Below are 56,672 nucleotides of genomic sequence, written 5' to 3'. Positions count from 1 at the left end.
GACACGATGGTCGGGTTGCCGCCGGACTCGCAGGCGGCCAGCGCGGCCCAGTTCAGGCCGGAGGCGCTGCCGCCACCCACGGCCGGGCTGCCCGCGGAGGACGACCCGGTGGACGCGGCGGGCGCCGGGCGGGCCTTGGTGCCCACGCTGGTGACCTGGTCGACCGGGGCCTGGGTGACCTCGTCGGACAGCGTCTCGCGGCCGGTCTCCTGGCCGTCGACGGTGGTGACCCGCTCCACCAGGGTGCGCACGCCGGGCACACCGGCGGTGGTCACCTTGGTGGTGCCCTTGTACATCGAGGGGTCCTCCTGCTCGGTCGCGCCGAACGGGACCTCGCTGGTGGTGGTCACGTCCTCGACCACGACCCGGTTCACCACGACGGTGACGGTGCCGTCACCGGCCCGGGCCACACTGACCCGGTCCAGCGGCTGCAGCTCCACGCCCAGGTGGTCGAGAGCCTCGGCCACGGTGGTGCTGCCGTCGTCGACGGTGAGGGTCTCGCCGTCCACCTGGACCTCGGCCGGGCCGTCCAGGGTCAGGTCCAGGGACAGATCGGGGCGGCCGGAGTTCGACCGGTTGGCGACCAGGCGGACGTCGCCGCCACGGCTGGCGAGCATGGTGAGCGCCTCGTCGGCGGTCAGTGCGGTGGTCCACACCTGCTGCTCGGCGCCGTCGGCGTTGATCACGATCTGGTGGGCGTGCCGCACCTCGATCCCGGCGCCGTCCTGCAGGGCGCCGCTGGGGGTGACGGTGTCGCGGGAGCCGAGCTCCAGGCCCTGCTCGGCGAGCAGGCCGTCGACGCTGCCGGAGAAGGTCGACACGGTGGTGAGCACCCCGTCGACGTCCAGGGTCACGGTCTTGTGCGCGTCGGCGACGGCGACGCCGCCACTGGCCAGCACGACCACGGCGGTGGCGGCGGCGATCACGCGGCCACGGTGCCGGCGTGGGCGGGTCTGCTCCGGATTGTCGGGGTCGGTCTCGGAGGTGTTCCGGACGATGCGGTGGCGGAGGGTGGTACCGGCGGCGCGCAGGCGCGTGCCGAAGGAGTTCGCAGAGGTCACTGGGGTCCAGACGACGACGGTCCCGGGCACGGGGTGCGGGTGCGACAAGCGACTGACGCCCCGCGTTGCCCGGCCGCGATGGGCCGTGGCGATGCCGGCAGCCGGAGGGTGCTGCCGATCACGCGGGTCCCGGATCCCCGATCCGGCTGTCCAGTTCCCGGAGGGGGGAACCAGTGCCCGTGGCGCAACGGTCACGAACGACGTATGAACGTAACCTATTCGTGACCTGATGCCAAGGGCTCAGCCCAGCACCGTGAGGTAATGCACTCAGTACCAGCCCTTGGCCTGGAAGGACGACCAGGCGCCGCAGGGGGTCGAGTACCGGCCGGCGATGTAGTTCAGTCCCCAGGTGATCTGGGTCGCCGGGTTGGTCCGCCAGTCGGCGGCGACGCTGGCCATCTTGGAGCCCGGCAGCGCCTGGGGGATGCCGTAGGCGCCGGAGGACGAGTTCGCCGCGTCCACCCGCCAGCCGCTCTCCTTGTTCCACAGCTGCAGCAGGCAGGAGAACTGGTCGTCGCCCCAGCCGCGCGCGGCGGCCATCTGCTTGCCGAGCTCCTGGGCGCTGCCCGGGGTGACGGTGACGTCGGCGGAGATCTCCAGGGTGCCGACCTTGACGATCTGGGTGACCGGCTCGGTGGTGACCGCCGAGGCGATCACTTGGCGCTCGACCACGGCTCCGCCGACCACGGCGTTGCTGTAGGTGGTGGTCCGCAGTCCGGCGCGGCCCGGGGTCTCGACCTTGCGGGTGCCGGCGACCAGGGTGGGGTCCTCGACCTCCTGCTCCTCGAACGGGATCGCCTCGGTGACGGTCTCGCCGGAGGTGGCCGCGCGGGTCACCATCACCACCAGTCCGTCGGTGGCGGTGGCGTCCAGCGGAACCGAGACCCGGTCGTCCTCGTTCAGCACCAGGCCGATGTCCCGCAGCGCGTCCCGCACGGTGCCGGCGCTGGTGACCCCGTCGATCACCTGCCCGTCGACGGCCAGGTGGATGGTCTTCTGGGTGGAGACCCGCAGCACCTCACCGCGCTCGACCGCCGAGGAGCGGGAGGCGGAGGTCAGGATGCCGGACTCGCGCAGGCCGAGGTCGTCCACGGCCTCACCGACGGTCAGGGCGGTGGTCCACACGGTCTGCGCCTCGCCGTCCACCTCGACGTCGAGCTGGCGGCCGTGCCGGACCACGATCTCGGCACCGTCGGCGACCTGCTCCCCGAGCCCCGGGGCGACCAGGTCGTGCTCGCCGACGGTGATGTTCCCGCTGGCCAGCACCTGGCCCACCGTGCGGCCGAAGGCGTTGACCTCGATCTGCTCGCCGTCGACCTCCACCATCACGGTCTTGTGCAGCCCGACGAAGGCGGTGGTGCCACCGGCGGCCAGCAGCAGGACGGCGGCCTGGGCGGCGAGCCGGGCCCGGCGGGACCGGCGGGTGGGGCGGTCCTGGCGCCGCGAGGACGCGGAACGCAGCCGGGCGTGCTCGGCGGATTCGGCGGGGGTGGCCACGCGCGGGACTCCAACGGGAGGGGGAAGTCGGAACTAGCGACGACCGTAACCGATTCGTGACCGGGAGAACACCCCATGACCGCCCACGGGCCCCGACCGGGTGACGTCCGGGGCCGAACCGTGGACCGGAGAGGTCGTCACCAGGTGCCGTAGACCCGTTCGGTGGTGGTCGTCAGCCGCCGGCACACGGCGTCCAGGTCCTCGCCCAGCTCGGCTGCGATCCGCCGCACCGTCAGCGGGACCAGATACGGCGCGTTCGGGCGGCCGCGCAGCGGGTGCGCGGTCAGGTACGGCGCATCGGTCTCCACCAGCACCAGGTCCGGCGGCATCCGGCGCAGCGCCGCCCGCAGGTCGTCGTTCGCCCCGAAGGTCACCGGCCCGGCGAAGGAGGCGAACCAGCCCTCGGCGGCGCACACCTCGGCCAGCGCGGGGCCGCCGGAGAAGCAGTGGAAGACGGTGCGTTCCGGGGCGCCGTCCCGGCGCAGCAGCTCCACCACGTCCTGGTGCGCGTCCCGGTCGTGGATCTGCAGCGCCAGGCCCAGCTCCTTCGCCAGCGCGATGTGCGCCCGGAATGCCTCCCGCTGCACCGCTCGCCCACGCGGACCGGCCCGGAAGAAGTCCAGGCCGGTCTCGCCGATCGCGCGCACCCGGTCGTTGCCCCGCGCGACCTGCTCGACCGCGGCCAGGGCGTCGTCCAGCGAGGTGGCGTGCCGGGGCCGGGGGTCCGGGTCCAGGCCGTCCGGGGCGACCTCGTGCACCCCGGCGTGCAGCACCGCCTCGTTCGGGTGGATCGCCACCGCCCCCAGCAGCGCCCGGCGACCGGCCCGCAGCGGCACCGGGGCGATGACCTGCTCCCCGGCGTCGGCCCGCAGCACGGCATCGGTCCAGGCGACCGCGTCCAGGTCGCAGCCGACCTGGACCATCCGCGGCACCCCGACCGAGGCGGCCAGGTCCAGGTGCTGGTCCAGGGTCGCCGGGCCGGGCTCCTCCCGGACCCCCAGCACCGACTCAAGGTGGGTGTGGTTGTCCGGGACGGGGCTCGGCAGCGGCTCCGGGGCTGCGGGCCAGCCCGGTTCCCGGCGCTTGCGGGACATCAGGCCTGGCGCAGGCGGTCGAGCTCGGCCTCGACCATGTCGTCGTCCAGCTTGGTGAACACCGGCGTCGGCTTGGCCACCGGGGTGCCCGGCACCACCGGCCGCGGCTCCCACCCGGGCACGGCGGAGTAGTCGCCGGTGATCACCGGGTACTGCCGGCTCGGGTCGTCCAGGTCGGTGACCTCGTCGATCCGGGGCAGCGGGGAGACGGTGCCGGTGCCGCCCAGCGCCTCGTGCACCTGCTGGGCCGAGTGCGGCAGGAACGGCGACAGCAGCGTGTTCAGGTCGCTGACCGCCTGGCTGGTGGTGTGCAGCACGGTGGCGAGCCGGTCCGGGTCGGTCTTGAGCTTCCACGGCTCGGTCTCCGAGACGTACCGGTTGGCCTCCTGCACCATCCGCATCGCCTCGCCGATCGCGGCGCGGTGCCGGTGGGTGCCGATCAGCTCGCCGACCCGGCCGAAGGCGGTGGTGGTCTGGGCGAGCAGCGCCTCGTCCACCGGCTGGCGGGTGCCGGGCTCGGGGATCGCGCCGAAGTTCTTGTGCACCATGCTCGCGGTCCGGTTGACCAGGTTGCCCCAGCCGGCGACCAGCTCGTCGTTGGTGCGGCGCTTGAAGTCGGCCCAGGTGAAGTCGGCGTCCTGGCTCTCCGGGCCGGCGGTGGAGATGTAGTAGCGCAGCGCATCCGGCTGGTAGCGGGAGAGCATGTCGCGCACGTAGATCACCACGCCGCGGCTGGAGGAGAACTGCTTGCCCTCCATGGTGAGGAACTCGCTGGAGACCACCTCGGTGGGCAGGTTCAGGTTCCCGTACGGGCCCGGGGTGCCGCCCTTCGACCCGCCGCCGGTGTAGCCGAGCAGCTCGGCCGGCCAGATCTGGGAGTGGAAGGTGATGTTGTCCTTGCCCATGAAGTAGTAGGACAGCGCCTGCGGGTCGGTCCAGAACTGCCGCCAGGCCTCCGGGTCCCCGCTGCGCCGCGCCCACTCGATCGAGGCGGACAGGTAGCCGATCACCGCGTCGAACCAGACGTACAGCCGCTTGTTCGGGTTAGACTCCCAGCCCTCCAGCGGCACCGGGATGCCCCAGTCGATGTCCCGGGTCATCGCCCGCGGCCGGACGTCGTCCAGCAGGTTCAGCGAGAACTTCAGGACGTTCGGCCGCCAGTTGGTCCGGGTGCGCAGCCAGTCGCCGAGCGCGTCCACGAACGCGGGCAGGTCCAGGAAGAAGTGGTTGGACTCGACGAACGTCGGTGTCTCGCCGTTGATCCGGGACTTCGGGTTGATCAGGTCGATCGCGTCCAGCTGGTTGCCGCAGTTGTCGCACTGGTCGCCGCGGGCGCCGTCATAGCCGCAGATCGGGCAGGTGCCCTCGATGTAGCGGTCCGGCAGGGTGCGGCCGGTGGACGGGCTGATCGCGCCCATCGTGGTCTGCTCGACCATGTAGCCGTTCTTGTGCACGGTCCGGAACATCTCCTGCACCACGGCGTAGTGGTTGCGGGTGGTGGTCCGGGTGAACAGGTCGTAGGACAGGCCGAGCTGGGTCAGGTCCTCGACGATGACGCGGTTGTACCGGTCGGCGAGCTCCTGCGGGGAGACGCCCTCCTGCTCGGCCTGCACCAGGATCGGCGTGCCGTGCTCGTCGGTGCCGGAGACCATCAGCACGTCGTGCCCCGCCATGCGCATGTACCGGCTGAACACGTCGGAGGGAACGCCGAATCCGGCGACATGACCGATGTGCCGCGGACCGTTGGCATACGGCCAGGCGACTGCGCTGAGGATGTGGGACATGCCGACGATCTTAGTGACCGGCGGCGCTCACTCGGACTCGGACTCGCGCGCCCCCAGCGCCCCGAGGGTGACCGACGCCTGGATCGAGTCCGCCACCCCGCGGCGGCGCATCGTCCACCAGGCGATCGCCAGCACCGCGAACCAGATCGGCAGCATCACCATCGCCCGGCGGGTGTCCGGGTCCAGGGCGAGCGCGCCGACCAGGAAGGCGAAGAACGCCAGCACCACCCAGCACATCACCGGGCCGCCGGGCATCTTGAACGTCGAGGCCGCGTGCAGCTCCGGCGACCGGCGGCGGTACACCAGGTAGCAGGCCAGGATCATCGTCCACACCACGACGAACATCAGGGTGGCCACCGTCGTCACCAGCGTGAACGCCTGCATCACCGAGGTCCCGGCGTACAGCAGCACCACCCCGGGCACCAGGCAGGCGCAGGAGAACATCAGCCCGCGGGCCGGCACGTGGTGGCTGGACAGCCGGCCGAACGACCGGGGCGCCATCCGGTCGTCCGCCAGGCCGAACAGCATCCGGGAGGTGGAGAACATCCCGGAGTTCGCCGAGGACGCCGCCGAGGTCAGCACCACCAGGTTGATGATCCCGCCGACCGCGGGCATCCCGGTCATCGCGAACATCGTGACGAACGGGCTGGTCTCCGGGTCGATCCGGTCCCACGGGATCACCATCATGATCACGGCCAGCGCGCCCAGGTAGAACAGTGCGATCCGCAGTGGGATGGAGTTGATCGCGCGGGGCAGGGTGCGCTCGGGGTCCTTGGTCTCGGCGGCGGTGGTGCCGACCAGCTCGATCCCGACGAAGGCGAAGGCCGCGATCTGGAACCCGGCGATGAAGCCGCGCAGCCCCTGCGGGAAGAACCCGCCGTGCTCCCACAGATTGGCGACCCGGGCGGTGGTGCCGTCGGTGTCCGAGAACGCCAGGGCCACCAGCACCAGGCCGGCCACGATCAGCGCGACGATCGCGATGATCTTGACCAGGGCGAACCAGAACTCCAGCTCGCCGAACAGCGCCACCGCCACCAGGTTCAGCACCAGCAGCACCACGATCAGCAGCACCGCCGCGATCCACCGGGGCAGGTCCGGCCACCAGTAGGCCACGTAACCGGCCACCGCCACCACGTCGGCGATCCCGGTCACGATCCAGCAGAACCAGTAGGTCCATCCGGTGACGAACCCGGCCCAGGGCCCGATGATGTCCGCCGCCATATCCCGGAACGAGCGGTACTTGAGGTTGGACAGCAGCAGCTCGCCCATCGCCCGCATGACGAAGAACAGCATGAAGCCGAGCACCGCGTAGACCAGCAGCACCGACGGCCCGGCCAGCGAGATGGTGCGCCCGGAGCCCAGGAACAGCCCGGTGCCGATCGCGCCGCCGATCGCGATCAGCTGGATGTGGCGGTTGGTGAGCCCGCGCTGCAGCTGCTCGCCGTCCTCGCCGGTCTGCAGGTCCGCAGTGCCGTCGGTCCTCTGGGTCACGGTGCCGTCCCGTCGGTCGGGGGTCTCGGTGCGGGTGCCGCCACAGACCGGGACATGATGGCCGGGCGGCACCCGGCCGTGCGGCCGGACCGCGACGCTGGGGGGAGGTTATCGGCAGAACGAGGGTGCGCGGCGCCATGGCTGAGTGGTGGACCGGCAGAACAGGGGGTGCCGGGACCGCCCCGATCGGCGCCGGTCCGCCTACCCAGACCCGGTGATCAACCGGGCGGAGGAGCGGGCATGGTGGGGGTGGTCGCCCAGCGCGCGGCGACCGCCTGAGGGCAGGGCCGGTCGTTCCGCCGCCCAGACCAGAACCCCGGCCCGCGCCGTCCGCCCCGCGTCTCAGAGGTCGTAGTACCCCGCCGCGATGTCGGCGAGCAGACCGGCGCCGGCCGGGCGGCGGCCGGTCAGCGCGTCGGTGGCGGCACCGGAGGCGGGCTGATCCACGGTCATCATCAGGCCGAGGAAGCCGATCTCCTGCGCCGATCGGGTGCCGGAGGGCAGTCCCAGGCGGTCGGCGAGCGCCGCCGCGATCTCGCGCACCGGGATGCCCTGGTCGCCGACCGCGTGCAGCACGGTGCCGGGTGCCGCTGCCGCCACGGCGAAGCGGAACACCTGCGCGGCGTCGTCGACGTGGACCGCGGGCCAGCGGGCGGAGCCGTCCCCGGGGTAACCGGAGAGGCCGGCCTGCTGGGCGATCCGGGCCAGCCAGGTGACGAAGCCCTGATCGCCGGGTCCGTGCACCGAGCGGGGCAGCCGCACCACGACACCGCGGACATCGCGGTCTGCCAGGTCCACCACGGTCCGGGCGACCCGGCCGCGGGCGCCGGTCGGGCCCCCGGTGGCCCAGTCTGCCTCGGTGGCGAGCCGTCCTGGCATCGCCGGGGTGCCCGAGGCGATCACCAGGGGCTTGCCGGTGCCCGTCAGAGCGGCGGCGAAGGCTGCCACGGCGGCGGCGTCCAGCGTGCCCGCCTCGGCGAAGTGGTCGAAGTCGTGCCGGTAGGCCAGGTGGACCACCCCGTCGGTGCGCTCGGCCGCGTCGCGCAGCAGGGAGGTGTCGGTCAGGTCGCCGGGCAGCGGCTCGACTCCCGCGGCGGTCATCCGGGCGGCGGACTCGGCGGATCGGGCCAGGCCGACGACCTGGTGCCCGTCGTGCTGGAGCAGGGGGACGAGGTGGCGGCCGATCCAGCCGGAGGCCCCGGTGACGAGCAGGCGCATGAGGATCCTTCTTCCGATGACGAGACTTGGTCCCATCACTATAGACCTGATAGGACCAAGTCTCGTCAACTAGGATGTCCGGCATGGCCCGATGGGAACCCGGAGCGCGGGAGCGACTGCAGCGCGCGGCCCTCGACCTGTTCGTGGAGCGCGGATACCCGGACACCACCGCCGCGGAGATCGCCGAGCGCGCCGGACTGGCCAAGAGCACCTTCTTCCGGCACTTCACGGACAAGCGCGAGGTGCTCTTCGACCGGGAGCAGACCCTGAGCCGCCTGGTCGCCGACGCCATCGCCGCCGCACCCGCGGACGACGACCCGATGGCAGCGGTCGCCGCCGGGCTGCGGTCGGCGGACCAGCTGTTCGGCCCGGAGCGGCACGACTGGGCCCGCCGCCGGCAGCGGGTGATCGATGCCCATCCGGAACTGCGCGAGCGCGAACTGCTCAAGCTCAGCGGCCTGACCGAGGCGATCGATGCCGCGCTCCGGGCCCGGGGAGAGAGCGCCGATGTCGCCGCGCTGTGTGCGGCGATCGGCCGGCTGGCGCTCGACCGGACGTTCCTGTGCTGGATCGCCGACGACCCGGACGGTGCGGGCTGGGCGGCGCTCGCCGACCGGGAGCTCGCCCGGGTGCGATCCGGGCTCGGGAGTCTGGCGCTCTGATCCCGCTCTGCCCAGAGCAGAACCCCGGCCCGCGCCGCCCGCTCCCGGCCTACCGTGAGGCATGACCGCCACCACCGCGCGCCCCGTCACCCCGATCCGCCGCGGGCGCGAGCCCCTGTGGCGTGAGTTGCTCGGCCTGCGGCTGCGCCGGCTGCGGCACCAGCGCGGCGAGACCCTCGGGGAGACCGCGGAGCGGGCCGGAGTGTCCCCGCAGTACCTGTCCGAGATGGAGCGTGGGGTCAAGGACCCGTCCAGCGAGATGATCGCGGCGGTGGCCGGAGCGCTGGGGGTGAGCCTGCTGGACCTGACCACCGGGGTGGCCCAGGACCTGCGCGCCCCGGCGGCGCCGGCCGCGACGGTGCTCGCGGCACCCTTCGGCCTGGCTGCCTGAGTCTCACCGCCGGTCGATCACCTGGTCGATCAGCCCGTACTCCTGCGCCGCCGCGGCGGTGAACACCCGGTCGTGGTCGGTGTCCGCGCGCAGCCGCTCCACGCTCTGCCCGGTGTGCTCGGCCAGGATGCCCTCCATCTCCGACCGGATCCGCACCACCTCGTCGGCGGCCAGGATCAGGTCCGGGATGGCGCCGCGGCCCTGGGCGACCGGTTGGTGCAGCACCACCCGGGCGTGCGGCAGGGCGGAGCGCTTCCCCGGTGCACCGGCGGCCAGCAGCACCGCGCCGACCGCGACGGCCTGGCCGACACAGGCGGTGGCCACCTCGGCCCGGATGTAGCGCATCGTGTCGTAGACCGCGAGCATCGCGGACGGGTCGCCGCCCTCGCAGTTGATGTAGAGCTGGATCTCCCGGTCCGGGGCGTCCGCCTCCAGGTGCAGCAGCTGGGCGATCAGGGTGTTCGCCACCCCAGCGTCCAGGGCGGTGCCCAGGTAGACGATCCGCTCGGTGAGCAGGTGGGAGTAGACGTCCATGATCCGCTCGCCGCGCGGGTGCTGGGCGATCACGTTCGGGATGGTGTAGCTGCTCATGCCACGCCCCCGAACCCGGCCAGCCCGCGCGGGCGCTGCGGCCGGAGCTGGCCGAAGTCGTTGACGATCTGGTCGATGAAGCCGTAGTCGCGGGCCTCGGCGGCGGTGTACCAGCGATCGTGCAGGCTGTCCTCGAACACCCGGTCCAGCGGCTGGCCGGTGTCCTCGGCGATCAGGCCGAGCACGGTGTCCCGGGTGTGCCGCAGGTCGTCGGCCTGCAGTTCGACGTCCACCGCGGTGCCGCCGATGCCCGCCGACCCCTGGTGCATCAGCACCCGGGCGTGCGGCAGGGCGCGGCGCTTGCCCGGGGTGCCGGAGGACAGCAGGAACTGGCCGGCCGAGTAGGCGATGCCCAGGGCCAGGGTGGACACGTCGCAGGGCACCAGGCGGATCAGGTCCCGGATCGCCAGCATCGCGGGCACCGAGCCACCGGGGGAGTGGATCCACAGCGCGATGTCGGTGCCGGGGTCGGCGGTGGCCAGCGCGATCAGCTGGGTGCTGAGCAGGGTGCCGTTGTCGTCGTCGAGCGGGCCGTCCAGCACCAGGACCCGGCTGTCGTAGAGCGAGCGGCGGGCCTCGGCGCTGAACCGGGGCGGGGCGGGGGTGTCGGTCATGGCCCCACCGTCCCGCGCGGCGGCTCGCCGGGGGAGGGGATGCTGCCGACGGCGGATCTGCCGTCGGCAGCATCCTGGGTTCACTGCAGCAGGCGGAACTGGTGCAGCAGCTCGCCGATCTGGCTGTCGTCGACCTTGTGCTCGACGAACCGGCGGCCCAGGTGACCGCCGGGCACCTTGACCTCCTCGCCGTCCCGCAGCCGGCTGGTGGCGGCGAGCAGGGCGCGGATGTCGTAGGTGGAGCCGAAGACCTCGGGCACGCCGCGCTCGATGTCGAGCAGGGTGTAGACCGCCTCCATCGGGGTGCGCACCGAGTACTCGGTGGTGAAGATGCAGTCCCGGCCGCTCTCGGCGAACTGGCCGATGAAGGCGAAGTTCACCGAGCCGGCCGGCACCACGTCCGGGCGGTCACCGGCATGCCGGGGCATGAAGAACGAGGTGACGTACGGCATCATCACCGGCACCGTCTTGGCGCCGGTGGCGGCCAGCTCGTCGATCTCCTCGACCGGGACGCCCAGGTGGTAGAGCCACTCGCGGGTGATCTCCTCACCGGTGCAGTCCTGCATCGGCTTCGTGACGTAGTCGCCGGGGCGGTCGACGAACAGGCTGTACACCCACACCACGCACTCGCCGGGCTTCTGCTGCTTGAAGTGCGGCTGGCGGTTGACCGTCCAGGACATCAGCCAGGACGAGTCCTTCGCGGTGACGATGCCCCCGGTGACCACCCCGCCGCTGAACGGGTCCCGCTTGGCGATCTTCTGGATGTACGCCGGGATGCGCGGGTCGAGGGTGGTGACGGTGGCCGACTCCCACTTGGTCTGCGGGATGTGCGCGCCGAACACGTCCGGCCGGCCGAAGGACGGGTCCTTGGCGGCGATCCGGCGCCACAGGTCCCAGGCCGGTGCGGGCCCCTCGTTCAGCCGGGCCGGGGTGTGGTGGTCGCCGTTGTCCGAGTTCTCGGTCAGCGAGCCGATGGTCATGAACAGCAGGTCGTCCGGGCCCAGCTCGGTGCTGCCCGCCTCGCCGCCGCGCAGCCAGTGCACCCGGGTGGCCTGCTTGCGGCCGTCCTGCAGGTCGAAGTCGACGTCGGTGACCTCGGTGGAGAACTCGAAGTGCACCCCCTGGTCGAGCAGCCAGGTGTAGAGCGGCAGCACCAGCGATTCGTACTGGTTGTACTTGGTGAACTTCAGGGCGGAGAAGTCCGGCAGTCCGCCGATGTGGTGGATGAACCGGTGCAGGTAGAGCTTCATCTCCAGCGCCGAGTGCCATTCCTCGAAGGCGAACATCGTCCGCCAGTACAGCCAGAAGTTGCTGTCCAGGAACTCGCGGCCGAACACCTCGTCGATCCGCTTGCCCTCCATCTCCTCCCGGGTGGCGAGGAAGACCTTGACGATCTCCTTCTGCGCCTTCTCACTGAGGGTGAACAGCCCGTCGGTGTGCGCGTCCTGACCCCGGTCGACGGTGGCGCGCTGCAGGGAGAAGTTCGGGTCGTCGCGGTTCAGCCAGTAGAACTCGTCCAGCACGCTGGCGTCCTCGACCTCCAGCGAGGGGATCGAGCGGAACAGGTCCCACAGGCACTCGAAGTGGTCCTCCATCTCCCGGCCGCCGCGGATCACGAAGCCCTTCTTCGGCTCCTTGATGCCGTCCAGCGCACCGCCGGGCAGGTCCAGCCGCTCCAGCACGGTGATCCGGTCCCCGCTCATCCGGCCGTCGCGGATCAGGAAGGCCGCACCGGAGAGCGAGGCCAGTCCCGCCCCGACGAAGAGCGCGGTCTTGTCGTCCACCCCCGCGGGCTTGCGGGGACGGGCGAAGGCTTCATAGTTGCCGTTGGTGTGACGCATGACGTTCCTTCCATTCGTGATGGTGTGGTTCGTCCTCGTCGGTGGTCAGCCGGCGGGGGCCTCCGGGACGGTGTGGAGGTACCCGGCGACGATCTGGGCGACCTGGGCCCGGAGTTCGGTGGTCGCATCGTCGTCGGGATGCAGGGGATTGAGGGGTTGGACCAGCAGCAGGTTCAGGACGGCGAACACGCTCCGGGCCCCGCGGTGGGCCTGCCGGGCGGTGCCGGGCCGGGCGGTCAGCAGGAGTTCCGCGATCCGGCGCTCCAGGTCGGCGACGATGGCCAGCCCCTCGGCGCGGTACGGCTCGCTCGCGTCGCCGAACAGCAACTCGCGTTGGTAGTGGGCGGCGTCGTCCAGGTCGCCGGCCCAGGTGAGCACCGGCTCGATCTGGGCACAGACCGCCGCGGTGAGATCGGCCTCCCGCTGCGCGGCCTGCGATCCGGCCTCGACCGCGGCGGCGAACCGCCGGTTGTACACCATCAGGAACAGTTCGCCCTTGCTGGCGGCGTAGCGGAACAGGGTGCCCGCGCCGATGTCCGCGCGCTCGGCGATCTGCTGGGTGGTGACCCGGTCGAAGCCGTGGGTGTCGAAGAGGTCGGCGGCAGCGGCGAAGATCCGGTCCTGCTTCTCCTGCCGGGCGCGTTCCCGGCGGCCGATCGCCATGCTCGCCTCCCGGGGTTGCGGATCGTGCTCAAAAATGAGCGTACTCCGTTTTGCCCCGGGCGCGCGGTGAGCCGGCTCAGCCCTCCACGGCCTCCGCGAGCTCCAGCCAGCGCAGCTCCAGCTCGGCCAGCTCGTCCTGCCGGGCCGCCCGGTCCGCGGTGAGCTTCGCCAGGCCGCCGTAGTCGGCCGGGTCGTGCTCGTTCATCCGGACGTCCAGGTCGGCGATCTGGTCGGTCAGCTTGGACATCCGGCGGTCGACCGCGGCCAGCTCCTTCTTGGCGGCCCGGGTGGCGGCGGCGTCCGAGGGTGCCTTGGCGGCCGATGCAGCGGTGCTGGGCACCGACTCCGCGGCGGCGAGCAGGCGCAGGTACTCGTCCACACCGCCGGGCACGTGCCGGAACCGGCCGTCCAGGATCGCGTACTGCTGGTCGGTGACCCGTTCCAGCAGGTAGCGGTCGTGCGAGACCACCAGCAGGGTGCCCGGCCAGGTGTCCAGCAGGTCCTCCATCGCGGCGAGCATGTCGGTGTCCAGGTCGTTGGACGGCTCGTCCAGCACCAGCACGTTCGGCTCGTCCAGCAGGATCAGCAGCAGCTGCAACCGCCGGCGCTGCCCACCGGACAGGTCCTTGACCGGGGTCTGCAGCTGGACGCTGGTGAAGCCCAGTCGTTCCAGCAACTGGCCCGGGGACAGCTCCTTGCCGCCGGCCACGTAGCTGGTGCGGTACCGGGCGATCACGTCGTTCACCCGGTCGTCCGCGACGTCCGCCAGTTCGGCGAGCTCCTGGGTGAGGGTGGCGACCTTGACCGTCTTGCCGCGCTTGACCCGGCCGGTGGTCGGCCGGACCGCACCGGTGACCAGGCCGAGCAGGGTGGACTTGCCGGCCCCGTTCACCCCGAGCACGCCGGTCCGCTCGCCGGGGGCGATCCGCCAGGTGACGTCGCGCAGCACCTGGTGGTCGCCGTAGCTGACGCCGACGTCCTCGATGTCCACCACGTCCTTGCCCAGCCGGGCGGTGGCCATCTGGGACAGCTCGACGGTGTTGCGCGGCGGCGGCTCGTTCGCGATCAGCGCGTTCGCGGCGTCGATCCGGAACTTGGGCTTGGAGGTGCGCGCCGGGGCGCCGCGGCGCAGCCAGGCCAGCTCCTTGCGCATCAGGTTCTGCCGCTTCGCCTCCGAGGCGGCGGCCATCCGGTCCCGCTCCACCCGCTGCAGCACGTAGGCCGCGTACCCGCCCTCGAAGGGCTCGACGATCCCGTCGTGCACCTCCCAGGTGGCGGTACACACCTCGTCCAGGAACCACCGGTCGTGGGTGACCACCAGCAGGCCGCCCGCGTTCGCCGACCAGCGCCGGTTCAGGTGCCCGGCCAGCCAGGTCACCGCCTGCACGTCCAGGTGGTTGGTCGGCTCGTCCAGCATCAGGACCTCGTCCTCGCCGGCCAGCAGCGCGGCCAGGGCGGTCCGGCGGCGCTGGCCACCGGACAGTTCGGCGATCGGCTTGTCCCACGGCAGGTCACCGGCCAGCCCGGCCACCACATCCCGGATCCGGGCATCCCCGGCCCACTCGTGCTCGGCCCGGTCCCCGGCGATCGCCTGCCCCACGGTCAGCGCCGGGTCCAGGGTGTCCTGCTGGTCCAGCACCCCGATCCGGGTCCCGCCGCGCACCGTCACCCGGCCGCCGTGCGGCTCCAGCCGGCCGGACAGCATCGCCAGCAGGGAGGACTTGCCGTCACCGTTGCGGCCGACGATGCCCACCCGGTCGCCCTCGTTCAGGCCGACGGTGATGCCGTCGAAGACGGTCTTGGTCGGGAAGGACAGGCGGAGGTTCTCGCCGCCGAGCAGGTGGGCCATTCGGACAAGGGTACGGACTCACGGTGACCGCCCCGCCCCCGCAGTGGGACGATGCGCCCCGTGACCACCACCCCCCGCCCGAGCCGCACCGACCTGCTGGTCGCCGCGGTGACCTGGGTCGTGGTCGTGGCCCTGCTGGCCGCCCTGCCGGTGCTGGAGCAGGCGGAGCCGATGGACCCGGCCGATCCGTTGATGGCGCCGCGGGTGGGGTCCGGGCCGTGGTGGGCGGTGCTGGCGGCGCTGAGCGTGCAGGCGGTGGTGCTGGCCTGGGCGCGGCTGCGGCCGGTGCCGGTGTTGCTGGTGGTCGCCGGGGTGACGGTGCCGATGGGGCTGGCCGGTCCGGAGGGGGCGGCGGGTCTGGTGACGCTGGCCCCCGCGGTCGCGGTGTACCGGGCGACGGTGGTGCGGCCGCGGTTGCGGTGGTCGCTGGTGGCGGTGGCGGTGCTGCTGGCACTCTCCCGGGCGCTCGCAGACGGCTGGTCGCTGCTGTCGGTGGGGATGGGGCTGGGCCAGGGGGTGGCCGCGGTGCTGCTCGGCTGGGTGCCGGGGCTGATCGTCGGGTCGCGGCGGGCGGTGAAGGAGGCGCAGGCGGGGGAGTTGCGCGCGCTGGAGCGGGAGCGGGACGCCCTGGTCCGGACGGCGGTGGCGACCGAGCGGACCGCGATGGCCCGGGAGCTGCACGACATCGCCGCCCATCACCTGTCCGGGATCGCCCTGATGGCCTCGGCGATCGACCGGCAGCTGGAGTCCGACCCGGCGGCGGCGCGGGAAGGATTGCACCAGGTGCGGGAGCAGAGCCGGGTGGTGCTGACCGATCTGCGGCGGCTGGTCGGCCTGCTGCGGGAGGACGATCCGGCGGAGACGAGCGCGTGGAGCCTGGCGTCGGTGCCGGGGCTGGTGCGCGAGCCGGTGATGCTGCGGGTGTGGCGGGGTGACCGGGAGCTGGGTGCCGGGGTCGGGCCGCTGGCGCAGCTGGCCGGGTACCGGATGGTGCAGGAATCGCTGGCCAATGCCCGGTCACACGCGCCGGGTGCGGCGTGCGTGGTCGAGGTCGACGACCGGGACGGCGCCGCGTGCGTGCTGACGGTGACCAACGGTCCGCCGAGCGCCCCGCCGGTTCTGTCGGACGGCGGCGGGCACGGGCTGCGCGGGATGGCCGAGCGGGCGGAGCTGGTCGGCGGCGATCTGCGGTACGGCCCGACCGCCGAGGGCGGCTGGCAGGTGTGGCTGCGGCTGCCACGGGAGAGGGGAGCGGCATGAGCGAGCAGATGACCCGGGTCCTGATCGCGGACGACCAGCCGCTGGTGCGTGCCGGGCTGGCCACCCTGATCGGCGCGGAACCGGATCTGGTGGTGGTGGGCGCCGCCGCGGATGGGGACGAGGCGGTCCGGCTGGCGGCCGAGCTGCGGCCGGACGTGGTCTGCCTGGACGTGCGGATGCCGGGTCGGGACGGGATCAGCGTGGCGCGCCAGCTGTGCGGACCGGAGGCCGATCAGCCGGTGCCGGTGCTGGTGCTGACCACCTTCGACCTGGATGAGTACGTCTTCGGCGCGCTGGAGGCCGGGGCGTCCGGGTTCCTGCTGAAGGACGCCGAACCGGAGCAGATCGTGCACGCGGTGCGGGAGGTCGCCGCGGGCCGGGGCACCCTGGACCAGACCCTGACCCACCGGGTGCTGCGCGAGTTCGCGCACCGCCGGCGGCTGCAACCGGTCGCCCTGGATCGCGGCACCGAGCTGTTGACCGCCCGGGAGCGGGACATCCTGCTGCTGCTGGCGCAGGGGATGTCGAACGAGGAGATCGCCGCCCGGCTGGTGGTGGAGGTGTCCACGGTGAAGTCGCACCTGGCCCGGATGATGCCGAAGCTCGGGGTGCGCTCGCGGTTGCAGGCGGTGGTCTGGGCCTACCAGAACCGGATCGTGACGGTGCCCGAGGACTGACCGCTTGCATCGAAGGATGCAGGTCGCCGGGTTCCATCGCGGGCGTCTGGAGCGAGACCCTCGCCGATTCCTAGCGTCGATGCCATGACGACGACGACCACTCCCACCTCCACCGCCTCGGCGGTCCGCCTGCACGAGGTCCGGCGCAGTTACCCCAACGGCGCGGGCACGATCGACGCCCTGGCCGGGGTGTCCCTGACCCTCGCGGCCGGGTCCTTCACCGCGGTGATGGGCCCGTCCGGTTCCGGGAAGTCCACCCTGCTGAACTGCGCCGCCGGGCTGGACCGGCCGACCGCGGGGCAGGTGCTGATCGGCGACGCGGACCTGACCGCGCTGTCCCCGGATGCGGTCACCCGGCTGCGGCGGGACCGGATCGGCTTCGTGTTCCAGGCCTACAACCTGATCGGGCACCTGACGGTGGCCGAGAACGTCGCGCTGCCGCTGCTGCTCGGCGGCCGGGAGCCGGACCCGGAGCTGCGGGCCTGGCTGATGGCGGCGGTGGGCCTGGTCGGGATGGAATACCGGCTGCCCGGTGAACTGTCCGGCGGTCAGGCCCAGCGGGTGGCGATCGCCCGGGCGCTGATCACCCGGCCCGCGGTGGTGTTCGCCGACGAGCCGACCGGTGCGCTGGACTCGCAGACCGGCGCCCAGGTGCTCGCCGTGCTGCGGGACACCGCCTCGGCGCTCGGCCAGACCCTGGTGCTGGTCACGCACGATCCGCAGGTCGCTGCGGCCGCGGACCGGGTGCTGTTCCTGGCCGACGGCCGGCTGGCCGGACACCTCGACACTCCCACCGCGGCCCAGGTGACCGCCCGGATGATCGAGCTGGCCCGATGAGCGCCGTGTGGTCCTCGGCCCGGTCCGCGGTGCGGGTGCACCGGTGGTCGCTGGCCGGCAGCGCCCTGGTGGTCGCCCTGGCCGCCGCGCTGCTGACCGCCACCGGTGCCTGGGTGGAGGCGGGCATCCGGCTGGCCGCGGGCTCCGCCGATCCGGCCGCGAGCACGCTGATCACGGTGTCCTCGTCCTTCGCCGGGACCGCGGTGCTGATCGCGCTGTTCGTGGTCGCCTCCACGGTGGCCGCGGCGTTGCGGCCCCGGGCCCGGGAGTTCGCGCTGCTGCGGGCGGTGGGGGCGACCACCCGGCAGGTGCGGCAGATGGTCACCGCGGAGGTGCTGTTGCTGTTCGCGGTCGCGGCGCCGGCCGGGGTGCTGCCCGGACTGTTCCTGGCACCGCTGCTCGGCGGACCGCTCGCCGACGGGGGTGTGCTCACGCCGGGCTTCGACCTGGGGCTGTCGCCGTGGCCGGTGCTCGCCACCCTGGCCCTGCTGGTGCCGGTGGCGATCGGTGCGGCGCGGCTGGCCGGGCGGGAGAGCGCGCGGCTGAGTCCGGCCGGGGCGGTGCGGTCGTCCGCGGTCGAACCGGCGGGGCTGTCCCGTGGCCGCCGGATCGCGGCGGTGGTGCTGGCGGCGGTGGGCCTCGGCCTGGCGCTGGTGCCGTTCGTGCTGCCGGGGCTGATGGGCAGCGCGGCGGCGACGGTGTCCGCGATCGTGCTGATCATCGCGGTCGCGCTGCTCGGGCCGGCGCTGATCGGCTGGGTGGCCCGGCACGCGCTCGCGGCGGGCGTCCCGGGGGCGACCTCGACCCTGGCGCTGACCAATGCCCGGGGGTTCTCCCGGCGGCTGACCGGGGCGGTGGTGCCGCTGATGCTGCTGTTGGCCCTCGGCACCGTGCAGTCCGGCGCGAACCTGGCGATCCTGGACGGCACCGAGCGGCAGGTGGCCGAGTCGCTGGACGCCGACCTGGTGCTCACCGGCGACCCGGCCGCCCTGGACCGGGTGGCGGCCCTGCCCGGGGTGACCGCCGGGCAGACCGCGCTGCTGGCGGCCCAGGTGCGGGTGGACCAGGACGAGACCTTCCTGTCCTGGGAGTCGCTCACGCTGCGCACCGTGCCCGAGCAGGGCGACCTGATCGACCCGGGTGTGCGCTCCGGCGACCTGGCCGACCTGGCGCAGGCCGGGACGATCGCGGTGAGCCGGGAGGCCGCCTTCGAGGGGATGGCCACGATCGGCGACCCGATCGGGGTCCGGGTGGACGGGGTGCAGACCGACCTGACCGTGGTGGCGGTGTACGAGCGCGGGCTGGGGCTGGGCGACTACCTGATCGGGTCCGCCACCGCCGCCGCACTGGGCGGTGAGCCGAGCGCGTCCACCCTGCTGCTGCGGCTGAACGAGGTGCCGGAGTCCACGGTGCGCGCCGCCGCCGGCGGGCTGACCGTGACCGATGTGCCGGGGTACGCGGCGGAGATCCGGGCGTCGGCGAGCGGGCAGCAGGGCCTGTCCTCGGCGCTGCTGTTCGCCCTGCTGGCCTTCGTCGGGGTGGCGGCGGCGAACACCCTGGCGATGCTGATCGGGTCCCGGCGCGGGGAGTTCGCCCTGCTGCACCGCACTGGCGCCACCCGGCGGCAGCTGCTCGGGATGGTCGCCGCCGAGTCCGGCCTGCTGACCGGGGTCGCACTGCTCGCCGGGATCGCGTGCGTGCTGCCGGCACTGGCCGGGGTGGCGCAGGGGATGTCGGGGGTGCCGGTGCCGGTGTTCGACGGCGGGGTGCTGGCGGTGCTGGCGGCGGTGGTGGTGCTGATCGGGGTGCCGCTGCCCCTGCTGGTCGCCCTCCGGGTCACCTCATCGGGTGTCCGGGCCTGAGTGGTGGGTCCCAGGTAGCACCCACTCATCGCTAGCGTGGGCGCCGTGCGAGCCCTCACCCGCCCGGACCCGCCGTCCACCCCGAACCCGGATGACCCCCGGTGGCGCCGTGCTGCCCCCACCCCGGAGCAACTGCGCTCGGACCTGCTGATCGCGGCGGTGCTGTTCATCGGGGCGGTGCTGGACCTGGCGCTCTGGCAGGTGGTGGGGCTCTACGACGATCCGGCGTCCGGGCCGGTGGCGGTGGCCTGCCTGGTGGCCACGGTGCTGCCGCTGGCCTTCCGCCGCCGCTGGCCGTCCGCGGTGGCCGTGATCGTCGGCATGATGTTCGTGATCACGGTGAGCCTGCAGGTCTCCGAGACGCTGTTCATCAACATCGCGCTGTTCATGGCGCTGTACACCGTGGGCGCCTGGGAGAGCCGGCGGACGGTGGCGTTCTGGGTCCGCGCGGCGGTGGTCACCGGGATGGCGGTCTGGCTGCTGGTGACGATCTTCCAGTCCGTGACCGACCCGGACGCGATCCCGGGGCTGTCCCGGGCCGGCGCGTTCTCCCCGATGGCCGCCTACCTGATGAGCCAGGTGCTGACCAACATGCTCTACTTCTCCGGCGCCTGGTACTTCGGCGACCATGCCTGGAACGCGGCGCGGGACCGGGCCCGGACCCGGTGGCGCGGACGGCAGCTGGTCACCGAGCGCCGGATGGTGGAGGAACAGGCGGTCTCCCTGGAGCGGCTGCGGCTGGCGCGCGAACTGCACGACGCGGTCGCACACCACGTCTCGCTGATGGGGGTGCAGGCCGCCGCCGCCCGGGTGCAGCTGGCGCTGGACGCCGACGGTGCGACCCGGTCGCTGGAACAGGTGGAGGACTCGGCCCGGGCGGCGATCGTGGAGCTGCAGGGGGTGCTCGGCACCCTGCGGGAGGCCGGGGTGGCCGAACGTCCGGCGCCGGCCGTCGGGTCGATGACCGTGGAGCAGCTGCCCACCCTGGTGGCCCAGTCGACCGAGGCCGGGGTGACCGCGACCTTCCAGGTGATCGGCGATCCGCAACCGCTGCCGCCGCTGCTGTCGCTGAACCTGTACCGGATCGCCCAGGAGGCGCTGACCAACACCCGCAAGCACGCCGGTGAGGGCGCGCGGGCGGACGTCCGGCTGCGCTACGACGACGACGCGGTGGAGCTGGAGGTCACCGACGACGGCGGCGGGATGAGCCGGCGGGCGCGGCTCGGCGGTGCCGGGCTGGGCCAGGTCGGGATGCGCGAGCGGGCTGCGGCGGACGGCGGCACCCTGGTGGCCGGGCCCCGCGGACGCGGTGGATATCTGGTGCGGGCGCGGGTGCCGCTGGCCGCCATGCGGGAGAGGGACGACCGATGACCGGGATCCGGGTGCTGCTGGCCGACGACCAGGCGCTGCTGCGGGCCGCGCTGGCCACGATCCTGGACGCCTCGCCGGATCTGACCGTGGTCGGTCAGGCCTCCACCGGGCGCGAGGCGGTGCGGCTGGCCCACGAGCTGCGGCCGGACGTGGTGTGCATGGACGTGCAGATGCCCGAGCTGGACGGCATCGAGGCCACCCGGCTGATCCGGTCCGATCCCGAGCTGGACTGTGCGGTGCTGGTGCTGACCACCTTCAACCGGGAGGACTACCTGGTGCAGGCGCTCACCGCCGGGGCGTCCGGGTTCCTGCTGAAGAACTCCCGGCCGGAGCAACTGGCGGATGCGGTGCGGGCGGTGGCGGCCGGTGACGCGCTGCTGTCGCCGGAGGTGACCCGCTCGGTGATCTCCCGGGCGATGGGCTCGGCCGGGGTGATCGCCGGCCCGGAGCCGTGCCCGGGCAGTGCGGTGGTCGAGCAGCTGACGGACCGGGAGGCCGAGGTGCTCCGCCTGGTGGCTCGCGGGCTCAGCAATGACGAGATCGCCGCCGAGCTGGTGCTGGGCCGGGCGACGGTGAAGACCCACGTGTCCAACGTGCTCACCAAGCTCGGTCTGCGCGACCGGGTGCAGGCAGTGGTCTTCGCCTATCGCAAGGGCCTGGCGGACTGACCGGTCTGAGTACTCCACCTCCACCCCGCGACGGAGGTCACCCGCTGGGAGGACCCGCGCGAATCAGTCCTGCGCCGGAGGTGCCGGGCACCCCTCGGGCCCTACCGTCGTGCGCATCACCCATCACGACGACAGGAGTTCAGCGTGCTCCAGCTGAGCGGCATCCACCGATCCTTCGGGGACCGGCTGGTCCTCGACGACGTGGGCTTCACCGTCCAGCGCGGCAAGCTCACCGGGTTCGTGGGCGGCAACGGTGCCGGCAAGACCACCACCATGCGGATCATCCTCGGGGTGCTGTCCGCCGACTCCGGCACCGTCACCATGGACGGTCAGCCGCTCGGCGACGAGCAGCGCCGCAGCTTCGGGTACATGCCCGAGGAGCGGGGTCTCTACCCGAAGATGAAGATCGTCGACCAGATCGCCTACCTGGCTCGGTTGCACGGCTTCGACAAGCGCACCGCCACCGACCGGGCGACCGACCTGCTCACCCGGCTCGGGCTGGGCGAGCGGCTGCACGACCCGGTGGAGGACCTGTCGCTGGGCAACCAGCAGCGCGCCCAGATCGCCGCGTCCCTGGTGCACGACCCCGAGGTGCTGATCCTGGACGAGCCGTTCTCCGGGCTGGACCCGATGGCGGTGGACGTGGTGCTCAACGTGCTCAGCGAGTACGCGGCGCGCGGCGTCCCGGTGCTGTTCAGCTCGCACCAGCTGGATGTGGTCGAGCGGCTGTGCGACGACGTCGTGGTGATCGCCAAGGGCCAGATCCGGGCGTCCGGTGGCCGGGAGGAACTGCGCGAGCGCTACGCCGAGCCCCGGTACGAGATCACGTCGGCCGGCGACATGGGCTGGCTGCGCAGCCGGCCGGGGGTCTCGGTGGTGGAGTTCGACGGCGGCTACGCCATGTTCGACGCCGACGAGGCCACCGCCCAGCAGGTGCTGCGCACGGCGATGGACGCCGCCCCGGTGCAGTCCTTCAGCCCGGTGCGCCCGCGCCTGGCCGAGATCTTCCGCGACATCGTCACCGACGAGGTGCGCCACGAGGAGGCCGTCCGATGAGCACCCCCACCCCGCAGCGCCCGGCCACCCCGAGCATGCTGCAGAGCACCATGCTGGTGGCCGAACGCGAGGTCACCACCCAGATCCGCAGCAAGGCGTTCGTCATCTCGACCGTGATCATGCTGGTGGTGATCCTGGCCGGGATCATCCTGTCCAGCGTGTTCGGCGACAAGCTCGGCTCGACCACCACGGTCGCCGTGGTGCCGGCCACCGCGGAACTCGTCGACGGACTGGACGGCATCGAGGCGGTGGACGCCACCGACGAGGCGGAGGCCCGCCGGCTGGTGGAGGACGAGGAGGCGTCCGCGGCGCTGCTGCCCGAGGCGCCGAGCGATGACAACCCGCTCGGCCTGCTGGTGGTGGGCAACGAGTCCGCGCCGCAGAACCTGGTCAGCGCCCTCGCGGTCACCCCGCCGGTGGAGCTGCTGAACGAGCCCTCCACCAGTGAGGGGCTGCGCTACCTGATCGCCCTCGCCTTCGGCATGGTGTTCATGCTCGCCTCGATGACCTTCGGCAGCACGATCGCGCAGAACACCGTGCAGGAGAAGCAGTCCCGGATCGTGGAGATCCTGCTGTCCGCCGTGCCGCCGCGCGCTCTGCTGGCCGGCAAGGTGGTGGGCAACAGCATCCTGGCGCTGGGCCAGACCGCCGCGATCGCCGCCGTCGCCGTGATCGGCCTGGTGGTCACCGGGCAGGACGACATCCTCGGCCTGGTCGGGGCGCCGATCGCCTGGTTCGTGGTGTTCTTCCTGATCGGGTTCGTGCTGCTGGCCGCGATGTTCGCCGCCGCCGCCTCGCTGGTCTCCCGCACCGAGGACACCGGGGCGGTGCTCGCCCCGGTGATGTACCTGATCATGATCCCGTACTTCCTGGTGATCTTCTTCAACTCGAACGAGACCGTGCTCGCGGTGATGAGCTACGTCCCGTTCAGCGCCCCGGTCGGGATGCCGGTCCGGCTGTTCCTCGGCACCGCCGCCTGGTGGGAGCCGCTGCTGTCCCTGGTGATCCTGGCGATCTCGGCCTGGATCGTGACCGGGATCGGCGCCCGGATCTACGAGCGGTCGGTGCTGCGCACCGGTCGCCGGGTCAAGCTGAGCGAGGCGCTCAAGGGCTGACCACCGGCCCATCCGATCGCGGCCGGTCGTCCCGGGAGGGGGCGGCCGGCCGCTGTCGTGGGGCCGGTCAGGAGTCGAAGGGCAGCACCAGCGTGCGCAGCAGGTCGGCCAGGCGCTCGCGATCCGCCTCCGGCAGGTCGGCCAGCAGGTCGCGCTCGATGTCCAGCAGGCTGGTCATCGCCGCGTCCACCCGGGCCAGGCCGTCGTCGGTCAGGCTGACCAGCACCCCCCGGCGGTCGTCGGGGGAGGGCAGCCGCCGCACCAGCGACCGGGCGGCCAGCCGGTCGATCCGGTTGGTCATCGTCCCGCTGGTTACCAGAGTCTGGGTCAGCAGCGCGCCCGGCGACAGGCGGTAGGGCGCCCCCGCGCGGCGCAGCGCCGACAGCACGTCGAACTCCCACGGCTCCAGCCGGTGCAGCGCGAACGCCCGCCGCCGCGCCAGGTCCAGGTGCCGGGACAACCGGGTCACCCGGGACAGCACGGTCAGCGGCGTGACATCCAGATCCGGGCGCTCGCGCGCCCAGGCGTCGACGATCCGGTCGACCTCGTCCACCGCCTGCTCCTCGGGCATGCGGTGAGGTTACTCGTGCTGGTCGGACAGCCGCGGACGCCGTTCCAGGCCGGACAGCCCGTTCCACGCCAGGTTCACCAGGTTGGCCGCCACGTCGGTCTTGGTCAGCGAGCGCGAGTCCAGCCAGTGCTGCCCGGTCAGTGCCACCATCCCGACCAGCATCTGCGCGTAGATCGGCGCCGTGCGCGGGTCCAGGTGCGACTTGAGGAACTGGTCGGCCAGCAGGTGCTCCACCTGGGTCGCCACGTCGCCGATCAGACTGGAGAACGTCCCGGTGGCCTGCGCGACCGGCGAGTCCCGGACCAGGATCCGGAAGCCGTCCTCGTTGTCCTCGATGTAGCCCAGCAGCGCCAGCGCCGAGCGCTCCACCAGCACCCGCGGGTGGTGGCCCTTCTCCAGCGCACCGTTCAGCGCGTCGGTCAGCGCCCGGATCTCCCGGTCCACCACCACCGCGTAGATGCCCTCCTTGCCGCCGAAGTGCTCGTACACCACCGGCTTGGACACCTCGGCCCGGGCCGCGATCTCCTCGACCGACGTGCCCTCGAAGCCCTTCTCGGCGAACAGCGTGCGGCTGACGTCCAGCAACTGCTCACGCCGTTCGGCCGCGGTCATCCGCGCCTTGGTCGCCCGGGTGCCGCGGCGGGGTTCTGTGGCCATCCGGACATCCTCTCAGGCTTCGCCCCGGCGTGGAACGGCCCCCTGGCCTGGCACACTGGGGACGCACATCCGCCACCCGGGTGTGCGGTCCGCCCTGGTGTAATGGCAGCACGCAGGCCTTTGGTGCCTTGAGGTCCGGGTTCGAATCCTGGGGGCGGAGCCCGGCGTTCCCGGCATCGGCCGACGCGCGGGGGAGCGCCGGGTCAGGAGCCTGACCGGCGGCCCACCGCGCACAGCATGGGCGAGATCTGACCGGCGCGCGCGGTCTGCTGATCGGCGAGATACGCCGCGACCACCCTGCGGGGAAGCTGGCCGCGATCGGCCACCGTCAGTCCCTGCCGCCGCGCCCAGGACCGCACCTCCGCCGGGGTGGCCTCGGGTGTGCCGTCCGGGCCCGGGGCGGTGGGCGGCATGCCCTGGGCGAGGGCGAGGAGCTCCTGCATGGTGTCGGGGCTCAACGGCACCGTGGCATGGCCGCCGGTGCCCGGGCAGCGCACCCGGAGCAGCACCGTCGACGTCCTGCCACCGGACGAGGCATCGGACACCACCTGGAACGGGACCGCGGGCAGGTCCTGCTCGGGCAGACCGGGGCCGCCGGGGTCGGTGTCGGGAAAACACCCCGGCGCCGTGCCGTGCTGGCCTTCCGGCGCACATGCGAACGGCAGTGGCCGGGTGCTCGGCCGGAGTTCGGCGTTCATCGGCTCTCCTGTGGCGACGACTCGGGTACGGGCGTCGCAGTCGACTCGTGGCCCCCTGGCCAACGCTCACCGGTCGCGATTTTACCCGCTCGGGATCGGCGTACCGGGATCCGCGATCCGGACACAAAGGTGGGTGCGGGCCGGGCCGATGACCCGAATCGCCCGGCTGGTGGTCCCGTTCCAGGTGAGGGCGCTGGCGCTCGTGGGCCTGCTGTTCTCAGCGGGCCACCCGGCCGGTGACCTGCCGCCCGCTGCGCACCGCCGCCGCCAGGTCGTCGAACAGGTGCGACTCGTCCTGGAGTGCGGAGATCACCCCGACCCGCCGGGCGAGGGCGACATGGCGGTCCTGCAGCCCCTTGACCAGGACGGTGATGCCGCGGCGTTCCAGGCCGACGATCAACTCGTGCAGCACCCGGGCGCCGGTGGCGTCCAGCACCTGCACGCCGGACAGCCGCAGGATGACGACATCGACGTCCTGGATCGACGCGACCCGCTCCAGCACCCGCTCCGCCGCGGCGAAGAACAGCGAACCCTCGATCCGGAACAGCGCGATGTGCTCGTCGCCGGGCTGGGCCGGTCCGGGCAGCTCCTCGCGGTGCACGCCTGCGGCCCGGGCCAGCGCGCGCAGGCTGATCACCGCGGCCACCGCGATCCCGATCCCGACCGCGTAGATCAGGTCGACGCTGATCGTGATGAGTGCGGACAGGGCGAACAGCAGCGCGGCTGCCCGGGTCGCCATCAGCACCGAGCGCACCACCGAGATCGAGACCATCCGGGCCGCGGTCACCATCAGCACCCCGGCGAGTGCGGCCAGCGGGATCCGGGAGACCACGCTCCCGGCCGCCACCACGACGATGAACAGGAACACGGCGTGCACCACGGCGGCCAGCCGGGTGCGGGCGCCGGAGCGCACGTTGACCGCGGTGCGGGCGATCGCGCCGGTGGCGGGCATCCCGCCGAAGAATCCGGCGGCGATCGAGGCGAGGCCCTGGCCGACCAGTTCCCGGTCGCCGTCGTAGGGGCCGGTGTCCGAGTGGGTGGCGGCCACCCGGGCGGACAGCAGCGACTCGATCGCGGCCAGCGCGGCGACGGTCAGGGCCGGGGCGATCAGCTCGCGCACCAGCGGGAGGTCCACCGACGGCAGCGCGGGCAGCGGCAGGCCGGCCGGCAGCTCGCCGATCGTGGACAGCGGCAGGTCGGCGACCACCGCGACCGCGGTGACCAGCACGATCGCGATCAACGACCCGGGCAGTGCCGGGTGCACCCGGGGTGCCAGCAGCATGACGGCGGCGACGACGCCGACCGCCCCGAGCGACCACGCGGCGTCCGGCCAGGAGACCTCACCGAGCACCTGCCAGGCCGCGAGCAGCGCATTCGCATCGTGCCCGGCGGCGGGCACCCCGAGGGCGGCCGGCACCTGCTGCAGGAAGATGATCACGGCGATCCCGAGCGTGAAGCCCTCGATCACCGGCCACGGGATCAGCGCGACCGCCCGGCCCAGGCGCAGCACCCCGGCCAGGACCACCACGATCCCGGCCAGCAGGCAGACCGGCCCGAGCACCCCGGTGCCATGGGTGGCCACCACCGGGGCGAGGACCACCACCATCGCGCCGGTCGGCCCGGAGACCTGGACGTGCGATCCGCCGAAGATCGCGGCGACCAGCCCGGCGACCACGGCGGTGACCAGTCCGGCCTCGGCGCCCGCCCCGGAGCTGACCCCGAACGCCAGCGCGAGTGGCAGGGCGACCACCCCGACGGTCAGCCCGGCGACCAGATCCCGGCGCCACGAGGTCCGCAGCTGGCTGTAGTCCGCCCAGGACGGCAGCAGGTCGCGCAGGTGCCCGAGCGCGCTCACCGCGGGCTCGTCGCCGGCGCGGACGCCCGGTGTTCGGCGAGCTGCTGCTGTGCGGTGCCGAGGATCTCCCCGAGCAGGTCCCGCGAGACGTGCAGCAGCTCGGCGACCCGATCGGAGGCCAGCCGGTAGTGCACCGTGCTGCCCCGCCGCTCGGATGCCACCAGCTGGTACCGGCGCAGCACGGCCAGGTGCTGGGACAGGTGCGAGGACTCCAGCCCGGTCTCCGACAACAGGGTGGAGACCGGCAGTTCACCGCCCTCGGCGAGCAGTTCGAGCACCCGGATCCGCACCGGGTGGGCCAGGCCCTTGAACAGATCGGCCTTGACCTCGCTGAGCGGTCGGGGGTCCATCGCACTCCTACTTCATGGATTGATGAAGTCATCATATGGCGGACGATGGACCCCCTGTCGCGTGTCCGGTTACTGGGCGCCCCCCGGTCGCGCCGGGTCCTCGGCCCGCTCCCCGGGCATCTGCCCGGTCGCCGCGAACTCCCGGGCGAACTCCTCCGAGGTGGCCAGCTCCCGGTCCAGTGCGTTCAGGTCCACCGGGGTGTGCCGCCGCATCAGGTCGTCGACGTCCACGCTGCCCGGGTCGGCGAGCACCGTCCGGAGCTGGTCGCGGTCCAGGTCGCCGGTCCACCGGGCGATCACCAGGGTGCCGAGCCCGTTGCCGGCGAGGTTGGTCAGGGCGCGGCCCTCGGACATGAACCGGTCGACGCCGACGATCAGCGCGATGCCCGCGACCGGGATCACCGAGTCGAAGGCGGTCAGCGAGGCGGCCAGGGTGACCAGGCCGGCGCCGGAGACCCCGGCGGCGCCGTTGGAGGAGATCAGCATGAACACCAGCAGCGCGATCTGGGTGCCGATCGGCACGTCGATGCCGAAGGCCTGGGCGATGAACAGCGCGCCCATCGCCATGTAGATCGCGGTGCCGTCCAGGTTGAAGGAGTAGCCGGTGGGGATGGTCATGCCGACCACGTGCTTGGGCACCCCGGCGGCCTCCATCTTGCGCATCAGCCGGGGCAGGACGGTCTCCGAGGAGGAGGTGCCGAGCACGATCAGCAGTTCGTCGCGGATGTAGCGCAGGTACCGGAACACCGAGAACCCGGCGAGCCGGCAGATCGGGCCGAGCACCAGGATCACGAACAGCAGGCAGGTCAGCCAGAACGACCCGATGAACCCGGCCAGTGAGCCGAGGATCGCCGACCCGTTGGTGCCGATGGTGAACGCGATCCCGCCGAACGCGCCGAGCGGGGCGACCCACATCACCAGCCGGATGACGCCGAACATCACGTGCGCGAAGGTGTCCATCAGCCCGACCAGCGGCTTGGCCTGCTCGCCCATCGCGGTGATCGCCACCGCCACCAGGATCGCGATCAGCAGCACCTGGAGCAGCTGGCCGTCGACGAAGGCGCTGACGAAGGAGGTCGGCACCAGGTTGAGCGCGAAGGAGGTCATGCCCTCGCCGCCGGCCTCGGAGGCGGTGGCCAGAGTGGCCTCCGCGCCGGAGGTGTCGAAGGAGGCCAGGTCCAGGCCGAGTCCCGCGCCGGGCTTGAGGACGTTGACCACGACCAGGCCGATCGCCAGGGCGAACACGGTGGTGATGTTGAAGTAGAGCACCGTGCGCAGGGCGAGCCCGCCGGCCCGGGCCAGGTTCCCCATCTGGGCGATCCCGACCACGATGGTGGCGAAGATGGTCGGCGCGATCACCACCTTGACCAGTTTGATGAACAGGTCGGCGAGCCACTTGGTCTGGGCGGCCACCTCGGGGGCGGCCAGGCCGAGGGTGATGCCGGCCGCGATGCCGACCAGCACCCAGAAGTAGAGGTGGTGGAAGAACCGCTTGCGCTTCTTCGGAGCCGTCGTGGGGAGATGGACCATGTCGCACCGTCTCGTCGTCGTTGATCGCCCGGACACTTCGGAGAGGGGTGGCGCGACCGTAGGGATGTGACTGGCGTCACATCCAGCGATCACCGGCAGACTTGAGACTGCCCTGACACGGGCGCCGGTCAGCCCTGGTCGGCGCGGCGCAGGGTCAGCACCACCCGCAGGCCGTGTGGCCGGGCGGGTTCGAGGGTGAGGCTGCCCCCGGCCGCGGTCATCGCGTCGGCCAGGATGGCCAGCCCGAGGCCGGTGCCGCCGGTGCTCCGGTGCCGGTCCGCCCGCCAGGACCGGTACAGCGCCGACACCCGCTCCTGCGCGGACAGCCCGGCGCCGTCGTCGGTCACCACCACCCGCACCTGCTCCGGCCCGGCCGGCACCGCCGCGATCCGGACCCGGGTGCCGCCGGACAGCCGGGCGGCATTGCTGAGCAGCTCGTCCAGTGCGGCGCCCAGGCCACCCGCCGGGGAGTGCACCGGGCCGGTCACGCCGCCGTCGGTGATCTCCAGGGTGAGGCCGGCCGGGTCGAGCAGCGCCTGCCAGGTCGGTCGTCCGGCGCGCAGCACGTCGGCGGGGCACTCCCGGTCGCCGGCGACCGGTGCCAGGCCGGTGCCGTCCCGCAGCGAGGACAGGGTGGCCGCCATCCGGTCCACGACCTCGATCGCCTCGGCCCGCAGGTCATCGCCGGGGCCGGGTGCCAGGTCGTCCAGGATCAGGCGCAGCACGGCGAGCGGGTTGCCGAGCTGGTGGGCGGCGTCCTGGACGAAGGTGCGCCGGCGCAGCTCGGCCCGCTCGACCTGCTCGACCATCGCGTTGAACCCGGCGGCCAGCTCGCGCAGCTCCGGCGGGCCGTGGTCGGCGTCCACCCGCACCGCCAGGTCGCCGGACCGGACCCGGTGCGCGGTGCGGTCCAGCTCGCGCACCGGGCGCAGCACCCAGGCGGTGACCCAGGGGACCCCGGCGAGCAGCACCGCCGCCACCGCCAGCAGCAGCACCGCGTCCCGGACCGCCCCCGGGGAACCGTCCCACCACCGGACCACCGCGGCCACGACCAGCACAGCCAATACCGGCAGCAGCAGGACGCCCAACCGGCGGCGCACGGTCAGCCGTCCCCGGGGTCGAGCCGGTAGCCGATCCCACGTGCGGTGACGATGGTGACCCGGCCGGCGAGCTTGCGCCGCAGCGTGGCGATGTGGGTGTCCAGCGTGCGGCTGTTGCCCTCCCAGACGGTCTGCCAGACCTGGTCCAGCAGGCGCTCGCGGGTGACGGTGCGCCCGGCGTGCCGGACCAGGACGTCGAGCAGGTCGAACTCCCGGCGGGTCAGGCTCAGGTCCTCGCCGTCGAAGCGGGCCCGCCGGGCCGCGGGGTCGACCTCCAGGCCACCCGCCCGGTGCACCCGCTCGGGGTGCTCGCCGTCCCGCACCAGGCGGACCCGGCGCAGCACGGCCTCGATCCGGGCGACCAGCTCCGCGGCGCCGAACGGTTTGACCAGGTAGTCGTCGGCGCCGGCCCGCAGGCCCTGCACCCGTTCGGCCTCCGAGCCGCGGGCGGTCACCGCGAGCACGGCGGTGCCCGGGCGGCCGCGCAGGTCGCGCACCACCGCGAGGCCGTCGCCGTCCGCCAGGCCGAGGTCGACCAGCACCACGGCGAACCGGACCTGGGCCAGAGCCAGGCGCGCCTCGGTGACGCCGCGGGCGTGCTCGGTCGGATAGCCGTGCGAACGCAGCGCCCGGCTCAGAGCACGCGCGAGGCGGTCATCGTCCTCGACGACGAGCACGCGCATGTCCGCAGGTTAGGGAGCCGGCCGGGCGCACGGGGGTGACCGGTGGCGTGTGGGGCCGGATGCCCGAGGTGCCGGGGCGGGTTTTGGGTGGCGACCGGCCCGGCACTGAGCGGTGGCCGCGGTCAGGACCCGACGAACAGGCAGAACGGGTGCCCGGCCGGATCGGCGAACACCCGCAACGGCTCCTGCGGATCGTCGGAGCGGTCGAACAACAGCCGGGCGCCCAGGTCGATCGCCCGCTGCCCGTGCCGGTCCAGCTCCTCGATGCCGGCCACGGTGATGTCCAGGTGCAGCTGCTGGGGGACCTGTGCGCCGGGCCAGGTGGAGGCCGGCAGATCGGGCACATACTGGAAGGCCAGCGGGAACGCGCCGGTGAGCACCAGCCAGTCCTGGCCGTTCGGGTCCGGGTCGCCGGGGGCCGGCGGTTCGTCGCCCGGCCGGTAGTGCAGGCCGAGCAGTTCCCGGTAGAACTCGGCGAGCGCGCGTGGGTCGGTGGTGTCCAGCACGGTCTGCACCACGGTGGGGTAGGTCGCATCGGCCATGACCAGGTCCTCCGCTCGGGACCTCGCTCCGCGGCGAGCGGGGTCGGGACGTCCATGGTCACCTAGGTGTGCCGGCCCGGCGCGGGGGAGCCGCCCGAAGCGCGCCGAGCGGTCCGGTCGCGGCGGTAGAGTGCGTGAACGCACGCCATCCCACTCCCGTTCGGCCGTACCGGTCCGCGGGAAGAATCGACGGGAGCACCCACAGGTGACCACCCCCCGCCCCGCTGCGGTCGTGGTCCTCGCCGCAGGCGAGGGCACCCGGATGAAGTCGTCCACCCCCAAGGTCCTGCACACCCTCGCCGGCCGGAGCATGCTCGGGCACGCGCTCGCCGCGGCCGGTTCGCTGGAACCGGTCCGCACCGCGGTGGTGGTCCGGCACGAGCGTGACCGGGTCGCCGAGCACGCGCGCTCGCTGGACTCGGCGGTGCTGATCGCCGACCAGGACGAGGTCCCGGGCACCGGCCGCGCCGTGCAGTGCGCGCTGTCCGTGCTGGACTCCGCCGCCCAGGCCGATGCCGCCTCCCGCACCGACGGTCCGGGCGAGCCCGGTTCCGCCGCCGGGGTGCTGGTGCAGGGCCCGGTGGTGGTGCTGGCCGGGGACATCCCGCTGCTGGACGGCGCCACGCTGGCCGAGCTGCTGGCCGCGCATGCCGCCGACGGCAATGCCGTGACCGTCCTGACCACCGAGGTGCCCGAGCCGACCGGGTACGGCCGGATCGTCCGCGGCGCCGACGGTGACGTCGAGGCGATCGTGGAGGAGAAGGACGCCACCGCCGAGCAGCGGGCGATCCAGGAGATCAACTCCTCGGTGTACGTCTTCGACGCGGCGGTGCTGCGCGGGGCGTTCGGCCGGCTCACCCGGGACAACGCCCAGGGCGAGGTCTACCTGACCGACGTGATCGGGATCGCCCGGGGCGACGGCGGCCGGGTGCGGGCGCTGCGCACCGACGACCCGGTGCTGGTCGAGGGCGTCAACGACCGGGCCCAGCTCGCGGTGCTCCGCGCCGAGCTGAACCGCCGGATCCTGGACGACTGGATGCGCGAGGGCGTGACCGTCGTGGACCCGGCGACCACCTGGGTGGACGTCGACGTGGAGCTGGCCCGGGACGTGACCCTGCTGCCCGGCACCCAGCTGCACGGCGCCACCAGCATCGGCGAGGGCGCCACCATCGGCCCGGACACCACCCTGACCGACGTCGAGGTGCACGACCGGGCGACCGTGATCCGTACCCACGGGTCGCTGGCCGTGATCGGCGAGGACGCCCTGGTCGGGCCGTTCGCCTACCTGCGCCCGGGCACCGTGCTCGGCGAGCGCGGCAAGATCGGCACCTTCGTGGAGACCAAGAACGCCGAGATCGGCGCCGGGTCCAAGGTGCCGCACCTGTCCTATGTCGGGGACGCCACGATCGGCGTGGAGACGAACATCGGCGCCGCCAGCGTGTTCGTCAACTACGACGGCGTGCGCAAGCACCGCACCACCATCGGCTCCTACGCCCGGACCGGGTCGGACAACATGTTCGTCGCCCCGGTGACCGTCGGCGACGGCGCCTACACCGGTGCGGGCTCGGTCATCCGGCACGACGTGCCCTCCGGGGCCCTGGCGGTCAGCGCCGGGTCGCAGCGCAACATCGAGGGCTGGGTGGTCCGCAACCGGGCCGGCACCCCCGCCGCCGAGGCCGCTGCCGCCGCGGTCGACCCCGAGGCGGGGCTGTCGCCGCAGGCGCGTGCCGAGCGGGAGCGGGCCGGCCAGGCCGCCAGCACCCAGGCGCCCACCCCGCCGCCGGACCTGCCGCAGCCCACCCGCACGCCGCACCACACCGCCACGGAGGACAACGCACGATGACTGGGTCGATCGAGCAGACCGAGGAGAAGCGCCTCGTCCTGGTCTCCGGGCGGGCGCACCCCGAGCTGGCCACCGCGGTGGCGGAGAGCCTGGACACCGAGCTGCTGCCCACCACGGCGTACGACTTCGCCAACGGTGAGATCTACGTCCGGTTCGCCGAGTCGGTGCGCGGGGCGGACGTGTTCGCCCTGCAGAGCCACGCCGCGTCGATCAACCAGTGGGTGATGGAGCACCTGCTGATGGTGGACGCACTCAAGCGGGCCTCGGCCAAGACCATCACCGTGATCGCCCCGTTCTACGGCTACGCCCGGCAGGACAAGAAGCACCGCGGCCGCGAGCCGATCTCGGCCCGGCTGATGGCGGACCTGTTCAAGACCGCGGGCGCCGACCGGCTGATGAGCGTCGACCTGCACGCCGCACAGATCCAGGGCTTCTTCGACGGGCCGGTGGACCACCTGTGGGCGATGCCGATCCTGACCGAGTACGTGCGGACCCGGGTCGAGGTGCAGAACGTCACCGTGGTGTCCCCGGACGCCGGCCGGATCCGGGTCGCCGAGCTCTGGGCGCAGAAACTCGGCGGTGGCCCGCTGGCCTTCGTGCACAAGTCGCGGGACATCAACCAGCCGAACAAGACCGTGGCGAACCGGGTGGTCGGTGACGTCGAGGGCCGCACCTGTGTGCTGGTCGACGACCTGATCGACACCGCCGGCACCATCACCGGCGCGGTCCGGGTGCTGCTGGACGCCGGCGCCAAGGACGTGATCGTCGCCGCCACCCACGGTGTGCTCTCCGACCCGGCCGCCGACCGGCTGCAGCAGTGCGGCGCGCGTGAGGTGATCGTGACCGACACCCTGCCGATCCCGGAGGAGCACCGGTTCCCGAAGCTGACCGTGCTGTCGATCGCCCCGCTGCTCGCCCGGGCGATCCGCGAGGTCTTCGACGACGGGTCGGTGACCTCGCTGTTCGACGGCCGCGCCTGATCGATCGCGATGCCCCGTCCCCGCTGGGGGGCGGGGCATCGGCGTGTCCAGCCCCGGTTTCGTCCCCGGCGCGGCACCGGGTAAGATCGGCGGGTTGCCTCGGCGAGGGACGCGGGGGATTCGGGCTTCGGGCCGGACCGCCGCTCCGTGATCGACAGGGCGGACGCCTCCGTGTGCGCCGTTCGTCGTGCCGCGTCGAGGCCACCGTCGTCCGTCGTCGCCCGCCACCCAGCGTCTGCACCAGGAGTCATCGTGTCTGAGGTCAAGCTCGTCGCCACCACCCGTTCCGAGTTCGGCAAGGGCGCCGCCCGCCGGCTGCGCCGGGCCAACCAGATCCCCGCCGTGCTCTACGGCCACGGCACCGACCCGGTGCACGTCTCGCTGCCGGGCCACGCGACCATGATGGCGCTGAAGCAGGCCAACGCCCTGTTCACCATCGAGCTGGACGGCAAGGACACCCTGGCGATCGCCAAGGACGTGCAGCGCGACGTGGTGCGCCAGATCATCGAGCACGTCGACCTGCTGATCGTGAAGAAGGGCGAGAAGGTCTCCGTCGAGGTCCCGGTGACCATCGTCGGCGAGTCCGCCCCGGGCACCATCCACGTGGTGGAGACCCAGAACGTCGAGCTCGAGGCGGAGGCGACCCACCTGCCGCAGCACGTCGAGGTCGACATCACCGGCCTGGAGGCGGGCGCCTCGGTCTCCGCCGCCGACCTGACGCTGCCGAAGGGCGCCTCGCTGGTGACCGACGGCGAGATCGTGATGGTCGTCATCTCCGTGCCGCGCTCCGAGGCCTCCGCCGACGACGAAGCCGCCGAGGGCGAGACCGCCGCGGAGTGACCTCCCCCGGCGTGTGCTGACGCGCCGACGACGCTGGGACGCCCGGTACCGTGCAGGTGCCGGGCGTCCGGCGTGTCCGGACCCGATCGACGAACGTGAACGACGGAGCAGTGATGAGCGAGGGCCGCTGGCTGGTGGTCGGTCTGGGCAACCCCGGGCCGCAGTACGCCGGGAACCGGCACAACGTGGGGCAGATGGTGCTGGACGAGTTGGCCCGGCGGGCGGGGACCACGTTCTCCACCCGGGGCGGTGGGCTGCTGTCCCGGCGACCGCAGGCCGCGACCGCGGAGGTGCGGATCGGCACGCTGCCCGGTGGGGCGCCCGGGCCGCGGGCGGTGCTGGCCAAGCCGGGCACCTTCATGAACACCTCGGGCGGCCCGGTGTCCGCGCTGGCCCGGTACTACGACATCCCGGCCGAGCGGGTGGTGATGGTGCACGACGAGCTGGACATCCCGTTCGGGGCGGTGCGGCTCAAGCGCGGCGGCGGCGAGGGCGGCCACAACGGGCTGCGGGACACCAGCAAGGCGCTGGGCACCAAGGACTACCTGCGGGTCCGGGTCGGGGTGGGCCGGCCGCCGGGGCGCCAGGACGCCGCAGACTTCGTGCTCCGGGACTTCGCCGCGGGCGAGCGCAAGGAGCTGCCGTTCCTGCTGGACGACGCGGCGGACGCGGTGGAGCTGCTGGTCACGGAGGGGTTGGAGAAGGCCCAGCTGCGGTTCCACACCAAGGGGGCATGAGGTCGAGGGGCGCCTTGTCTGCGCCTGGGGTCCTTGACGTTCACCTATGACGTGGAGGATTCTTCACCTGTTATGCGAACTCCGCCGCCCGCACTGCTCCCGATCCTGCGTTCGCAGGTTCAGGGTGAGTTGCTCGCGCTGACCTATCTGCACCCCGACGCCGAGTACAGCATCACCGACGCGGCGAACGCGATCGGCGCATCCGTGAAGGCCGTGCATCAGGAGGTGGCCCGGCTGGTCGAAGCCGGCCTGCTGGCCGATCGGCGCGTCGGCACGTCCAGGCTCGTGCGCGCCGAGGTGAACTCCCCGCTCGCGCGTCCGCTGACCGACCTGCTCGCCCTGACCTATGGGCCTCTGCCCGTGCTGACCTCGGTGTTGCGAGGGCTCGCCGGGATCGACGCGGCGTACCTCTATGGGTCGTGGGCGGCCCGGTACCACGGAGAGCCCGGTCCCTCGCCTGCGGATGTGGACGTCCTCGTCGTGGGAGACGTCGACCCGGACGAGCTCGACGACCGGGCGCGTCAGGCCGAGCAGGTGTTGCGGCGGGAGGTGAACGTGCGTCGCGTGCGTCCCGTGACCTGGGAGAGTGGCGATGACTCGTTCCTCGCCACGGTCCGGGCGCGGCCGAGGGTCGAGTTGCCCCTTCATGAAGGAGAGCCCGGACGATCATGAGGTGGGAGAAGGGGCGCGCAGAGATCGACGCGCTGATCGCTGACAGACACCTGGAACGTGTGCCGGCGAGCCGTGAGCACGCCGATCGCCTGCTCGAACAGGCGCGACGGCACCTGGCCTCCGCTGTCGCGACCGCCGAGGGTGACCCCGAGGGTGCATACGGGGTGTTGTACGACGCGGGGCGTAAGGCGCTGTGGGCAGTCCTGGCCAACCAGGGGCTCCGACCCACCACTCGGGGCGGCCACATCGCGGTCTACCAGGCGGTGCGTGCGCAGCTCGATCCACCGTTGGGTTCGGCGCTGCGCCCGTTCGACCGGATGCGTCGTCAGCGGAATGAGCTCGAATATCCGGCGGTCGACACCCCGACGCTGTCCGCGCGGGATGTCCTGGATGACGTGCCGAAGATCGAGGCCATCGTCGACCTCGCGGCCGGTGTCCTGGACTCGATGTCGGTCTACTGAGGGCCGATCCCCCAAACGGGTGCGAACGGGGTGAAAACGGACAGATAGGGCGGACTGGGACAAACCCGCTGATATAGCCTCGCGGCGACACCGAGGCACAGGGGGACCCATGAGTCTGCTCGACGATCCGGACGTGCCGCGCTCCCCGCGCGATGCAGCCGATCCTGCTGCCGTCCGGTTCACCGCGGTGGAGACCCCGCCCGGGGGAGTGCCGGTCGACGGCGCCACGGCTGCCGACCGGCGCCGGGCCACCCGCGGCCCCCGCCTGTCCTGGGCGTCGGACAAGCCGTTCCACGCCCCGCTGCCCGGCGCCGAGCCCTCCGACTGGCGCAGCCAGCACACCAGCTACCAGGTCGAGACCCTGGCCCGGGACCTGGTGCTGGCCACCGGCATCCCGACCCTGCTGCTGTTCGCGCTGCACGGCGTGAGCCTGCTCCAGCTCAGCTGGGGGCTGCTGATCGGCCTGCTGTTCGTCGCGATGGCTGCGGTCGAGCGCGGCTACGACCGGCAGGTGATCGGTGACGGGCACCTGGAGTTCGAGGCCGTGATCCGGGGTGGGGTGCTCACCGCCGCCGGCCTGGCGCTGCTGGCGGTCGGCGCCGACGTCGACGTCCCGCGGACCATCGTGTTCGCCGCGCTGCCGCTGGTGGTGCTGGTGCTGATCGTGGCCCGGCACATCGCGCGCCGGGCGCTGCACAAGCGCCGGGCCGCCGGGGAGTCGATGCGCCGGACGCTGGTGGTCGGCGACGCCGGGTCGATCACCGGGGTAGTCGAGGACCTGCGCGGCCTGCCGCAGTACGGCTACCGGATCGCCGGGGTCTGCCTGCCCTCCTCCGACGGGCCGCTGCCCGGGATCGACGTGCCGGTGCTCGGCACGGTCTCCGACGTGGTGCAGGTGGCGGTGGACGGCCGGTTCGACGTGGTGATCGTCACCGGCTCCGAGCTGTCCGGCCAGGCACTGCGCCGGTTGTCCTGGGCCCTGCAGCGCACCCGGACCGAGCTGGTGGTCGCCCCGGGGATCGTGGAGGTCTTCGGCCCGCGGGTCAGCCTGGAGCCGACCGCCGGGCTGTCGCTGATCCACGTCAACGCGGCCGAGTCCCGCCGGTCCCGGATCGTCGCCAAGCGGGCCTTCGACACCGCCGCCGCACTGGGTGGGCTGGTGCTGCTGGCCCCGCTGCTGCTGGTGATCGCGGTGGCGGTGAAGCTGACCAGCCGCGGCCCGGTGCTGTTCCGGCAGACCCGGGTGGGCAAGGAGGGCGAGGAGTTCTCCATGCTCAAGTTCCGCAGCATGGTGGTGGATGCCGAACAGCGGCTGGCCGAGCTGCGCGCGGTCAACCAGGCCGACGGCCCGCTGTTCAAGCTGGACCACGACCCCCGGATCACCCGGATCGGGCACTTCCTGCGCCGGCACTCCCTGGACGAGCTGCCGCAGCTGATCAACGTGGTGCGCGGCGACATGGCGCTGGTCGGACCCCGCCCGCCGCTGCCGCACGAGGTGGTGCAGTACCGCGAGTCCGCCCGGCGCCGCCTGCTGGTCAAGCCCGGGCTGACCGGGCTGTGGCAGATCAGCGGCCGGGCCGACCTCGCCTGGGAGGACGCGGTCAAACTCGACCTGCGCTACGTGGAGAACTGGTCGATCGCCTTCGACCTGATGATCCTGTGGCGGACGCTCGGTGTGGTGGTGAGCGGGCATGGCGGGCGCTGAGATCGCGCTGGCCCACGACTACGCCACCCAGCGCGGGGGTGCCGAGCGGGTGGCGCTGATGATGGCCGGGGCGTTCCCCGGGGCGCCGATGTTCACCACGCTGCACCACCCCGAGGGGACCTTCCCGGAGTTCGGCCGGCTGGACCTGCGCACCACCGGGCTGAACCAGTTCCGCGCCCTGCGCCGCTCGCACCGGCTGGCGCTGCCGCTGCTCGCCCGGGCGGTGGACCGCACCCCGATCGACGCCGAGCTGGTGCTGGCCTCCTCGACCGGCTGGGCGCACGGCTTCCCGGTGACCGGCCGCAAGGTGGTCTACTGCCACGCCCCGGCGCGCTGGCTGTACCAGGGCGAGCGGTACCTCGGCCGGGACGGCGGGGCGAAGCAGTGGGCGATGGCCCGGGCGCTGGGGGTGCTGGCCCCGGGGCTGCGCGACTGGGACCGGCGGGCCGCCGCCACCGCCGACCGGTACCTGGCCAACTCCACCGTCACCGCCCGCGCGGTCCGGGAGGTGTATGGCATCGAGGCCGAGGTGCTGCCGCCGCCCCCGGCGATGCTGCCCGCCGGCCCGGAGCTGGCGCCACCCGGGGTGGAGCCCGGCTTCCTGCTCTGCGTCGCCCGGTTGCTGCCGTACAAGAACGTGGACGTGGTGATCGAGGCGGTGCGCCGGACACCCGGGGCGCGGCTGGTGGTGGTCGGCGACGGACCGGCCAGGGCCGCCCTGGCACAGCGGGTGGCCGACCTGCCGCGGGTGCTGCTCGCCGGGCGGGTGGACGACCCGCAGCTGCGCTGGCTGTACCGGAACTGCGCCGCCCTGGTCGCCGCCTCCTACGAGGACTACGGCCTGTCGCCGCTGGAGGCCGCCGCCTTCGGCCGCCCGAGTGTGGTGCTGCGCGACGGCGGCTACCTGGACACCGTCCGTGACCGGGTGACCGGCGAGTTCTTCGACTCCCCGGTGGCCGAGGACGTGGCGGAGGCGATCGACCGGACCCTGACCCGGCGATGGGACGCCGACCTGCTCCGCGCCCATGCGGAGACCTTCGGCCTGCCCCGGTTCGTCGCGCGGCTGCACGCGGTCGCCGACGCCGAACTCGGCCGCACCCCCGACCTGACCCCTGCCGTCGTCGCAGCGCCGGCCCCCGAACACCCCGAGGAGACGCGATGACCCTGCAGGAGATGCTCCGGACCATCTGGTTCGGCAAGTGGCTGGTGCTGGTCTCCCTGGTCGCCGCCGGCGCCGGGGCCTGGTTCTACGTGTCCGGACAGGAACCCCGCTACGCGGCGGAGGCCACCGTGCACATCGTCGATGCGGAGACCCTGGCGGAGGCCGGGGTCCGGGTGGAGGCGGACCCCAGCCTGGTCACCTCCGACCAGGTCGCCGATGCCGCGGCCGACCAGCTGGGTGGCGGCGCGGACGGGCGTGACCTGGCGGCCGCCACCACCGCCGAGTACGTCACCGACAACCCGAACGACGTGGTGGTGGACGCCACCGGCACCGACCCCGGCGACACGGTGGACACCGCCAACGCGATGGCCGCCGCCTATGTCGACGCGCTGCAGGCGCAGTTCGACGAGGACCTGGCCGGGATGCAGGAGCGGCTGGACGCGCTGGCCGCCACCATCGACCAGCAGCAGAAGTCGATCACCACCGCCCGGGCGGCGGCCGCCGCGGCCTCGGGTACCACCGGCACCACCACCGCTCCGGTCGACGGGCTGCTGGAGGCGCAGTACGCGGCCAGCATGGACCAGTACCAGACCCTGGCCGCCCAGCAGGCGCAGGCCACCGTGCTGGCCAGCCCGGCCGGGCTGCTGCAGAACGCGGTCAGCGCGCAACTGATCAGCATGCCCGACTCCCTGGTGTACGCGATCGCCGCCCTGGCCGGCCTGCTGGTCGGCATCGCGCTGGCGGTGCTGCGCCGCGGCCTGGACACCCGGGTCCGCACCGCCGGAGCCGCTCGCCGCGCCGCCTCCGCCCCGGTGCTGGCCCGGCTGTCCGGCACCGCCGCCGCCCTGCGGACCTGGGAGTCGGAGTCGGTGCTGCCGGTGGCGACCCGGGAGGCCACCGCCTACACCCGGTCGGTCCGGGAACTGCGCACCGCGCTCCAGGCCGCGGTGGAGAACGAGTCCGGCAGTGCGGTGATCGTGGTGACCTCCGCCGACCTGGACACACCCCGGTCGTTCGTCGCGGCGAACCTGGCCGCCTCCTGGGCGCTGTCCGGCCGCAGCGTGGTCGTGCTCTCCGGCGACCTGCGCCAGCCCCGGCTGAACGCGCTGCTGCCGGTGGACCCGGAGGGCACGGTGTCCGACGCGGTGGCGGAGGCCGGGGCGGAGGCGACCTCGATCCCGCACCTGGCGGTGCACCCGGCGCTGCACACCGAGCTGGACCCGGCGGACTTCCTGGCCAGCGACCGGGTGCACGGGCTGATCACCGCCCTGCGCGCCGCCGCCGACGTGGTGATCATCGACGCCCCGCCGATGCTGGTCGCTGCGGACGCCACCATCCTGGGCGGGCACGCCGACGGGGTGCTGCTGGCCGCCACGGTCGGGCACACCCGGATCGGGTCGGTGGAGGAGTCCGCCGACCGGCTGCGCGCCGCCAACGCGCGGCTGCTCGGGCTCAGCCTGGACGGCGCGGCGGGGCGGCAGGCCGGGTACGAGGCGACCTACGCCTTCGCCGGGGCGGCGGAGGAACCGGCCGGCGGTGAGGCTGCCGAGGGCGACCGGCAGGGCGAGGCGGAGCCGGAGGACGCCGCAGCGAGCGGGTCGGACCGGACCGTGCCCGGCGACGGCGGGGAGCGGTCCGCCGCCGAACCTGCGGCGGCGGGCCGGGCCAAGCCCGAGCGTGGGGCGGCGGATCGGGGCGCGTCCGAACCCGCGGCGGGGCCGGCGACATCCGAACCGTCCCCGGCGGACCGGGCGACATCCGACCCCGCGGCGGCGGGCCGGGCCAAGGCCGGACCTGCGACGGTGGGCCGGGCCGGGTCCGAACCCGCCACGGACCGGGCCACGCCCGAACCCGCCGAACCGGTCGAGCCCGCCGAGGACCGGACCACCCCCGGTCAGGCCGAGCGGGCGGGGGCGGTGCGGACCACCCCGGCGGACGGGGAGGAGACCCCGGTCGTGCCCGAGCCGGTGGCCGCCGGGTCCCGGCGTGGCCGCGGTCGTTCGGCGTCGTTCTTCGCGCCCCGGCCATGACCCCCGTCCGGGTGGTGGTGCTGGACCACACCGCCCAGACCGGCGGCGCGGAACTCGCCCTGCTGCGCACCTGCGCCGCGCTCGATCCGGCACGGGTGGACCTGACGGTGGTGCTGTTCGCGGACGGGCCACTGGTGGGGCTGCTGACGGCGGCCGGGGTGCGGGTGCGGGTGCTGCCGCTCGACCCGCGGGTGGCGACCAGTGACCGGCACGCCGCCGGGCGGGTCGCGGCGCTCCGGTCGGCGGCGCGGACGTTGCCGTTCGTGTGGCGGCTGCGCCGGGAGCTGCGCGGCGCGCAGGTGGTGCACACCACGTCGCTGAAGGCGGACCTGATCGGGCTGCTCGCCGGGCGGTTGGCGGGCCGCCCGGTGGTCTGGCATGTGCACGACCGGATCGCCGCCGACTACCTGCCGGGGCCGGTGGTGCGGGTGCTGCGGCTGCTGGCCCGGCGGGCGGTGACCGAGGTGGTGGTGAACTCCCGGGCCACCGCGGACACCCTGCTGCCGCTGCGGCGCTGGACCCTGGCCCACCCGGGGTTGGCGCCCGAGCAGATCGGGCCCGACCCGGCCGGCCGGGTGCCGCCGGAGCCGCCGGTGGTGGGGATCGCCGGGCGGATCAGCCCGACCAAGGGGCAGCTGGAGTTCCTGGCGGCGGCCCGGCTGCTGGCCGGCCGGTACCCGCAGCTGCGGTTCCGGGTGATCGGGGCGGCACTGTTCGCCGAGCAGGAGTACGCCGACCGGGTCCGGGCCGCCGCCCAGGACCCGGTGCTGGCCGGCCGGGTGGAGTTCACCGGCTGGGTGGCCGACCCCGGCGCGGAGCTGGACCGGCTGAGCGTGATGGTGCACGCCTCACCGGTGCCCGAGCCCTTCGGCCAGGTGGTGGCCGAGGCGATGGCCCGGGGGGTGCCGGTGGTGGCGACCTCCGGCGGCGGGGTGGACGAGATCGTGCGCCCGGACGACGGTGCGCCGCGCGGTGAGCTGGTCGGCGCCGGGGACGTGGCGGGGCTGGCGGCGGCGGTCGGCCGGGTGCTGGACGACCAGCGCGCCGCGGGCGACCGGGCCCGGCGGGCCTGGGCGGAGGTGCGGCGGGATTACCCGGTGGCGGCGACCGCCGCGGCGCTCACCGCGGTGTGGGAGCGGAGCGCACGCGGTCGAGGACCTCGCGCATCTGCTGCACCCGGTCCGACCAGCTCGGCGGCGGCGGCACCGGCGGCGCGTTGAGCACCCGGACCACCGCCTCCGGCAGTTGCTGCGGGGAGGCGGTCACCACCCGCTCGGCCGGCTGCTCACGGAACCCGGCGACCGGGGTGCTCACGATCGGTCGGTTCACCGCCAGGTACTCGTAGAGCTTGATCGGGTCCAGCGAGTCGGTGAAGTCGTCGACCCGGTGCGGCACCACCAGCACCGCCGCGTGCTGCAGGTAGGCGGGCACCACCGAGGCCGGCCGGGGGCCGAGCAACACCGCCCCGGCCACCTCCAGCCGGGTCAGGTCCAGCGGGTCCAGCAGCGCCGGGCCGACCAGCACCAGGTGCGCACCGGCGCCGCGCAGGGCGGTCGCCAGGCGCAGGCAGGCCTCCAGGTCCAGCCGGTCCGGGTGCAGGGTGCCCACGTAGACCGCGTAGTCGCCCTCCGGCAGGTCGCCCGGCCGGTGTGCCGGGGTGCGGTAGGCGGGCAGGTCCACGGCGTTGGTCACCAGCGTGACTTCCCGGCCGGCACCGGCGCCCTTGCTGCGGGCGAGGGCGGGGGAGCAGACCACCACCTCGGTGCAGTCGGCGAGCAGCAGGTCCTCGTTCGCCCGGGTCCGGCGGTGCTCGGCGGGCTCGCGGTCGGCGCGCAGCCAGTCGTCGGTGATGTCGTACAGCGAGCGCCAGCCGGTGGAGCGCAGCACGGCGGCGCCATCCGGGTCGTTGACCCAGAGCACCGGGTCCGGCATCCCCAGGCGGCGGGCCACCCGGGCCACCGCGGCGGCACGGCGGGCGTCCGCACCGGGGGCCAGCCGGCGGGGCCACCACTTGGTCGGGCGGTAGGCCCAGGCCCGGCCGCCGGGTGCGCCGTCGGTGTCCGCCAGGGCGCGCAGCCGCCGGCCCAGGGTGAGCGGGACGCCCCGGCGCAGGTCGTGCAGGTGGTCCACCGGTGGTTCCACGAACAGCACGTGCAGGCCGGGGTCCTCCTGCAGCAGCCCGGCGATCAGGTGCTGGTTGCGCCGCCAGACCTCGTCCCAGGGCTCCAGCGAGATCACCACCAGGTCGTGCCGAGTGGCGGCCGCCGGACGGGCGGGGCGGGTCAGGCTCATCGGCGGACCTCCTGGTAGACCGCGGCGACCGCGTCGGCGTGCCCGGCCAGGTCGAAGTGCTGTTGCTGGGCGGCGCGCAGGGCGGCTCCGTACACCGCGCGGCGGTCGGGGTCGGCGGCCAGGTCGGCCAGCATCCGGCCCGCGGCGGCGACATCCTCCGCGGGGACCAGCACGCCGCCCGGCACGCTGCCGACGGTCTCGCTGTGGCCACCCCCGGCACCGGCCACCACCGGCACCCCGTGCGCCATCGCCTCCACCACCGACAGGCCGTAGGGCTCGTCCGGGCGCGGGGCGAACAGGATGCCCGCCGTGGACAGCAGGTGGTCGACGTCGGTGCGCGCGCCCAGGAACTCCACACTGCCGTCGATCCGGAGCCGGGCGGCCATTGCCTCCAGCTCCGGGCGCAGCGCCCCGTCGCCGGCGATCCGGAGCCGCCAGCCCCGGTCGCCCAGTCCGGAGGCGGCCCAGATCCGCAGCCCCAGGTCGGTGCGTTTCTCCGCCTCCAGCCGCTGGGCGATCAGCACCACCGGCTCCCGGTCGGCGGGCCGGGCCGGGGCCGGGATGGTCGGCACGCCGGGATGGGCGACCACGCTCGGCCCCTCCACCCGGTCGGCGACGAACCGGCTGATCGCCACCTGGGCGTCGATCCGTGCGGTCACCGCCCGGCCCACCACCCGCGCGGCCGGTGACGAACCCCGTCGCTCGGCGAAGTGCCGGGTGGCCACCACCGGGGCGCGGGCGGCCAGCACCGCGGCCAGCTCGGCGGCGGTCATGTGTGCGTGCACCACCCCGGGCCGCAGTGACCGCAGACCGGTCGCCGCCCGGCGCCAGGTCGGCGCGGGCTGCCAGCCGACCCCGGACCCGGCGAGTTCGTCCGGCATCCGGGCCGGGTCGCCGCCGAGCACCAGCACCCGGGCGCCGCGCCGGTCCTGGCACCGGGCCAGGGTGCTGACGTAGCGCTCCACCCCGGCGAAGGCCTCGGTGCAGACCACGTGCACCACGTCCGGGGTGATCACGGGTCGTTCCTCGGGGTCAGGGCGAAGCCGCGGTGCTCGTGACCGGCGTCGTCGTCGGCCTGGCTGGTCTGGCGCAGCCGGACGTGTTCCTGTGCGCCCAGGCAGATCCCGGCCAGCACGAACGGGATGGACACCTGCGCGGCGACCCAGAACAGGTCGAACTGCCCCTGCACGAACCGCATCAGCACCAGGACGAAGGCGAGGGTGCCGAACCGCCGATCGACCCGCCACAGGATCACCAGCATCACCAGGAACATCACCAGGAAGCCGATCAGCCCGACCAGCCCGCCGGAGGACAGCATCTCGAACTCGGCGTTCGGCGGCTGGAACTGCTCGGAGAACCGGTCGGTGTACCACCAGCGCAGCCCGGCGCCGAACACCGGGTACTCCTGCCAGATCCGCACCGACTGCCCGAACCAGATCAGCCGCTGGTACGCCGAGTTGTGCTGGTCGCCGGACTCCAACTGGTCCTGCAGCAGCACCCCGACCACCAGCGCCGCCGCGGCCACCGCCAGCAACACCAGCTTCGACCGGCGGCGGGTCGGGTCCGGGCGCAGCGCGATCACCGCGATCGCCACCGCCAGCCCGATCAGCGCCTGCCGGGACTGCGACACCAGGATCCCGGCCAGGAAGAAGCCGAACAGGCCGAGGCAGAGCAGGTTGTTCATCCGCAGCCAGCGCGGCCGCGCGTAGACCACCACCGCGGCGAAGGCCAGCACGCAGCCGATGTAGTTCTTGTGCATCAGCAGCGGCTCGTTCAGGTAGACCGGGCCGGTGTTGCCCGCGGCCAGGTTGATCGCGAACTGCGCCAGTGCCGCGACCGTGACGACCGCGGCACCGGCCAGGAACAGTCCCACCGCGAGCCGTGCCCGGCCCGCCGCGCCGATCGCCCAACCGACCAGCAGCGCCCCGCCCACCAGCAGCCAGGAGTGCAGCCACTCCACGGCGTTGGCGGCATAGGGGTTGGCGATCACGGTGAACAGCACGGTGGCCTGGTAGAACGCATTCGCCCACAGCAGGTGCCGCATCGGGCGGCTGAACGGCCGGCGGGCGAACAGCAGCGCGGGCCAGAACGCCGCGAACAGCACGAAGTCCGACAGCGACAGCGCCCCGCCCACCCGGTTCACCAGCAGCAGCGCGGGCATGGCCAGCACCGGCAGGGCGATCGGCTCGCGCAGGGTCAGGGCGACCACCAGCAGCAGGCCGCCCAGGCCGAGGGTGTACCAGGGGTTGACCGAGGTGGTGAGCACCAGCACCACGCCCACCAGCGCGAGTCCGGCGGCGACGGCGATCCGGGCGGGCAGGCCGGGGCCGGGCAGACGGTCGCGGCGGGCAGGTGGTGCCGGGGTCAGCACGGGGGCGCCGGTCATGCCACGTCCCGGGACGGCATCGGCGCACGGGGGGCCATCGGGTCCCGGGGGGCGACAGGGCCGCGCGGGGCGATCGGGTCCCGGGGCAGGGCCGGGTCGCCGGTGGCCGGGTCGTGCGGGAGGGGCACGTCGTCGGCCGGCGTCGACCCGCTCGGGGACACCGGGCGGCGCGGGGGCAGCGCGGGCAGCACCGCCGACCGCTCGGCCCGGGGGTCGCCGAGGGCCACCTCCGCCCGGACCGGCCCGCGCAGGTGCAGCCGGAGCCGGGTGCGCGCGGCGCTCCCGGTCTCGCCCGGCAGTGGGCTGCGGACCAGCGCCCCGGCCAGCACCCCGAGCCGGGCGAGCTGCCAGCCCGCCGCGCCGTGATGCTTGCGCAGGTAGCGCTCCTGGCCGGCGTGGAAGTGCGTCTCCCGGCGCCGCGGGTCGGTGCTGGTCGCTGCGCCGGTGTGCCGGGCCCAGGCCCCGTCCGCCACCGCCGTCGACCAGCCGGCCGCCCGGGCCCGGCGCTGCCAGTCGGTCTCCTCCGCATACAGGAAGAACGCCTCGTCGAAGCCGCCGACCTCGGCCAGCGCCTCGGCCCGCAGCAGCAGCACCGACCCGATCACGAATCCCTCCGCGTGCTCCGGCAGCCCGAGTCCGACCGCCTGCCGCCACACCCCGCGCGGGGTCGGGAACGGCCAGACCACCCGCGACGGGTCGCCCAGGTCGTCCACCTGTTCCGGCCCGACCGCCGCCAGCCGCGGGTCCGCCGCCAGCCGGGCGGTCAGCGCCCGGACGCCGTCCAGATCGATCCGGGCGTCCGGGTTGAGCAGCAGCACGTCGGCGCCGGGGCGCAGCGGGTCGGCGAGCGCCCGGTTCACCGCGGCGCCGAAACCGAGGTTCGCCCCGGGGTCGAGGTAGCGGGCGCCGGCGGCCTGGGCGACCGCGCGCACCGCCGGGTCGCCGGAGTTGTCCACCACGGTCACCGGCAGCCGGCCGGACACCGGGGCGAGGGCGGCGGCCAGTGGCCCCGGCGCGCCATAGGCGACCACCACCACCTCCGGATCCGGGCGCGGCGCGGTGCTGCCCGGCGAGCTCTCGCCCCGGGCCAGGGCGTACAGCTCCCGGTACTCGTCGGCGATCGCCGCCCAGGTGTACCGCTGCGCGCGCTGCCGGCCGGCCGTCGCCAGCCGTGCGGCCAGCCCGGGCTCGTCCCGCACCCGGCGCAGCGCCGCGGTCAGGGCATCGGCATCCCCGGGTGGCACGACCAGCCCGGCGGCACCGACCACCTCGGGCAGCGCGCCGCTGTCGGAGACCACCACCGGCACCCCGAACGCCATCGCCTCCACCGCAACCCGGCCGAACTGTTCCAGCCAGCCCGGTGCGGCGACCGAGGGGACGGCCAGGACGTCCAGCGAGCGGTAGAACGCGGTCAGGTCGTCGCCGGACAGCGCACCGTGGAAGGTGACCCGGCCGGCCAGATCGGGGCGGGCGGCCCGGGCGTGCAGCTCCGCGGACTGGGGGCCGTCGCCGGCCAGGTGCAGGTCCAGGCAGGGGTCGGCGGCCACGGCGGCCATCAGGGTGGCGATGCCCTTGTGCGGGGCGAGGAAGCGGCCCGCATAGCCGACCCGGAGCCGCGGGCCGCCGGGCGACATATCGCCTTGATGGGGGTCGGTCGGCGCGGTGCCCGGGAGGCCAGGGGCCGTCTCCGTCCCGGCCGTCCCGGTCCGCGACGGCTCGGCACCCGCGCGCTCGGCATCCGGCACCTCGACCCCCAGCCCGATCACCCGCATCGGCGCGCGCAGCCCCTTCGCCCGCAGCACCCGCCCCGCCGCCGCGTTGCACACGCTGACCGCCCCGGCGTGCCGCAGTGCCCACCGCTCCCACCAGCGGAACGGCGGCGGATACCGCTTCGCCAGGTTCTGCGCGGAGTACAGGACGTAGGGCGTGCGGACCCGGCGCAGCGCCCGCAGCGCTAGCACCTCGGCGGTGGCCAGTGCGGACGGCTCCTCGTGCAGGTCGATCACGTCCCAGGGCTCGCCGAGGGCGCGCCACAGCGGTCGGGGGTCGTAGAGGAACAGCTGGGGATGGCGGCCGAGGGTGCGCACGCCGATCACGTCCTCGCCGGGCAAGGGTTCCAGGTCGACCGGGCGGCCGCCCTCCGGCCAGCGGCGGGCGCTGAGCAGGTGCACGGTGTTGCCGTCGGCGCGCAGCGCCTGCTCCCGCGCCCGCCACGCCGTGACGACCGCGCTGTGGGAGATCCGCAGGACGCGCATGGGAGTCATCGTGCCGGGCATTCCCCTCATCCAGGACAAATCGGACAGTCGTTCACCCGACCGGAGCGGGTGAAACCGCCCGGTCGAGCCGGTCCCGGGCGGCGCGCCAGTCACCGGCCTCGGCGCGGGCCCGTCCCTGGCGGCCGACCCGGAGCCGGTGGCCCTCGTCGTCGGCCAGGGCGGCCAGGGCGTCGGCCAGCGCCGCGGGATCGTCCGGCGGGACCGCGATCCCGGCACCGCCCATCGCCTCCGGGATGCCCCCGACCGCCGAGGCGATCACCGGCACCCCGCTGGCCATCCCCTCCAGCACGGTCAGCGCGAACGGCTCGGCCCACCGGGAGGGCACCACCAGCACGTCGGCGGAGCGGAACAGTGCGGCCACCGCGTCCCGGGCGGTGAACGGCACGAGCCGGGCCCGGTCACCGAGGACGGCCGCCGCCCGGGCCAGGTCGCGCTCGTACCCGCCGGGGCCTGCGGCGGCGTCGAAGTTCCGGCTGCCGACCAGGGTCAGGTCCAGATCCGCCCGGCCCAACCGGGTCACCGCGTCCACCAGCACGTCGGCGCCCTTCTCCGGGATCATCCGGCCGACGAACAGCACCCGCAGCCGGTCGCCCCGGCCCGGGTCGTCGCGCGGGTGGAACCGGCCGGTGTCCACCCCGTTCGGCACCACCCGCACCCGGTCGTGCAGCGAGGACGGCAGCCGGTCGGTGGTCTGCTGGGCCAGGGCGGCGCTGACGCAGACCACGGCGGCGGCCCGGTCCAGCACCCGCCCGGCCTCGGTGCGGGTGTAGCTGCGCAGCAACAGGTTGTGCGCGTACAGCACCGCGGTGTGCCGCCGGTCGACCAGCGGCACCGCCTGCGGGGCGTTGTGCACCAGCACCACCCCGTCGTCGATCCGGTCCTGGGTACGCAGCGCGGCCCGGAGCCCGCGGCGCACCCCCGGCCGGGGAAGGCCGATCCGCCCCGCGGCGGCGTCCAGGTAGCGGTCGGCCGGGTGCGACCGGGGCAGGTCGTACTCCACCGGCTCGGCGCTCGGGTACCGATCGGGGTAGGTGCCCCGGGCCACCGCCACCCGGGGGCGCGCGGCGGTGGGCAGCGGACCCAGAGCGGCGCACAGCCCGTCCACCACGGTCGGGATCGCGGAGCCGGTGCGCGGGGAGAAGTGGTCGCCTGGGGTGAGCAGGTGCAACTCCGGGCGGCGGGTCATGACCGGGCCGCCGCGCGCAGGTGCCGGGGCTGCAGGCCGAGCGCCGCCCACACGTCTGCCGCCGGGCCGCGCCACCGGGGCAGCGTCCAGGCGGTGGGCACCGTGGCCAGCGACCGCACCAGCTCCCCGGCCGGCAGACCGGAGCTCGCCACCCCACGCAGCAACTCGACCGTCACCCGGGTGTGCGGGAAGGCGAACCGCACCGAGGCGCCGGGGGCGTGCCAGGCGACCTGGGCCTGGCCCTGCGCGGAGAACTGGGCGGCGTGCCGGCGCTGCCAGAACAGTTGCTCGGGCACCAGCGCGAACGGCCCGCGGCAGGCGAGCTCGGCCAGCAGGACCAGGTCGTTGCCGACCACCGGCCGGATGCCCCGGGTGCTGCGCAGCACCTCGGTCCGGTGCAGGCCGTAGAACAGGTGCGCCGCCTGGGCCCGCAGGAAGTGCGCCATCCGCTGGTGTGCGGTGGGCTCGTCGCAGGCCAGGTCGGTGTCGTTCAGGTCCTCGGTGATCCGGCCCTCGGCGTCGATGATCCGGGTGCGCGGGTAGACCAGCACGGTGGCCGGGTCGGAGTCGGCGAACACCTCCAGGCAGCGCCGGACGAACGCGGGCCGGTGGATGTCGTCGGCCGCCGCCCAGGTGAAGTACGGGGCCCGGGCGAGTTCGACCAGGTGGTTGAAGTTCCACGCCCCGCCCCGGTTCACCTCCTGCCGGTAGTACCGGATCCGCGGGTCCTCGGCGGCGGCGGCCCGGCAGATCTCCTCGGTGCCGTCGGTGGAGGCGTTGTCCGAGATGACGATCTCGATCTCCAGCTCGTCCTGCTCGCGCACCGAGGCCAGGGCGGCGGGCAGGTAGGTCTCGCCGTTGTAGACGGGGATGCCCACGGTGGCGCGAGGGGTCATCGTCGGTGTCCTTCCGGTCGGGCGGTTCATGAGGCGGACAGCCGTTGCAGGGACAACGGCCAGGTCGGTTCGGCGGCGACCGGCTCCCAGGCGGGCAGCAGGCCGCCGTACTGGCCGGAGTAGTTCAGGTCGGGGATCCGCACGCCGCGGGAGGTGGTGGCGGGCACCCGGATCCGGATCGCGGTGGCGGTCACCGGCTCGAAGTCGACCGCGGTGGTGCGGTCGCCGAACGCCCCGGTCACCGCACCCACCTCCCGCCACTGCTCGTCGGTGCCGAGCACCTCGACCGTGTAGGACCGGACCCCGGCGGTGCAGCACCGGATCCCGGCCGAGGTGACGGTGACCCGGCTCAGCTCGGTGGGCCGGTCCAGGTCGACCCGGACCCAGGGTTCGACGTCCGGGCCATCGGCCGTGCGGGCCCCGGCCTGCCACGGGTCGGCCTCGGCACCGGCCGCCGTGACCAGCACCGCCGGGTCGCCGCCCGAGGAGGCGGTGACCGTGCCCCCGGCCAGCAGGTTCGTGCCGGGCAGCAGCGGTCGCTCGGCGGTCACCGACAGGGCGGCGTCGGCGGTCAGGTACTGCGGCGCACCGGTCACCGGGAACGACACCCCGGACTGGTCGGTGGTCAGGGTGCGGGTCCCGCCGTACAGGTCGGTGACCGTGACCGTGGTGGGGTGGTCGGCGGTGAGGGTGAGGGTGGTGCTCGCGTCCGCGGTCCACACCGCCAGGGCGGGCTGGTCCCGGCGCGGGTCCGGCCCGGGCTGCCGGGCGGTGGGGGCCGCGCCGGTCGCCGCCGGGAAGGCCAGTGCCGTGACCGCCCCGTCGCCGGTGTCCACCACCGTGGGGCTGCCCCGCCCGGCCAGCACGGTGTCGACGGTGGCCATCGCCAGCGCCCCGGGCTTCACGAAGCTGCCGACCTGGATCAGCGACCAGGAGAACCCGCCCTCGCCCCAGCCGCCCTCGCTGAAGAAGTAGGTCCACTCCGTCACGCCCAGGGTGGTCATCAACAGCCGGGTCCGGGCGACGTCCTGTGCCTGTTGCCAGTGGTTCGCCGGGCCGTCCGACCACCAGCCGGACTCGGTGTCCCAGATCTCGGTCCGGGCGCAGGCCGGCTCGGCGTCCAGGGCCGCGCGCAGCTCGGTGACCTGCCCGATCGGCCCGTCCGCGCCCTCCTCCTGCCAGGACCGGTTGAAGCCGGTGTAGGGGTGGATGCCGATCACGTCCAGCTGCGCGCAGCCGCCGGCCTCGATCAGCTGCCGGTACCAGTCGACCACCACGTTCAGCGCGTTGCCGCCGATCACCCGGCCGTCCGGGTCGGCGGCGCGCACCCCGGCGGCGAACGGCGTCAGCACCTGCTGCACGTAGTCGCCGCCGTCGCCGAAGCCGGTGTTGTTCGGCTCGTTCCACGGCGCCCACAGGTGCAGCTCCGGGGCGGCCCGGCGCAGCTCCTGCACGATCACCCGGACCCAGTCGCCCCAGGTCCCGGCGGCCACCGCCGCGTGTTCCGCCTCCCCGCCCTGCCCGACCTGGACGTAGAGCTGCACCCCGGTGCGCGCGGCCAGGGCGGCCGCGGCGGACAGCCCGGCGGTGGGGTCGTCCTCCTCCGCGCCGGGCAGCGCGCCCAGGTCCAGGCCGGTCGCGCTCGCGGGGGCCGCCGGGTCGGGGACCAGGGCGCCGACGTCGAGCTGCACCCGGTGGCTGCCGATCCCGAGCTCGGCGGCCAGCTGCACTCCGCGCAGCGGCCCCGCACCGCCCCAGTCGGCACCGTCGGCCAGCCCGGCCGGGTCCAGGGTCGCCCCGGGCGCGCCGATCGTGTAGCGCAGGCAGGTGGCGGTGCGGACGGTGCCGGTGCCGGCCTCGACCAGCTCGGCGTGTACCTCGTACGGGCCCGGGGCGGCGGCGGGCAGGTCCAGCGGGACCGAGCCGCCGCCGGGCGGCAGGTCCAGGGTGCCCTCGGTCGGCGTGACCGGCTGGGTCGGGTCGCCGGTCACCCGGTAGCGCAGCAGGTAGTCGCCGGAGAGTCGCCCCCAGGCCGGGTCGACGTCGAAGGTCACCACCGGGTCCTGGCCGGCCGGGACGTAGTCGTCGGTCGCGGTGCTGCTCAGTCCCAGGCCGAAGCCCAGGGTGTCCATCGTCGCGGCGTGGTTCAGGTCCCAGGTGACCGGCGCGTCCAGCAGCAGGTCGAGCTGGTCGGTGGTCACCCGGTTCAGGCTCAGGCCGTCCTCGGTGGGGGAGACGAACAGGGTGCCGGAGCCGTCGCGGACCATCGGGGTCAGATCGGCGAAGGTGAAAGCCGAGCCCTGCCCCTGCCCGGACAGCGCGATCCGGCGCCACACCCCGTCCGGTCCGACCTCCAGCAGCCGCCAGGTCGGCCCGGCCAGCAGCAGCCCGCCGTCCGGCGCGGTGACCACCCCGGTCGGGTGATCCAGGGCGGCGGCGCGGCCGTTGGTGGATCCGGTGGTCAGCGGTCCGGTGATCGCCAGTCCGGGGGTGCCGTCCGCGGCGTACCGGGTCAGGGTGATCGAGCTGGACTGCTCGTCGGCGTCGCTCATCACCACCAGCCCGCCGTCGTCCAGCGGGAAGAACCGGGGATACCAGCCGACCTCGATCCGCGGGCCGTCCGGGTCGACCTCGCCGTCCGGCCGTAGCAGGGCCAGCTCGGGCGACCCGGTGAAGGCGACTGCCGCCCAGGCGTCGGTGCCCGCGGACCAGCCGATCACCGCGGCCACCTCGCCCCGGTCCAGGCCGGACAGGTCCCACTCGGTGGCCGGTTCCGCGGCGTCCAGCGGCCACCCGCCGACGGTGCCGGGGCCGGTGGCGGCCAGCACGGTGCCGTCGGCGTTCAGGGCGAAGCTGCCGGCGTCCCCCACCCGTGCCGGGTCGAGCGGATCGCCGTCCTCGGTCCAGCGGGACACCACGCCCTCGCTCAGCGCGGCCAGGTAGGCCCCCGCCGCCGCCAGCGCGCTCGGCACCTGATCGTCCAGCTCGGCCACCACCGTGTCGACCTGCGCCACCGGGGCATCGGCCGCCAGCGCGGCGTAGCGGTCCGGGTCGGCCACGCCGCACACCGCGGCCCCGAACTCCCCGGCGGACTCCGGCTCCGCCGCCGCGGCCCCCTCGCCCGGACCGCCCAGCCCCCGCCAGGCCACCACGCCGGTGCCGACCAGCAGCACGGCGACCAGCGCGACCGACCCGGCGACCGCACCCCAGCGGGTCGGTCGCCGCGTCGGCCGGACCGGGTGCACGGCCGGGTCGTCCGCCATCGCTCAGATCACATCCGCGAAGCCGCGTTCCATCTTCGAGAACACCAGCGCCCCGGCGACGAACACCCCGACCGACACCGCCACCGCCGCGACCAGCTGCCAGGCGGCGGGCTGGGCCAGGCCGAGCAGCGACCAGCGGAAGCCCTCCAGGATCCAGGTCAGCGGGTTGAGGTCGAACAGCCAGCGGATGTTGTCCCCGACCGCGCTGAGCGAGTAGGCCAGCGGCGAGGCGTACAGCAGGGTCTGCATCGCGAACGGCACCACGTAGGCCACGTCCCGGAACTGCACCATCAGCGCCGAACACAGCAGCCCGATCCCGGAGCCGAGCAGGATCACCAGCAGGATCCAGCCCGGCAGCGCCAGCACCGCCCAGCCCGGGTTGATCCCGTAGGCGATCAGCAGCACCACCATCAGCGCCGCCGCCACCAGGAAGTCGACCAGCACGCTGAGCACCGCGGACAGCGGCACCAGCATCCTGGGGAAGAACACCTTGGACACCAGCGCCTGGTTGTTCACCAGCGAGGGCGCGGCCCGGGTGACGATGCCGTTGAACAGCGTCCAGGCCAGCATCCCGGCGAAGGAGAACACGAAGTACGGCACGCCGTCGCTGGACAGGTCGGCGATCTGCCCGAACACGATCGAGAAGATGCCCGCGCTGAGCAGCGGTTGCAGCACCACCCAGATCACGCCGAGCGCGGTCTGCCGGTAGCGCAGCTTGAGGTCGCGGATGCCGAACCGGGTGAAGACCTCCCGGGCCTCCCACAGTTCGCGCCAGCCGGGCAGCGGGAGCCGGCCGGGGGGTGTGATGACGATCGTGCGAGCGGCCACCGCCCTCACCGCCTCTCGTAGTCGAAGTCGGCGAGCACCAGGCCGGCGTCCAGCCCCTCGTCGGAGACTGCCTGCGGGTAGGGCAGCACCGGGTGGATCTCGAACCGGCCCGCGCCCTCGAACGAGTCCAGGACCCCGGAGCTGCACACGAACAGGTCCACCGAGTACTCCCCGGGCTTGAGCCAGGGCTCCTTGATGGTGAGCGCGATCTTCTGCTCGGTGCCCGGGTCCAGCCACAGCCCGGTGACCCGGGAGTCGCACTGCAGGATCGTCGCCCCGTCCCGGTCGTTGATGTGCGCGGAGACGAAGTACTTGCCCACGTAGTCCTGGTTGGAGGACACGGTGAACTCGATCGTCTTGGGTTCGACGGTGCGGTAGAGCGGGGAGGAGATTTCCACCGAGGTGATCCGCAGTTCCCCGGTGCCCGGCCGGCGGTCGATGTCGGTCTGGCTGAGCGCGGCCCGGTCCCGGCTGGTCTGGTAGAGCTCGATCGCCTCGTCCACCGGGCCGTGGTGCATCAGCTTGCCGTGCTCCAGGTAGAGCGCCGTGCTGCACAGCGCCTTGACGGTCTGGATCTGGTGCGAGACGTAGAGCACCGTCCGGCCCTCGGCGGCCACCGCCCGCATCCGCTCGATGCACTTGGCCTGGAACTCGGCGTCGCCGACCGCCAGCACCTCGTCGATGGCCAGGATCTCGGTGTCCAGGTGCGCGGCCACCGCGAACGCCAGCCGGACGTACATCCCGGAGGAGTAGCGCTTGACCGGGGTGTCCAGGAACTTCTCCACCCCGGAGAACGCCACGATCTCGTCGAAGCGGCGCTGGATCTCCGACTTGCGCATCCCGAGCAGGGTGCCGTTGAGGTAGACGTTCTCCCGGCCGGTCAGCTCCGGGTGGAAGCCGGTGCCGACCTCCAGCAGCGATCCGACCCGGCCGCCCAGCTCGATCCGGCCGCGGGTGGGCGCCGCGACCCGGGTGAGCAGTTTGAGCAGGGTGGACTTCCCGGCGCCGTTGCGGCCCAGGATGCCGACCGCGGACCCCCACGGGATGTCGAAGTCCAGGCCGTCCAGCGCCCGGAACTCCTCGTACTGGGTGCGGGTGAGCGGGTGCCGGACCCGGCGCAGCACCGCCTCCGCGGCGGTGGCGGGCTGATCGTCGTGGGTGGCGATCCGGTAGTGCTTGCTCACCCCCGTGGCGCGGATGGCGGGTGCGGTGATGGCCGTCATGAGGCGTTCTCCAGGGCGTCGGCGTAGAGCCGTTCGTAGGCGTCGGCGACCGCGGTCAGCGCGAACTCACGGGACCGGTCCAGGCCGGCGGTGGTCAGGCGGGCGCGGCGGTCGGGGTCGGTCAGGACGGCGGTCAGGGCGGCACCCAGATCGGGCAGCTCGGCCAGCACCGCGGCCCGGCCGTCGTCGGACACATAGCGGGCACCGACATTGGGGGTGGCCACCACCGGCAATCCGGAGGCCATCGCCTCGGCGTACGGGATGCCGAAGCCCTCGTAGCTGGACGGCAGGCAGAACACCCAGG

The 56,672-nt window shown here is 73.7% G+C and carries 50 protein-coding genes and 1 tRNA gene (2 of these 51 running past the window's edge); 21 read left to right on the top strand and 30 right to left on the bottom strand.

The window, feature by feature from the left end; translation table 11 throughout:
• The 6 genes from HGA03_RS01295 to HGA03_RS01270 all read right to left on the bottom strand — a co-directional run.
• Window positions 1–926: the 5' portion of a resuscitation-promoting factor gene (locus HGA03_RS01295; protein WP_239073479.1), read on the bottom strand. The gene continues 178 nt to the left of window position 1, outside the view; the window shows 926 of its 1,104 coding nt (coding positions 1–926); the start codon lies at window positions 924–926; the stop codon falls past the left edge of the window.
• A gap of 402 nt (window positions 927–1,328) precedes the next feature.
• A complete protein-coding gene (locus HGA03_RS01290; protein WP_239073478.1) occupies window positions 1,329–2,558 on the bottom strand; it encodes a resuscitation-promoting factor in 1,230 nt (409 codons plus the stop codon).
• Window positions 2,559–2,695: 137 nt separating this feature from the next.
• Window positions 2,696–3,652, bottom strand: coding sequence for a TatD family hydrolase (locus tag HGA03_RS01285; RefSeq protein WP_168628406.1), 957 nt, complete (start codon window positions 3,650–3,652; stop codon window positions 2,696–2,698).
• Complete coding sequence (metG, locus tag HGA03_RS01280; RefSeq protein WP_168628405.1) at window positions 3,652–5,436, bottom strand: methionine--tRNA ligase; 1,785 nt, start codon at window positions 5,434–5,436, stop codon at window positions 3,652–3,654. The genes HGA03_RS01285 and metG overlap by 1 nt, the downstream gene beginning before the upstream one ends.
• A 27-nt stretch (window positions 5,437–5,463) precedes the next feature.
• A complete protein-coding gene (cycA, locus tag HGA03_RS01275; protein WP_203767179.1) occupies window positions 5,464–6,927 on the bottom strand; it encodes a D-serine/D-alanine/glycine transporter in 1,464 nt (487 codons plus the stop codon).
• 342 nt (window positions 6,928–7,269) lie between these two features.
• Window positions 7,270–8,145, bottom strand: a complete 876-nt coding sequence (locus HGA03_RS01270) for an NAD-dependent epimerase/dehydratase family protein (RefSeq protein WP_168628404.1) — start codon at window positions 8,143–8,145, stop codon at window positions 7,270–7,272.
• Between the two features lie 83 nt (window positions 8,146–8,228).
• Between HGA03_RS01270 and HGA03_RS01265 the strand changes: the two genes are divergently transcribed.
• On the top strand, window positions 8,229–8,807 hold the full coding sequence (locus HGA03_RS01265) for a TetR/AcrR family transcriptional regulator (RefSeq protein ID WP_168628403.1): 579 nt from the start codon (window positions 8,229–8,231) through the stop codon (window positions 8,805–8,807).
• A 61-nt stretch (window positions 8,808–8,868) separates the two neighbouring features.
• Complete coding sequence (locus HGA03_RS01260) at window positions 8,869–9,198, top strand: helix-turn-helix domain-containing protein (protein WP_168628402.1); 330 nt, start codon at window positions 8,869–8,871, stop codon at window positions 9,196–9,198.
• 3 nt (window positions 9,199–9,201) lie between these two features.
• Here the strand turns inward: HGA03_RS01260 and HGA03_RS01255 are convergent, their stop codons facing one another.
• The 5 genes from HGA03_RS01255 to HGA03_RS01235 all read right to left on the bottom strand — a co-directional run bounded on the left by HGA03_RS01255 (window position 9,202) and on the right by HGA03_RS01235 (window position 14,756).
• Window positions 9,202–9,789 (bottom strand): ClpP family protease, encoded by a 588-nt coding sequence (locus HGA03_RS01255; RefSeq protein ID WP_168628401.1) that lies wholly within the window; start codon window positions 9,787–9,789, stop codon window positions 9,202–9,204.
• Complete coding sequence (locus tag HGA03_RS01250) at window positions 9,786–10,403, bottom strand: ClpP family protease (protein WP_168628400.1); 618 nt, start codon at window positions 10,401–10,403, stop codon at window positions 9,786–9,788. Before HGA03_RS01250 ends, HGA03_RS01255 begins: the two co-directional genes overlap by 4 nt.
• A gap of 80 nt (window positions 10,404–10,483) precedes the next feature.
• A complete protein-coding gene (locus HGA03_RS01245) occupies window positions 10,484–12,244 on the bottom strand; it encodes an oleate hydratase (RefSeq protein WP_168628399.1) in 1,761 nt (586 codons plus the stop codon).
• 45 nt (window positions 12,245–12,289) lie between these two features.
• The gene (locus HGA03_RS01240) at window positions 12,290–12,907 is read right to left on the bottom strand and encodes a TetR/AcrR family transcriptional regulator (protein WP_168628398.1); all 618 of its coding nucleotides are present in this window, start codon (window positions 12,905–12,907) and stop codon (window positions 12,290–12,292) included.
• A gap of 76 nt (window positions 12,908–12,983) precedes the next feature.
• Window positions 12,984–14,756 (bottom strand): ABC-F family ATP-binding cassette domain-containing protein, encoded by a 1,773-nt coding sequence (locus tag HGA03_RS01235; RefSeq protein WP_168628397.1) that lies wholly within the window; start codon window positions 14,754–14,756, stop codon window positions 12,984–12,986.
• Window positions 14,757–14,816: 60 nt separating this feature from the next.
• Between HGA03_RS01235 and HGA03_RS19505 the strand changes: the two genes are divergently transcribed.
• From HGA03_RS19505 to HGA03_RS01195, 8 genes are all read left to right on the top strand, one after another.
• Window positions 14,817–16,016 carry a sensor histidine kinase gene (locus tag HGA03_RS19505; RefSeq protein WP_168628396.1) on the top strand — a complete coding sequence of 400 codons (1,200 nt, stop codon included), beginning with the start codon at window positions 14,817–14,819 and terminating at the stop codon, window positions 16,014–16,016.
• A gap of 8 nt (window positions 16,017–16,024) precedes the next feature.
• Complete coding sequence (locus tag HGA03_RS01225) at window positions 16,025–16,693, top strand: response regulator (protein WP_168628863.1); 669 nt, start codon at window positions 16,025–16,027, stop codon at window positions 16,691–16,693.
• 84 nt (window positions 16,694–16,777) lie between these two features.
• Window positions 16,778–17,530 (top strand): ABC transporter ATP-binding protein, encoded by a 753-nt coding sequence (locus HGA03_RS01220; RefSeq protein WP_168628395.1) that lies wholly within the window; start codon window positions 16,778–16,780, stop codon window positions 17,528–17,530.
• On the top strand, window positions 17,527–19,392 hold the full coding sequence (locus tag HGA03_RS01215) for an FtsX-like permease family protein (protein WP_168628394.1): 1,866 nt from the start codon (window positions 17,527–17,529) through the stop codon (window positions 19,390–19,392). The genes HGA03_RS01220 and HGA03_RS01215 overlap by 4 nt, the downstream gene beginning before the upstream one ends.
• A 45-nt stretch (window positions 19,393–19,437) precedes the next feature.
• Entirely contained in the window at window positions 19,438–20,763 is a 1,326-nt protein-coding gene (locus tag HGA03_RS01210; RefSeq protein WP_168628393.1) for a sensor histidine kinase, read from the top strand.
• Complete coding sequence (locus HGA03_RS01205) at window positions 20,760–21,431, top strand: response regulator (protein ID WP_168628392.1); 672 nt, start codon at window positions 20,760–20,762, stop codon at window positions 21,429–21,431. The genes HGA03_RS01210 and HGA03_RS01205 overlap by 4 nt, the downstream gene beginning before the upstream one ends.
• Window positions 21,432–21,575: 144 nt before the next feature.
• Window positions 21,576–22,487: an ABC transporter ATP-binding protein gene (locus HGA03_RS01200; protein ID WP_168628391.1), complete on the top strand. Its 912-nt coding sequence runs from the start codon at window positions 21,576–21,578 to the stop codon at window positions 22,485–22,487.
• Window positions 22,484–23,602, top strand: coding sequence for an ABC transporter permease (locus HGA03_RS01195; RefSeq protein ID WP_168628390.1), 1,119 nt, complete (start codon window positions 22,484–22,486; stop codon window positions 23,600–23,602). The genes HGA03_RS01200 and HGA03_RS01195 overlap by 4 nt, the downstream gene beginning before the upstream one ends.
• Before the next feature lie 67 nt (window positions 23,603–23,669).
• Here HGA03_RS01195 and HGA03_RS01190 read toward each other — a convergent pair whose 3' ends face one another.
• Both HGA03_RS01190 and HGA03_RS01185 read right to left on the bottom strand, forming a co-directional pair.
• Entirely contained in the window at window positions 23,670–24,173 is a 504-nt protein-coding gene (locus tag HGA03_RS01190) for a MarR family winged helix-turn-helix transcriptional regulator (RefSeq protein WP_168628389.1), read from the bottom strand.
• 9 nt (window positions 24,174–24,182) lie between these two features.
• Complete coding sequence (locus HGA03_RS01185; RefSeq protein WP_168628862.1) at window positions 24,183–24,785, bottom strand: TetR/AcrR family transcriptional regulator; 603 nt, start codon at window positions 24,783–24,785, stop codon at window positions 24,183–24,185.
• Between the two features lie 133 nt (window positions 24,786–24,918).
• Here HGA03_RS01185 and HGA03_RS01180 point away from each other — a divergent pair.
• Window positions 24,919–24,990, top strand: a tRNA-Gln gene (locus tag HGA03_RS01180).
• A gap of 43 nt (window positions 24,991–25,033) precedes the next feature.
• Here the strand turns inward: HGA03_RS01180 and HGA03_RS01175 are convergent.
• The 7 genes from HGA03_RS01175 to HGA03_RS01145 all read right to left on the bottom strand — a co-directional run bounded on the left by HGA03_RS01175 (window position 25,034) and on the right by HGA03_RS01145 (window position 31,588).
• Window positions 25,034–25,528: an Lsr2 family DNA-binding protein gene (locus HGA03_RS01175; protein WP_168628388.1), complete on the bottom strand. Its 495-nt coding sequence runs from the start codon at window positions 25,526–25,528 to the stop codon at window positions 25,034–25,036.
• Between the two features lie 217 nt (window positions 25,529–25,745).
• The gene (locus HGA03_RS01170) at window positions 25,746–27,383 is read right to left on the bottom strand and encodes a SulP family inorganic anion transporter (RefSeq protein ID WP_168628387.1); all 1,638 of its coding nucleotides are present in this window, start codon (window positions 27,381–27,383) and stop codon (window positions 25,746–25,748) included.
• A complete protein-coding gene (locus tag HGA03_RS01165; protein WP_168628386.1) occupies window positions 27,380–27,733 on the bottom strand; it encodes an ArsR/SmtB family transcription factor in 354 nt (117 codons plus the stop codon). The genes HGA03_RS01170 and HGA03_RS01165 overlap by 4 nt, the downstream gene beginning before the upstream one ends.
• A 69-nt stretch (window positions 27,734–27,802) precedes the next feature.
• The gene (dctA, locus tag HGA03_RS01160) at window positions 27,803–29,263 is read right to left on the bottom strand and encodes a C4-dicarboxylate transporter DctA (RefSeq protein ID WP_168628385.1); all 1,461 of its coding nucleotides are present in this window, start codon (window positions 29,261–29,263) and stop codon (window positions 27,803–27,805) included.
• A gap of 128 nt (window positions 29,264–29,391) precedes the next feature.
• Window positions 29,392–30,363: a HAMP domain-containing sensor histidine kinase gene (locus tag HGA03_RS01155; protein WP_168628384.1), complete on the bottom strand. Its 972-nt coding sequence runs from the start codon at window positions 30,361–30,363 to the stop codon at window positions 29,392–29,394.
• Between the two features lie 2 nt (window positions 30,364–30,365).
• A complete protein-coding gene (locus HGA03_RS01150; protein WP_168628383.1) occupies window positions 30,366–31,046 on the bottom strand; it encodes a response regulator transcription factor in 681 nt (226 codons plus the stop codon).
• A 122-nt stretch (window positions 31,047–31,168) separates the two neighbouring features.
• Window positions 31,169–31,588 (bottom strand): VOC family protein, encoded by a 420-nt coding sequence (locus HGA03_RS01145; protein WP_168628382.1) that lies wholly within the window; start codon window positions 31,586–31,588, stop codon window positions 31,169–31,171.
• A gap of 205 nt (window positions 31,589–31,793) precedes the next feature.
• On the opposite strand from HGA03_RS01145, the gene glmU reads away from it, so the two are divergent.
• The 10 genes from glmU (at window position 31,794) to HGA03_RS01095 (ending at window position 43,238) form a co-directional block, all read left to right on the top strand.
• Window positions 31,794–33,431, top strand: a complete 1,638-nt coding sequence (gene glmU / locus HGA03_RS01140) for a bifunctional UDP-N-acetylglucosamine diphosphorylase/glucosamine-1-phosphate N-acetyltransferase GlmU (RefSeq protein WP_203767177.1) — start codon at window positions 31,794–31,796, stop codon at window positions 33,429–33,431.
• Window positions 33,428–34,411: a ribose-phosphate diphosphokinase gene (locus tag HGA03_RS01135; RefSeq protein ID WP_168628380.1), complete on the top strand. Its 984-nt coding sequence runs from the start codon at window positions 33,428–33,430 to the stop codon at window positions 34,409–34,411. The genes glmU and HGA03_RS01135 overlap by 4 nt, the downstream gene beginning before the upstream one ends.
• A gap of 252 nt (window positions 34,412–34,663) precedes the next feature.
• Window positions 34,664–35,251, top strand: coding sequence for a 50S ribosomal protein L25/general stress protein Ctc (locus HGA03_RS01130; protein ID WP_168628379.1), 588 nt, complete (start codon window positions 34,664–34,666; stop codon window positions 35,249–35,251).
• Between the two features lie 113 nt (window positions 35,252–35,364).
• Complete coding sequence (gene pth, locus HGA03_RS01125; protein WP_168628378.1) at window positions 35,365–35,988, top strand: aminoacyl-tRNA hydrolase; 624 nt, start codon at window positions 35,365–35,367, stop codon at window positions 35,986–35,988.
• Window positions 35,989–36,021: 33 nt separating this feature from the next.
• Complete coding sequence (locus HGA03_RS01120) at window positions 36,022–36,660, top strand: winged helix-turn-helix domain-containing protein (RefSeq protein WP_203767175.1); 639 nt, start codon at window positions 36,022–36,024, stop codon at window positions 36,658–36,660.
• Window positions 36,657–37,121 carry a hypothetical protein gene (locus HGA03_RS01115; RefSeq protein WP_203767173.1) on the top strand — a complete coding sequence of 155 codons (465 nt, stop codon included), beginning with the start codon at window positions 36,657–36,659 and terminating at the stop codon, window positions 37,119–37,121. The genes HGA03_RS01120 and HGA03_RS01115 overlap by 4 nt, the downstream gene beginning before the upstream one ends.
• 109 nt (window positions 37,122–37,230) lie before the next feature.
• Entirely contained in the window at window positions 37,231–38,826 is a 1,596-nt protein-coding gene (locus HGA03_RS01110; protein WP_168628377.1) for a sugar transferase, read from the top strand.
• The gene (locus HGA03_RS01105; RefSeq protein WP_168628376.1) at window positions 38,813–39,988 is read left to right on the top strand and encodes a glycosyltransferase; all 1,176 of its coding nucleotides are present in this window, start codon (window positions 38,813–38,815) and stop codon (window positions 39,986–39,988) included. Before HGA03_RS01110 ends, HGA03_RS01105 begins: the two co-directional genes overlap by 14 nt.
• On the top strand, window positions 39,985–42,018 hold the full coding sequence (locus HGA03_RS01100; RefSeq protein WP_168628375.1) for a Wzz/FepE/Etk N-terminal domain-containing protein: 2,034 nt from the start codon (window positions 39,985–39,987) through the stop codon (window positions 42,016–42,018). Before HGA03_RS01105 ends, HGA03_RS01100 begins: the two co-directional genes overlap by 4 nt.
• Complete coding sequence (locus HGA03_RS01095) at window positions 42,015–43,238, top strand: glycosyltransferase (RefSeq protein WP_168628374.1); 1,224 nt, start codon at window positions 42,015–42,017, stop codon at window positions 43,236–43,238. The genes HGA03_RS01100 and HGA03_RS01095 overlap by 4 nt, the downstream gene beginning before the upstream one ends.
• On the opposite strand, the gene HGA03_RS19220 is transcribed toward HGA03_RS01095, so the two are convergent.
• The 10 genes in view from HGA03_RS19220 to HGA03_RS01045 are tightly spaced (at most 52 nt apart) and all read right to left on the bottom strand, a layout consistent with a single transcriptional unit that may run on beyond the window.
• Complete coding sequence (locus HGA03_RS19220; protein ID WP_168628373.1) at window positions 43,138–44,310, bottom strand: glycosyltransferase; 1,173 nt, start codon at window positions 44,308–44,310, stop codon at window positions 43,138–43,140. The genes HGA03_RS01095 and HGA03_RS19220 overlap by 101 nt on opposite strands.
• Window positions 44,307–45,326: a glycosyltransferase family 4 protein gene (locus HGA03_RS01085; RefSeq protein ID WP_168628372.1), complete on the bottom strand. Its 1,020-nt coding sequence runs from the start codon at window positions 45,324–45,326 to the stop codon at window positions 44,307–44,309. Before HGA03_RS01085 ends, HGA03_RS19220 begins: the two co-directional genes overlap by 4 nt.
• A complete protein-coding gene (locus HGA03_RS01080) occupies window positions 45,323–46,696 on the bottom strand; it encodes an O-antigen ligase family protein (RefSeq protein WP_168628371.1) in 1,374 nt (457 codons plus the stop codon). The genes HGA03_RS01085 and HGA03_RS01080 overlap by 4 nt, the downstream gene beginning before the upstream one ends.
• Window positions 46,693–48,951: a glycosyltransferase gene (locus HGA03_RS01075; protein ID WP_168628370.1), complete on the bottom strand. Its 2,259-nt coding sequence runs from the start codon at window positions 48,949–48,951 to the stop codon at window positions 46,693–46,695. Before HGA03_RS01075 ends, HGA03_RS01080 begins: the two co-directional genes overlap by 4 nt.
• Window positions 48,952–49,003: 52 nt before the next feature.
• Entirely contained in the window at window positions 49,004–50,158 is a 1,155-nt protein-coding gene (locus HGA03_RS01070) for a glycosyltransferase family 4 protein (RefSeq protein WP_168628369.1), read from the bottom strand.
• Complete coding sequence (locus tag HGA03_RS01065; RefSeq protein ID WP_168628368.1) at window positions 50,155–51,054, bottom strand: glycosyltransferase family 2 protein; 900 nt, start codon at window positions 51,052–51,054, stop codon at window positions 50,155–50,157. The genes HGA03_RS01070 and HGA03_RS01065 overlap by 4 nt, the downstream gene beginning before the upstream one ends.
• 26 nt (window positions 51,055–51,080) lie before the next feature.
• The gene (locus HGA03_RS01060; RefSeq protein WP_168628367.1) at window positions 51,081–54,317 is read right to left on the bottom strand and encodes a discoidin domain-containing protein; all 3,237 of its coding nucleotides are present in this window, start codon (window positions 54,315–54,317) and stop codon (window positions 51,081–51,083) included.
• Between the two features lie 3 nt (window positions 54,318–54,320).
• Complete coding sequence (locus tag HGA03_RS01055; protein WP_168628366.1) at window positions 54,321–55,145, bottom strand: ABC transporter permease; 825 nt, start codon at window positions 55,143–55,145, stop codon at window positions 54,321–54,323.
• 5 nt (window positions 55,146–55,150) lie between these two features.
• Window positions 55,151–56,368 carry an ABC transporter ATP-binding protein gene (locus HGA03_RS01050; protein WP_168628365.1) on the bottom strand — a complete coding sequence of 406 codons (1,218 nt, stop codon included), beginning with the start codon at window positions 56,366–56,368 and terminating at the stop codon, window positions 55,151–55,153.
• Window positions 56,365–56,672, bottom strand: partial view of a glycosyltransferase family 4 protein gene (locus HGA03_RS01045; protein WP_168628364.1) — the 3' end only. Its footprint extends 742 nt past the window's final position; only the last 308 of its 1,050 coding nucleotides appear in the window; its start codon lies off the right edge, out of view; the stop codon is at window positions 56,365–56,367. Before HGA03_RS01045 ends, HGA03_RS01050 begins: the two co-directional genes overlap by 4 nt.

The sequence above is a fragment of the Cellulomonas denverensis genome (assembly GCF_012396125.1).
GTDB classification, from domain to species: domain Bacteria; phylum Actinomycetota; class Actinomycetes; order Actinomycetales; family Cellulomonadaceae; genus Cellulomonas; species Cellulomonas denverensis.
Note: the sequence above shows the minus strand (reverse complement) of the source record. Positions and strands in the feature narration are given on the sequence as shown.

Coding starts and splice junctions, on each gene's coding strand:
- HGA03_RS01110 (WP_168628377.1), top strand. CDS start 37,231: ATGAGTCTGCTCGACGATCCGGACGTGCCGCGCTCCCCGCGCGATGCA.
- metG (WP_168628405.1), bottom strand. CDS start 5,436: ATGTCCCACATCCTCAGCGCAGTCGCCTGGCCGTATGCCAACGGTCCG.
- HGA03_RS01235 (WP_168628397.1), bottom strand. CDS start 14,756: ATGGCCCACCTGCTCGGCGGCGAGAACCTCCGCCTGTCCTTCCCGACC.
- dctA (WP_168628385.1), bottom strand. CDS start 29,263: ATGGTCCATCTCCCCACGACGGCTCCGAAGAAGCGCAAGCGGTTCTTC.
- HGA03_RS01115 (WP_203767173.1), top strand. CDS start 36,657: ATGAGGTGGGAGAAGGGGCGCGCAGAGATCGACGCGCTGATCGCTGAC.
- HGA03_RS01250 (WP_168628400.1), bottom strand. CDS start 10,403: ATGACCGACACCCCCGCCCCGCCCCGGTTCAGCGCCGAGGCCCGCCGC.
- HGA03_RS01135 (WP_168628380.1), top strand. CDS start 33,428: ATGACTGGGTCGATCGAGCAGACCGAGGAGAAGCGCCTCGTCCTGGTC.
- HGA03_RS01205 (WP_168628392.1), top strand. CDS start 20,760: ATGACCGGGATCCGGGTGCTGCTGGCCGACGACCAGGCGCTGCTGCGG.
- HGA03_RS01105 (WP_168628376.1), top strand. CDS start 38,813: ATGGCGGGCGCTGAGATCGCGCTGGCCCACGACTACGCCACCCAGCGC.
- HGA03_RS01220 (WP_168628395.1), top strand. CDS start 16,778: ATGACGACGACGACCACTCCCACCTCCACCGCCTCGGCGGTCCGCCTG.
- HGA03_RS01095 (WP_168628374.1), top strand. CDS start 42,015: ATGACCCCCGTCCGGGTGGTGGTGCTGGACCACACCGCCCAGACCGGC.
- HGA03_RS01150 (WP_168628383.1), bottom strand. CDS start 31,046: ATGCGCGTGCTCGTCGTCGAGGACGATGACCGCCTCGCGCGTGCTCTG.
- HGA03_RS01190 (WP_168628389.1), bottom strand. CDS start 24,173: ATGCCCGAGGAGCAGGCGGTGGACGAGGTCGACCGGATCGTCGACGCC.
- HGA03_RS01050 (WP_168628365.1), bottom strand. CDS start 56,368: ATGACGGCCATCACCGCACCCGCCATCCGCGCCACGGGGGTGAGCAAG.
- pth (WP_168628378.1), top strand. CDS start 35,365: ATGAGCGAGGGCCGCTGGCTGGTGGTCGGTCTGGGCAACCCCGGGCCG.
- HGA03_RS01080 (WP_168628371.1), bottom strand. CDS start 46,696: ATGACCGGCGCCCCCGTGCTGACCCCGGCACCACCTGCCCGCCGCGAC.
- HGA03_RS01175 (WP_168628388.1), bottom strand. CDS start 25,528: ATGAACGCCGAACTCCGGCCGAGCACCCGGCCACTGCCGTTCGCATGT.
- HGA03_RS01075 (WP_168628370.1), bottom strand. CDS start 48,951: ATGCGCGTCCTGCGGATCTCCCACAGCGCGGTCGTCACGGCGTGGCGG.
- HGA03_RS01070 (WP_168628369.1), bottom strand. CDS start 50,158: ATGACCCGCCGCCCGGAGTTGCACCTGCTCACCCCAGGCGACCACTTC.
- HGA03_RS01065 (WP_168628368.1), bottom strand. CDS start 51,054: ATGACCCCTCGCGCCACCGTGGGCATCCCCGTCTACAACGGCGAGACC.
- HGA03_RS19220 (WP_168628373.1), bottom strand. CDS start 44,310: ATGAGCCTGACCCGCCCCGCCCGTCCGGCGGCCGCCACTCGGCACGAC.
- HGA03_RS01185 (WP_168628862.1), bottom strand. CDS start 24,785: ATGACCGCGGCCGAACGGCGTGAGCAGTTGCTGGACGTCAGCCGCACG.
- HGA03_RS01195 (WP_168628390.1), top strand. CDS start 22,484: ATGAGCACCCCCACCCCGCAGCGCCCGGCCACCCCGAGCATGCTGCAG.
- HGA03_RS01255 (WP_168628401.1), bottom strand. CDS start 9,789: ATGAGCAGCTACACCATCCCGAACGTGATCGCCCAGCACCCGCGCGGC.
- HGA03_RS01100 (WP_168628375.1), top strand. CDS start 39,985: ATGACCCTGCAGGAGATGCTCCGGACCATCTGGTTCGGCAAGTGGCTG.
- HGA03_RS01245 (WP_168628399.1), bottom strand. CDS start 12,244: ATGCGTCACACCAACGGCAACTATGAAGCCTTCGCCCGTCCCCGCAAG.
- HGA03_RS01260 (WP_168628402.1), top strand. CDS start 8,869: ATGACCGCCACCACCGCGCGCCCCGTCACCCCGATCCGCCGCGGGCGC.
- HGA03_RS01165 (WP_168628386.1), bottom strand. CDS start 27,733: ATGGACCCCCGACCGCTCAGCGAGGTCAAGGCCGATCTGTTCAAGGGC.
- HGA03_RS01225 (WP_168628863.1), top strand. CDS start 16,025: ATGACCCGGGTCCTGATCGCGGACGACCAGCCGCTGGTGCGTGCCGGG.
- HGA03_RS01285 (WP_168628406.1), bottom strand. CDS start 3,652: ATGTCCCGCAAGCGCCGGGAACCGGGCTGGCCCGCAGCCCCGGAGCCG.
- HGA03_RS01270 (WP_168628404.1), bottom strand. CDS start 8,145: ATGCGCCTGCTCGTCACCGGGGCCTCCGGCTGGATCGGCCGCCACCTC.
- HGA03_RS01060 (WP_168628367.1), bottom strand. CDS start 54,317: ATGGCGGACGACCCGGCCGTGCACCCGGTCCGGCCGACGCGGCGACCG.
- HGA03_RS01215 (WP_168628394.1), top strand. CDS start 17,527: ATGAGCGCCGTGTGGTCCTCGGCCCGGTCCGCGGTGCGGGTGCACCGG.
- HGA03_RS01265 (WP_168628403.1), top strand. CDS start 8,229: ATGGCCCGATGGGAACCCGGAGCGCGGGAGCGACTGCAGCGCGCGGCC.
- HGA03_RS01145 (WP_168628382.1), bottom strand. CDS start 31,588: ATGGCCGATGCGACCTACCCCACCGTGGTGCAGACCGTGCTGGACACC.
- HGA03_RS01240 (WP_168628398.1), bottom strand. CDS start 12,907: ATGGCGATCGGCCGCCGGGAACGCGCCCGGCAGGAGAAGCAGGACCGG.